Below are 55,756 nucleotides of genomic sequence, written 5' to 3' on the forward strand. Positions count from 1 at the left end.
CTCCCGGCCGTCGTCCGGTCCCTCGGTCGACTGCTCCACCGCCATGAACGCGGCCACGTCGGCGAGCTCCTCGGCCGACACCGCGTGCGGCAGTCCCGCGTAGGACCGGTCGGTCACGTCCGTGTGCGCGGCGGCCCAGGCCTGCGTGCGGGCGGTGGCCTCGGGCGGGATCACCGGGTCGAGGTCGCCGTGCCCGAGGAACACCCGCGGGCGGACGGCGGCGACGGCCTCGTCGCGCGCGTCGGTCACGCCCGGCACGACGAACCCCGACAGGGACACCGCGAACGCGAAGTCCTGCGGCCGGGCGCGGAGGAGCTGCAGCGCCATCGACCCGCCCTGCGAGAACCCGAGCAGCCCCACCCGGGTGTGCTCCGCGGCGACGGCGTCGATCCAGTCGAGGACCCCGTCGACCGCGGTGTCGACCGGTCCGAGCGCCGGCGACCCGGGTGTCCCGAGCGGGTACCAGGAGTACCCCGGCCCCCACGGCATCGGTGCGCGGAGCGAGGCGACCGTCCACGCGGGCGGCAGCGCCGGGGCCAGTCCGAGCAGGTCCCGCTCGTTCGACCCCACCCCGTGCAGGGCGACGAGCAGCGGTGTGCCGGCCCGCTCGTCGGCCGATCGGGTCCACTGCACGACGTCCGCATCGATCATGTGGACGACGCTAGCCGTCCACAGTGGCCGCGCCGTGCGTCGAACTCGCCGCGGTGCCTGGTAGACACGGGGCATGGCCTCGCTGCGCACCCCCGACCCCGACTCCGGCTGGCTGTCCGACGAGGAACTGGCGAACATCCGCCGTCGGCTGCCCATCTGCTACGTCGAGGCACTCCCCGTCCGCACCGACGGCCTCGGTGTCGTGACCGAGGTCGGCGTGCTGCTCCGGGTGTCCCCGAGCGGTTCGATCGCCCGGACGCTCGTCTCCGGGCGGGTGATGTTCGGCGAGTCGATCCGGACGGCGCTCTTCCGGCACCTCGAGAAGGACCTCGGCCCGATGGCCTTCCCGCAGCTCCCCTCGAGCCCGACCCCGTTCACGGTGGCGGAGTACTTCCCGCTGCCCGGCGCCTCGGTCTACACCGACGAGCGGCAGCACGCGATCTCGCTGGCGTACGTCGTCCCGGTCACCGGGACGTGCGAGCCGCGGCAGGACGCCCTCGAGCTCACGTGGATGAGCCCGATGGAGGCGGCTTCCGACGCCGTCGCCGAGGAGATGGAGGGCGGCCGCGGCACCCTGCTCCGCGCCGGCCTCGCCTCGGTCGGCGCCCTGCACTAGCCGACACCGCACGCACGACGAAGCCCCCGGATCCGATCGGATCCGGGGGCTTCGCAGCGCGGTCGTGGACCGGCTTCAGTGCTTCTCGTCGCGGAGGCTGTCGGCGACGCCGTGCGCCGCGTCCTTCACGTCGTCGACGCCCTGCTTGGCAGACGCCTTGGCCTGGTCGGTCTGACCCTCGGCCTTCAGCTTGTCGTTGCCGGTCAGGTTGCCGATGCCTTCCTTGAGCTTCCCGCCGAGCTTCTCGCCGGTGTGGTTCTCTTCGCTGCCACTCATACGGTCTCCTTCCAACGACGGACGATTCCCCGTCGGCCACTCGCGCGGCCTTCGGTGAACCAGAACGTACGCGTCCGGAGTCGCGCTGCGCGCAGCGACCGTCCAGGTTCGGATCCCGGCGTGGAGCGCGACCTCAGTGGCGGTCGGCCGCCCCCGCCGGACGGGAGGCGCGACGCGAGCCGCCGCGACGACCGCCACCGGACTCGGAGCCGGCACCACGACCCGCCGCGTAGCCGCCCTCGGACGACCACACCGGAGCGGACCCACCGCGCACGACGTCGCTCGACGCCCGACGGCTGCCGCCCGAACGGCGCTGACCGCCGGCAGCGGCACCGCCCGCCGACGCACCACGGGCCGAACCGCCGCGGGAACCGGCAGCGCCGGCGCCCTCGGTGACCGGACGACCACCGCGACCGCCGCCGTTCCGACCCGAGCCGCGACCGGCCGAGGCGGTCTCGGGGGCCTGTGCGGCGCCTCCCGACCGTCCGCCGCGACCACGGCGACGACCGCTGCCCGCGGTCTCGGAGCGGGACGACTCGGCCGCACGCGGCTGGCGCTGGCGCTGCTGCTGGACCGGGGCCTCCTCGACGTGCCGGATCGGGGCGACCTCCCCGACCAGCGTCGTGACGGCGGGCGAGGTCGCGGTGACCTGCTGCGGCGTGACCTTGATCGCGGCCGCACGCATCATCTGCGCGACGTCGCGGCGCTCGGCCGGCATCGTGACGGTGACGACGTCACCCGAGGAGCCTGCGCGGGCCGTGCGACCCGAGCGGTGCAGGTACGCCTTGTGCTCGGTCGGCGGGTCGACGTGCACGACGAGCTCGACGTGGTCGACGTGCACGCCACGGGCGGCGACGTCGGTCGCGACGAGCACGAGGGCCTCGCCGGAGGAGAACTTCGCCAGGTTCCGCTCACGGGCGCCCTGCGACAGGTTGCCCTGCAGGTCGACCGCGGGGATGCCCTGCGAGCTGAGCTGCTTTGCCAGGCGCTTCGCGTGGTGCTTCGTGCGCATGAACATGATGCGACGACCGGTGCCCGAGGCGAGCACGCGGACGAGGTCCTTCTTCGCGTCGGCGTCGGCGACCTCGAACAGGTGGTGGGTCATCGCCTCGACGGGGCTGGTCTCGTCGTCGACGGAGTGCATCACCGGGCTGTGCAGGAACTTCTTGACGAGTTTGTCCACGCCGTTGTCGAGCGTGGCGGAGAAGAGCAGACGCTGCCCCTGCTCCGGCGTCGCCTGCATGATCTTCGTCACGCCGGGCAGGAACCCCATGTCGGCCATGTGGTCGGCCTCGTCGAGGACGGTGACCTCGATGTCGCCGAGGTGCACGTGGCCCTGCTGCATGAGGTCGGCGAGGCGACCCGGGCAGGCGACGACCACGTCGACGCCGGCGCGCAGGGCGTCGACCTGACGGCCCTGGCCGACACCACCGAAGATCGTGGTGGTGTTCAGGCCCATCGACTTCGCGAGCGGCGCGAGGGTCGCGTCGATCTGCGTCGCGAGCTCACGCGTCGGGGCGAGCACGAGCGCGCGGGGGCGGCCGGCACGACGGGGGCGGCGGCTCGCGGCGAGGCGGGCGGCCAGCGGGATCGCGAACGCGATCGTCTTGCCGGAGCCGGTGCGGCCGCGACCGAGCACGTCCTTGCCCTGCAGGGAGTCGGGGAGCGTGTCGGCCTGGATCGGGAAGGCGGTCTCCTTGCCCTGCTGGGCGAGGACCTGGGCCATCGGCGCGGGGACGCCGAGATCGGTGAAGCGGATGTCCTGGTTGGTCATGGTGACCTTTCGAGCCGGCTCGTGCCGGCCGTGGGCGCGCTGGCATGTGGCGCGCGGGCGGGAACCCCGCGTCAGCAGAGGCTGACGCGGTCGCCGCAGCAGAGAGCCTGGCACCGGGATGTCGGTGCGCGATCATCGACCGGATGAGGGTCGGGAGTCGGGGGCGTCCGTACGACGCACGAGGCGATCGGCGCCTCGAGTACTCCTAGCATAGCGTGCGGGTGCCGGATCCGGGCCGGACCGTTCGCCGAGCGCGTGCGATGATCCCGTGGTGCACACCCGATCCGTCCTGCTGACCGCCGCGGTCGCCCTGGTCGCCGTGCTCGGCAGCACGGGCTGCGCGGCCGGTGCCGCCCCCGCCACCGCGCCCACCGAACAGGCGGCGTCGTACGCGAACCTGCCGACGTCGGGCCGTCCGGACTACCAGCTCGGCGGCGGGTACACCCCGGCTCGGGGCGTCACGATCGTCGAGCGCGACAGCACCGACCGGCCGGCCCCTGGGACGTACGGCATCTGCTACGTCAACGGCTTCCAGACGCAGCCGGGCACGCTGGCCGACTGGCAGCGCGCAGCACCGTCGGCGCTCCTCCGCGACGCGGCGGGGAAGACCGTGTCGGACCCGGGCTGGCCGGACGAGGTGCTCCTCGACACCCGGACGGCGGCGAAGCGGACGGCGATCACGAAGGTCCTGACCAGGTCGGTCGCCCGGTGTGCCGACCGGGGGTTCGACGCGGTCGAGTTCGACAACCTCGACTCGTGGACGCGCTCCGGGAAGCGGCTGACCCGGTCCGGGAACCTCGCGCTCGCCGCGTCGCTCGTTCGGGTCGGGCACGCGCACGGGCTCGCCGTCGGGCAGAAGAACACGCCGCAGCTCGGGACGGCCGGGCGGCAGACGACGGGCTTCGACTTCGTCGTCGCCGAGGAGTGCGTGCAGTACCAGGAGTGCTCGGCCTACACGGAGGTCTACGGGAAGCGCGTGATCGACATCGAGTACGCGGACACCCTCGACCGCCCGTGGTCGTCGGTGTGCGCGCTGCGGGACCGTCCGGCGATGACGATCCTGCGGGATCGCGACCTGGTCACCCCGTCGGACGACGCGTACGTCTCGGAACACTGCTGAGCGCTCTCCGCGGTGGTGTCGTGACGGCGGTCGGCCGGGAGGCCCGGCTCGTCTCCGCCACCCGCATCGCGTGACGGGGCGGTCACCTCGAACCGGGTGGTCGCCTCAGGCGGGCCAGGCCTCGCGCAGGGCTGCCGCGGCCTGGTCGGCGGAGAGCCCCGCCTCCTTCGCCGCGGCCACCAGGGCGCGTGCGGCGTCGGCGACGGCGTCCGGCACCGCGGCGGGCCGGATGACCCGGGTCCCGGCGCCGCGTGCGGTGTGCACGAGTCCGGTCTCCTCGAGCAGCTGGTAGGCCTTGGCGACCGTCCCGGCGGCCAGGCCGAGCTCCTCGGCGAGGGCCCGCACGCTCGGCAGGCGCTCCCCGTCCACCAGGTACCCGGCCGCGATCTGCGCGGCGATCTGCGAGCGGACCTGCTCGAAGGGCGGCACGCGACCGCCCACGTCGAGGGCCACGAGTCCCGTCATGCGCTCCACCGTTGCGTCCTGTCCGTTGGGTGTCTGCTGGTCGGTGTCAGAAGTCGTACTGCTCGCCGACCGGGATCGGCACGGCGACGGTGTTGCCCGGGGGTGCGAGGGGGCACGCCCACGCCGGGTCGTACGCGCACGACGGGTTGTACGCGAAGTTGAAGTCGAGGACGAGCTCGTCGTCGTCGCCGCCGAGGTCCGCACCCTTGATCGTGTCGAGCAGGTAGCGCCCGCCGCCGTACGTGCCACGAGCCCTGCCGGCGCTGGCGTCCTTCACCGGCACGAAGATCCCGCCCGCGTACCCGCCGTGCGACCAGACGTCGAGCATGCCGATGCCCGGCAGCCGGACGACGCCGAGCCGGTCGAAGTGCACGATCCCGTCGGTGCCGGTCTCGACGTCCATCGCCTGCGGTTCCGCGTCCTCGATCCGGGCGCGGAAGCGCCACTCCGGGTCGTAGTCGGGCACGGGCAGCGCCTCGAAGTCGCGCGCGTCCTCGTCGAGCAGCGGACTGGCCGGGTGCTCGCCGAACATCGCGTCGCGGGTCTCGCGCCACATCGCGTGGGCGGTCTCGGGGTCCGACGTGGCGCGCACGCGGCGGTACAGGTCGAACGTCATCCGCCGCCAGTCCACGGTGGCGAGCGTGCTGTGCACGCGCTCCCGGGTCCTCGGCTCCTGCGTCTGGCTCACACGGCGAGCGTACGCCCGGCTCCTCCGGACCCGCCAGCGACCGGCCGCGGTCCGTGGACGGAGCCGGCCGTGTCAGTCGCGGCCGAGGACCCTGCCGAGCAGCCGTCCCACCGCGCTCCGTCGCTTCGTCCAACCGGCGCGGGCGAGGACGTCGTCGACCGGCCCGGTCACGTCGCTCGACCGGAACGAGAAGGCGGTGTTCTCCCCGTCCCAGTTCTTCTGCACCACACTCGTCGTGTACTCCCCGCTGTCGTCGAGGAGCGTGACGCGGTAGCGCCACTCGGCCTTGCCCCAGGCGAGCTGGGCGCCCTGGAGCCGGTGGCGCCAGACCGCGACGATCCGGTCGTCGTCCTTCCGGACCTCGAAGGGGTGGGACCCGTCGTTCAGGGCGAGGAGCGCCTGCTCGACCTCGGGGGCGGGGCGGTGCGGGGGAACGGTCGTCACGGGTGCAGCCTAGGGACGGGGTGCCCGTTCGTGCCCCTCACCCGCGGAGGGCCTGACCGCCGGACGTCCTCGGGTGACCCGGCGCTGCAGGAGCGGGAGCGCCAGGACGCCCGCGACGACGAGGACGGCGACGACGACCGCGGGCCGGTCGACCTCGGGAGTCGAGTAGTTCGACCACGGGACGCCCAGCGCGGCCTGCACGACCGGTCCCGTCACGGCCGTGACCCCTCCGGGCAGCAGGGTCGCGAGCGACGCCCGCCGGCTGAGCGCGTGTCCCGGTCGGGAGGCCCGCACGACGACGGCCCCGACGGTCGCCGCGACCGCGAGGCCGCCCCAGAGCCAGGAAGCTCCCGACATCCGCCACCCGTCGTGCGCCGCCCACTCCTGCACGAGCAACACTGTGCGGTCCCACGCGTCCGACGGTCTGCCGTACCGCGACACCACGGGTAGCGGCCACCCGATCACCGCGAGGACGCCCGTGAGCGTCGCGACGGCGCCGAGGCCCCACGCGACCGGACGCCGGAGGTCGGCGGGCTCGACGTCGTACGACCCGATGCTCGGCACGCGCGGCAAGGACTAGCGCCAGGACGGGGCGAGTCGGCGCATCCGCAGGGCACGCCACTGCCAGATGACCCACATGCCGGGCCAGAGCGCGGCGCCGAGCGCAGCGGGACGCATCCGGTAGGACAGTCGGTCGAGCAGCAGGGTCCTGCCGTCGCCGAGGTCCACGGTGGCCATCCGGTGCCGCATCGTCATGCGACCGAACAGGCCGGAGACACCGCCGCCGTTGTCGCGCTGCACCGGGACCCCCTCCACCTCGTACAGGTCGAGGTCGACGTGCGTGTCACCGCTCGGCACGATGCCGAAGGCGTCCGCCGTGATCGGGTGCGGGACGCCCGGCGTCCACCGATCGGGCAGGCCCTCGGGGGAGCGTGACCGGTAGACGAGGAACGGCTTCGTGACGGCGACCATCACCGACGGCGAGAGCAGGGCGTCGCGGACGGCGTCGACGGGGGCGTCGAGGACGATGCGGAGACCGACGTGCATGTCCCGGACGGTACCCCGGGGCACCCGGGTGCCGCTGCCCGTGCGGGGGACGGGGCGGTGCAGCCGAGCCGGGCGGTTCAGGCGTGCCGGGCTGCGCGACGTCGGGACCCCTCGGCCTGGTCGCGCGTGCGCAGCCGCTCGGTCAGTGCCAGCCGCACGGTGGGCCACTCGGCGGCGGTGATCGAGAAGACGACCGTGTCGCGGAGGGTGCCGTCGCGACCGATCGAGTGGCTGCGGAGGACACCGTCCTGCTTCGCGCCGAGGGACGCGATGGCCGCGCGCGACTGGTGGTTGTGCCAGTGCGTGCGGAACTCGACCGCGATGCACTGCCACGTGTCGAAGGCGTGCGAGAGCATGAGCAGCTTCGCCTCGGTGTTGATGCCGGTCCGCTGGGCTGCTCGGGCGAGGAACGTGTGCCCGATCTCGACGCGGCGGTTCGTGGTGTCGACGTTCATGAAGGTCGTCGACCCGACCACGCGACCCGTCGGACGGTCACGGACGGCGAAGGGCAGCATCCGACCGGCGGCGTGCTCGCCGAGCCGGCGCTCGATCTCGTCGTCGACCGCGTCGGGCGCGGGCACCGAGGTGTACCAGGTGCGCCAGAGGTCGCCGTCCGTCACCGCCGCGCGCAGGTCGTCCGCGTGCTCGGCGGCCAGGGGCTCGAGCGTGACACGGTCGCCGGTCAGGGTGGGGACGGTGGCGATCTCCATGGTCCTCGATCCTACGGTCGCGGCACCGGCCGGACCGCCCGTCGACGCCCACCTGTGAGGACGGACAGGGCACGTGCCCGGTTATCGTGGTCGGGTGGCAGCAGGCACCCAGGGGAAGTACCAGGTCCGGTTCGCGTGGGGCGTCGGCGGCGCCGGGCGGATCGCCCGCGACGCCCACCTCGTCGTCTGGGTCGACGTGCTCCCGGAGCCGGGCCGTGCCGCCTCCCGCGGGACCGACGGCACCGCGCTGGCACGGGCCGCGGCAGCGCTGCTGCCGGACGGTCCGGAGGTCGTGCTCGGCCACCTCGGCAACGCGACGGCGGTGGCGGAACGGGTGACGCGCCTCCAGGCCGAGCGGGGCGACCGGTGCGTCGTCGCGGTCGTGGCCGCGGGGCGCTCGACGGGTGGCGGAGCCGACGTGGCGGACGACGCCGGCGAGCCGACGGACACCGCCGAGGTGCCGGAGAGCACGGTGGAGGACCTGCTCGCGGCCGGCGCGGTCGTCGACGCCCTGGTCGCCACCGGCATCGACCACACCTCGCCCGAGGCAGCGGTGGCCTGCGCGGCGTACACGGGCCTGCGCCGCGCGGTGCGGCACCTGGTCAGCGCGGCGGAGGGGGCGTCGGACCTCGACCCCGAGACGGTGCGCGGGGCGCTCGCCGCGGGACCGGACCTGGTCGTCCTGCGGGAATCGAGCGCTGCGGCGTAGCGTTCCGGATCGCAGGCGTCGCCTGGACGCCGTGGATCGCAAGGAGCACGTCATGAAGGCAGTCGTCGGTGACACCGTGATCGCGGAGGCCCCGCAGGAGGACCTCATCCAGATCGAGGGCAACTGGTACTTCCCGCCGTCGAGCGTGAAGCCGGAGTTCTTCTCGGAGAGCGACACCCAGTACCACTGCCCGTGGAAGGGCGACACGCAGTACTACACCGTCACGGTCGACGGCCAGCCGCTGCCGGACCGCGCGTGGTCGTACCCGACCCCGATCCCGTCGTCCTTCGACCGCGTGGGCAAGGACTACTCGGGCTACTACGCCTTCTGGAAGGACGTCCGGGTCGTCGACTGACACCCGGCACGCCGACCCGGCCGGCGGGCGGCGGCACCCGGACGGGCGCCGTCAGCCGGCCAGGGTCAGCACCACGAGGGCCACGTTGAGCGCGACGATCACCGATGCGATGACCCCCGCGACGACGCGGGTGGGCACGGCGTTGACGTCCGTGCCCATGATGCTGCGACGGGACGTGTAGACCACCAGCGGCACGATCGCGAAGGCGATCCCGAAGCTCAGCACGACCTGGCTCAGCACGAGGAGCATCGTCGGGTCGACCCCGAGGGCGAGCAGGGCCACCGCGGGCAGGAGCGTCACGACCCGCCGCGCGACGACCGGGACGCGCACGTGCAGCAGGCCGTGCATGATCTCCGCGCCCGCCATGCAGCCGACCGAGGTCGAGGCGAGTCCGGACGCGAGCAGGCCGACCGCGAAGAGGACGCCGACGACCGGGCCGACGTTCGCCTCGATCGCCCGCTGTGCGCCGGGGATGGTGTCCGTCCCCGCGACCCCGGGCAGCGTCGCCGCGGCGAGCACGAGCATGCACACGTTCACCCCGCCGGCGACGACGAGCGCGAGTCCGACGTCCCACCGCGTCGCGACGAGGACCCGTCGGCGCTCCGGACCCGCGGGCACGTCGCCGTGCCGGTCGCGCGCGAGCGCCGAGTGCAGGTAGACCGCGTGCGGCATGACCGTCGCGCCGAGCATCGACGCGGCGAGCAGGACCGACTGCGAGCCCTCGAAGCGGGGGACGAGGCCGCTGACGAGCTCGCCGGGGGACACCTGTGCGAAGAGGAGCCCGGCGCAGAACCCGACGGTCAGGATGGCGAGCATCGTCGTGACGACGGCCTCGAACGTGCGGGTGCCGCGTCGGCTGTGCAGCAGCAGGATCGCCATCGACACCACGCCGGTCAGGACGCCGCCGGCGACGAGCGGCAGTCCGAACAGCAGGTGCAGCGCGAGTGCGCCGCCGATCACCTCGGCGACGTCGGTGGCCGCGGCGACCACCTCGGCCTGCGCCCAGAAGAGCAGCCGGGGCGTGCGCCGCATGCGGAGCCCGAGGTGCTCCGGCAGTGACCGGCCGGTGACGACGCCGAGCTTGGCCGAGAGGTACTGCACCACGACCGCGCTCGCGTTCGCCGCGACGAGCACCCAGAGCAGCAGGTAGCCGTACTGCGCACCGGCGGTCAGGTTCGCGGCGACGTTACCGGGGTCGACGTAGGCGATCGCGGCGACGAACGCGGGACCGAGCAGGGTGAGGCCGGCCGCTCGGCGCCGGGGACCGCCGGGCCCACGGTCCGGCGCCGTGTGCGGGCGACCGGAGCGGGGTCGGCGGCTGGCTGCGGTGTCGGTCACCCGCCCAGCATGCCAGAGGATTCGGCGGGCCGAATCCTCGGTTTCGGAACGTGGGCGCATGCCTCCCCGACAGGTGCCGCCCAGACGGGGGCTACCTGACGCACCCTCGCCTCCAGTTGGATCGGAGGGTCCGCGCGGCCGGTGAACCGCCGCGGGACGACAGCCGGGGGACCGGTACCAGGAAGGTGACCGAGGCATGGATGCATCGCGACGACCGGGGGACGAGCTCGTCCACCCGGAGGCCCAGACCATCGACCCGACACCCATGCCGAGGTTCGGCTGGACCCGGGTCGCGATGGCGCTCCGCCCGCTGTGGGAGACCCACGGCGAGGTGCTGCGCGTCGAGATCGCCGGTCACGGGCCGCTCGTGATCGACGTCGCCTCGGACTCCTACTGGTGGTCCACCCCGCTCGGCGACCTGCCGATCGACCCCGAGGACGTGCGCGTCGGCCGTGAGGACCGTGACGTCGAGGCCGCCGTCGACCTCGGACCGGGCAACGAGCTGCACGGCCTGCTCTGGCACATCGGGCTGCACTCCTTCCCGGGCGAGCTGGCCTGGTGGCTGCAGCGCGACGACCGCTACCGCCTGCAGCGGTGGCCGAACTTCACCACGCTGGCGCACACCCCCGACCACGTGCGGATGACCTCGCTCCTCGGGTACGCCGCCCTGACGGTCGACGAGCTCGCCGAGCAGGCGAACGTCGCGCCCGCCGAGGCCCGCCGCCTCATCAACGCCTTCAGCCTCATGCGCATCCTCCGTTCGCAGACGCCCGACATCACCCTCGCGCGCCCGGCCTTCGACCGGCCGGTGCCGACCGCGGCGCCCGTGCAGCAGCGGAGCGGCCTCTTCCGTCGCCTGCTCGACCGGCTGGCCCGCTGATGGCCGAGCACGTCATCCTGTTCGCCGGCCCGATGGGTGCCGGCAAGACGACCGCGATCGAGGCGCTCAGCGAGGTTCCCGTCGTCCGGACCGAGGCGGCGAACACCGACCGCGAGACCGCAGACAAGGCGACGACCACGGTCGCGCTCGACTACGGCGAGATCACCGTCGGCGACTCCGACAAGGTGCGGCTGTACGGCATCCCGGGGCAGCGACGCTTCGACTTCATGTGGCAGATCCTCAAGGAGCGCGCCCGCGGACTCGTCGTGCTCGTCAACGCCGACGCCGCCGACCCGGTCGCCAGCATGCTGGAGTACCTCGACGAGTTCAGCGACCTGCACGACCGCGGTGGCGTGGTCGTCGGGGTGACCCGCTCGGACGTCGTCGACGGCCCCGGCCCCGGGGTGTTCTCCGACGCCCTGCAGGCCGCGCACCCCGAGATGCTCGTCCCCGTGTTCACGGTCGACCCGCGCCAGACGGACCAGATGACGACGGTCCTGCTGACCCTCGTCGCCAACATCGAGATGCGTGCGGCGATGATCGCCGCCCAGGAAGTGCACTGATGACCCTCGCCCCGCACCTGGACCCCGTCGTCGTCGGACTCGGCAGCGCCGAACTCGCGGCGCTCCGGTCCTCGTCGAGCTCGATGCTGACCGCGTCGCTCCTGACCGACGACGGCTTCGAGGTCGTCCGCGTCGCCGAGGGTGCCGCCGGTACCACCGACGGCGCGCGGTTCGCCAGCATGGCGAGCTCGATCCAGGCGCTGAGCGAGGCCGTCGCCCGCGAGCTGCCGATGGGCACGGGCGAGTACGTCATCATCGCGGCCGACCGCGGGCACCTGGTGCAGATGCGCATCCCCGGCTCGACCATCGTGCTCGCCGCGCTCTTCGACACGGACGAGATGCTCGGCAAGGCCCTCACCGTGTCCCGGCGCTCCGCAGCCCGCCTCGGCGAGCAGCTGGCCGCGCACGCCGCAGCCGGTGCCCGCGCGGCTGCCGTCGCCGGCCTGGTCTGACCCGCACCGCAGCCGCACCACACCCGGACCACGGCAGACCGCACCCGGGTCTCCCGTCCCGCCGGGGCTCAGCCCCGGCGACCCCTGCCCGTACACCCGACACACCGGACAACCCGAGAAGGAACCCCAGATGGCAACCCTGCACGACTCCCTCAACGACCTGCTGACCGTCGACGGCGCGATGGCCGCCGCCGTCGTCGACAGCGGCTCCGGCATGCTGCTCGGCGGCGCCGGCAGCGGCATCGACCTGGAGCTCGCGGCCGCGGGCAACACCGAGGTCGTCCGCGCGAAGCTGAAGACCGCCCGGTCCCTCGGCCTCGCCGACTCGATCGACGACATCCTCATCACGCTGTCGTCGCAGTTCCACATCATCCGCCCGCTGGCCTCGCACCCCGAGGTCTTCATCTACTACGTGCTGGACCGCGCGAAGGCGAACCTCGCCCTGGCCCGCATGAAGGCGAAGTCGGTCGAGTCCGACCTGGCCTTCTGACCCGCAGCCGGTCGTCAGCGCGACCGGACACACGAGGGGCTCCGCGACCGCGGGGCCCCTCGTCGCGTCCGGCGGGCTCCAGCGTCCGGGCAGTCGTGGCCGTCGTGGGCGCGCGAGCGGTCCCCGCGGCTCCGCTCAGGCCGCAGCGCGACGGGCACGGTGCGCGCGGACCTTCGCCCGGTTGCCGCACCGCTGCATGGAGCACCACCGACGGGTCCCGCCGCGCGACGAGTCGTAGAACACGAGGCCGCAGTCGTCGGCCGAGCAGCGGCTCAAGCGGGTGGGCTGACCGTCCGCGGCGAGGTCGTCGAACCCCACCTCCGTGAACAACGCCACGGCGTCGCGGGCCACGCTCGACAGCGCCTGCGCCAGCCGGACGCGGTTCGCCCCGGCGCGGCGGCGACCGCCGGGCAGCGCCGGCGGGACGTCCGGCAGCGCGGCGAACAGGTTCACGGTGTCGATGTCGTCCGGTGCCGGACGGGTCCGACCGGTGCCGGCGCGGAGTCCGGCGGCGACCGCGGTGCGCGCGGCCGGGTCCGTCGAGGCCGCGGGTGCCGGCGCCGCCGCCACCGCCAGCCGACCGATCGCGGCGCGGAGCGCCCGGGCGTCCTGCAGCTCACGGGCCGTCGCACCGAGGTCGATGGGCTCGGTGTGGTCGCCGAGCCACTCGTCCAGGTCGGCGGGGGTCACCAGCAGCTCACCGAGGCGGGCCCGCGGGCGGCGTGCGTCGGGGTCGTCCGCGAAGCCGCCGGTGTGGGCGAAGTCGAGCGCGATCCGGCCGGCGTCGAAGAACCACGACGACCCGCTGTCGGTCCGGATGTGCTGCCCCGTGTGCATCCGTCCAGGCTAACGGCTCTCCGGCGCGCCTCCCGGTCGAGCGGCATCCGTGCGGTATCAGCGGCGGCGCCGAGCGGTATCCGTGCGGTGTCGGCAGCCGCACCGTGCGGTTCCCGCCAGCACCACGACGGACGACGGCGGCTCAGGCCGTCGCCGCTCCCCGCCGCTGCCACGTGATGAGGTTGCGCCCGTCGAACCGCCGAGAGCACCGGGCGCACGCCAACGGCCGCGTGGGCGTTCGGTAGCGGACGTGCTCGTGCCCGGCCGGGCAGGTGCCGACCCACGGCGCGAGCTCGGACGCGATGGGGCCGTCGTACAGCCGGGACCCGGTGTACCCGATCGCCGCCGCCGTCCGCCGCCACACCGGTCCGTGCCCGGCGCGGGGTCCGGCCAGGGCGTGGGCGACCTCGTGCAGCAGGACCTGCTCGACGTCGTCCGCCGACACCCGGGCCGCGATGTACCGGCTCACCGTGACGCGCCGGCGGGCGAAGTCGCACTGGCCGGCGCGGGTCTTGGCGTGGTCGAACGCGAAGGTCCAGTCACCCGGTCCGAGGTGCACCGCCAGCAGCTCCTCGGCGCGCTCGCGGACGTGCTCGAGTGCGGTGGCCGCCGTGGGACGGGCGGTCACCGACCGTCGGCGTCCGGGTCGTCGCGCGGCGCCTGGCCCTTCTGCGCGGCCTTGGCGGCGATGCGCCCCCAGAGCTGGTCGGCCTCGGTGCGTGCCGCGTCCGGTGCGCCGAGCACCCGACGGCGGACCGGCGGGTCCTGCTGCACGGGTTCGGCCGCACGCGCGGACGGTGCGTCGTCCTCGGCCCGGCGCGCGGCGACGTCCCGGGCGCTGCGGGGCCGGTCGTCGGCGGCCTTCGGCTGGGCGACCGAGGCCCGGAGCGCGGCCTCGACCGCGGTGCGGAGCGCCTCGGTGCGCTCCGACGGGGCGCCGGCCTGCCGGAAGGCCTGGTACGCCCGCGAGAGCGCGGAGCGGGCCTCCTCGAAGCGGGAGAGCTCGAACAGCGACCAGCCCTCGAGCTCGGCGGCGGCGCCCTCGAGCTCCGGCCACTCCTCGGTCCGCGCGGTGTCGCGGGCCATCGCGGCCTCGGTGGCGGCGCGCTCGTGGCGGCCGAGGTCGTGCAGCACGTGCGCACGACGGATGCGGGCCGCGACCTTGTCCGAGCGCTCGCCGGTGAACATCGTCAGGCGGAAGACCTCCTCCGCGACCACGAGCGACTCGTCGAGTCGGCCGAGCAGTCGGAGCAGCTCCGCACGTTCGGCCAGGGCGTCCGTGCTCCGGCTCTGGCCGAGGTCACGGAGGCGCTGCTGCACGGCGTCGGCGTCGACCGCCGGCCGCAGGCTGATCGGCGCGAAGGTGCTCCCCGGGCTCACGCCCGCGGTGACGGGCGCCGAGCCGGCCGGAGCGGCGTGACGGGGTTCCCGGGCGCGGTCGGCGCGGTCGGGCTGCTGGCTGTCGTCGGGCGGGAGGGACATCGGTTCGAGGGTAACCGCGTGCTCCCGTGAGCGGGCGGTGCCACGCGCACGGGGGGCACGAGAACGGACCGACGGCCCGCCCCGCTGCTGCGGGACGGGCCGTCGGGGACGCGTGTGCGGACGCTCAGTTCGCGCCGTTCACCGCCGCTGCGGCGGCGACGCCGATGTACGTGCCGAAGGTCGCGATGGTGGCGACCACCGCGAGGACGATCGCGAAGACGCCCCAGCCACGGCCGCGGTTCACCACGGCGGCGATGATGCCCTGCACGAGCGCCCAGAGGCCGAGGATCGCGGCGATGCCGACGACGACGAGGCCGCCGCCGAGCTGGCCCATCACGGCGGGGTCGCTCATCAGCTGCTGCTGGAGCTGCTGCTGCTGCTCCACCGAGCCGTTGCTGCCGTTGCGGGCGATCTCGCCGAGGACGTTGCTGCTGGCGAGGGCGGTGCCCATCAGGTACCCGCCGACGACGCCGAGGACGAGCGAGGCGAGCCCGAGGACGAAGGCCACGACGCCGACGGTCTTCTTCTTGCGCTTCGGTTCCTCGGCCTGGTGCCACGACGGGCCCCCGGCACTGGCCGGGGCGGACGACGCCGCGTACGGCTGGTGCGAGCCCTGGTGCTCACCCCAGGTCGGGGAGTCCGCCCGACGGTCGTCCTGCTGCCCGTACTGCTGCTGCCCGTACTGCTGCTGGTCCTGCTGCCCGTAGCGCGGCGGCTGCTGCTGCTGGTCGCGCTCGCCGTACCGCGGCTGCTGCTGGTCGTACTCGCCGTAGCGCGGCCGGTCCTGGTCCGAGCCGCTCCGGTCGGCGTCCGACCGGTCGTGGTCCTGGGGACGGCCCCAGACCGGCGCGTCGCCGCCGCCCGTCCGGTCGTCGTTGCTCCGGTCGTCGTTCGTCATCAGGGGGCTCCCTTGCTCGGTCGCGCTGCTGCGCGGTCGTCGCCCCATCCTGGCAGCCGACCGCCGGGAACGTTCAGGTGCGGCGGGCGGGTGCGGTGACCGCCGTCGGACGGGAGGCGCGGCGCACGACCGCCCCGTGCCTCCCGTCCGGTGGGCGGTCGCGTCGCGACCGCGCGGTCAGCCGCCGAACACGCTGCGGTTCGGCTCCGGCGACGCGACCGCCGTCTGGTCCGTCACGATCGGCGCCCCGGCCGTGAACGCCCGCAGCTCCTGGCCGTGCACGACCTTGGCGGGCATCGGGTCGGACGAGTACCGCCGGGGCATGTCCGCCAGCGGCAGGTCGGCCTTCGACCCGAGCAGCACGATGTTGCCGAAGCGCCGCCCCTTGAGCATCCCGGTGTCGGCGACGGCGGCGACCGAGGGCAGCACGGCCTGGAGCGTCGCGGCCTGTCCCCGCGCGAAGGCGAGGCCCGCACCGTCGGCGACGTTCACCGCGACGATCCCGGTGGGGGAGAGGAACTCGGCGACGCTCCGGTAGAACTCGACGCTCGTCACGTGTGCGGGGATCTGCGAGCCGCCGAAGACGTCGACGACCGCCAGGTCGACCGTCCCGCGGAGGCCGGCGGGCAGCTTGCCGAGCACCTCGCGGGCGTCGCCGTACCGCACCCGGATCGACGCGCCGCGGGGGAACGGCAGGACCTCGCGGACGTGCTCGACGAGGTCGCGCTCGAGCTCGACGACCTGCTGCCGCGAGCCCGGGCGGGTGACCGCGACGTAGCGGGGCAGCGTCAGGGCACCGGCGCCGAGGTGCAGCGCCGTGACCGGCCCCTCCGGCAGCAGGTCGATCGCGTGCCCGATCCGCCGGATGTACTCGAAGGCCAGGTGCGTGGGGTCCTCGAGGTCGACGTGCGACTGCGGCGTCCCGTCCACGACGAGCGTGAACGAGCCCGGTCGGTGCCGGTCCGGCTCCACCGACGCCCAGCCCGCACCGATCCGGAACCCGTCGAACGCATCAGCCATGCCCCCATGGAACACCACCGTCGATCCCCACCCGGACCACCACCCGTGGGTGGTGTGCCCGTCGCGGTCCGCTCGCGAGGCTGGTTCCACCGGTCGGGGACCCCCGCCGGACCCCGCTCCCGGAAGGCACACCATGACCGCCCAGCTGCTCGCGAACACCGTCGTCGGCATCGTCCTCGTCGGCTTCCTGGCGTACCGTCAGGCCACCTGGCGCTCCCTCGACCCCGCACGGGTCTGGCGGACGCCGATCGTGCTCGGCGTGGTCGGGGTGGTCGTGCTCGCGCAGTCCGTCGCCGTGGTGACCACGCTCGACGTCCTCCTGCTCGGCGTCGAGGCCCTGGTCTCCGCCGCCGCCGGACTGGCGATGGGCGCGATGACCCGCTTCCGCACCGCCCCGACGCCGGACGACCACGGCCGGACGCTGCAGGCGCGCACGGGCTGGGCCGGAGCCGGGCTCTGGGTCCTCGTCGTCGTCGTCCGCATCGGGCTCGACGTCGTCGGCGGGCACCTCGGCGCGCACCTGCTCACGTCGACGGGGGCGGTCCTGCTCGTCCTGGCGCTGAACCGGGCCGCCCGCGCCCTCGTCGTCGACCAGCGGATCCCGCACACCGCGCGCGGCATGATGGTCCGGTGACCACCGGCCCGCACGAGTCCAGCGCCGTGCGCGCCGAGCCCGGGCAGGACCGCCCCGGCTCCGCGCTCGCCCCCGTGCTCAACCTCCTCGGCATCGCCGTCGTGACGTACTGGGTCGTCCGGACCGCGCTCGCCGGGGACGCACCCGCGTGGGTGTGGGTCCTGGAGACCGTGGCGCTCGCCGCGTGGGCGCTGCGGGTCGCCGCCCGCTCCGAGCGCGTGCGGCTCGTCGCGACCTGGGGCATGGTCCTCGCCGGGTCGGCCGTCGTCGTGCCGTCGGGCGCGGTGGTGGTCGCCGTGCCGATCGTGGCCGTCGTGGCCCTCGGTGCGAGTCGGTCCCGCCCGGTGTGGGACGGACCGGTCGCCGCCACCGTGTCGCTCGTGGTGGTCGCGGCCACCGCCGCCGTCACGGACGCACCCGTCGGCACCGTGCTCGGCGCCGGCGCCGGGCTGCTCCTCGCCGCCGTGGTCGGGTTCAGCCGACGGCAGGCCCGGATCGTCGAGGAGCGCACGCGCCGTGCCGAGGTCGAGCGGCAGCGCGCCGAGCTCCTGGCGGACCGGTCGCGCACCGCCCGCGAGGTCCACGACGTTCTCGCCCACTCCCTCGGCGGCCTCGTGCTCCAGCTCGACGCCGTGGAGGCCCTGCTCGAGGCCGGCCGCGTCGACGAGGCCACCCGGCGCGCGGGCGACGCGCGGGCCCTCGCCGCCAGCGGTCTCGCCGAGGCACGGCGGGCCGTGCACGCCCTGCGCGAGGACACCGTCCCCGCGGCACCCGCGCAGTCGACGGACCTCGCCGGCCTGGTCGCCGCCCACCGCTCGTTCGGCGGGACCGTCACGACGTGTGGGGACACGGCGCTCACCGCCGTCGACGCGGCCCACCGGCACGTCGTGGTCGCGGCCGCCCGGGAGGCACTGAGCAACGCCCGCCGGCACGCCCCCGGCCGTCCCGTGGTGCTGTCCGTCGACCGGGACGGTCCCGCCGTGCGGGTGACGGTGTCGAACGCCCTCGACGGCTCCGGCGCGGCTCCCGACGAGACGGACGGTGCCGCCGCCGACGGGCACGGTCTCGCCGGGATGCGGGAACGGTTCGCGGAGCTCGGCGACGGTTCATCGGTCGAGGCCGGGCCGGTCGACGGCTCGTTCGTCGTCGCGATGCGGGTCCCGGCGGTGACCGGGTGACGATCCGCGTGCTCGTGGTGGACGACCAGGCCATCGTCCGGGACGGCCTGGTGACGGTGCTCTCGCTCGTGCCCGACCTCGAGGTCGTCGGCGAGGCGACCGACGGCGCCGAGGCGGTCGCGATGGTCGCGGCCGACCCGCCGGACGTCGTGCTCATGGACCTGCGCATGCCGGGCACGGACGGTCCGACCGCGACGGCGGCGATCACGGCCGCGCACCCCGGGGTCGCGGTGCTCGTGCTCACCACCTACGCCGACGACGAGTCGATCGTCGGGGCGCTCCGGGCGGGCGCCCGCGGGTACCTGACCAAGGACGCCGGCCGGGCCGAGCTCGCCACGGCCGTCCGTGCGGTCGCCACGGGCCAGGCGACCTTCGACGCCGGCGTCGGGGCCCGGCTCGTCGCGCGGCTGGCCGGGGGAGGGCACGCGGCGACACCGTCGGACGAGGGCCGCCGGACCGGACTACGCGACCGGTTCCCCGCGCTCACCCCGCGCGAGGCCGACGTCCTCGAGCGCATCGCCGACGGCCGGACGAACCCGGAGATCGCCGCGGAGCTGTTCCTGACGGTGCCGACCGTGAAGTCGTACGTCAACCAGGTCTTCGCGAAGCTCGGTGTGCGGACCCGTGCCGAGGCCGTGGCCCTCGTCCTCCGCTGACCACCACCCGGTGGCACCACCCGGCGACACCACCCAGCCGGCGTCGAGGATCGTCACGTACCGTTCACCCGGTCGTCACCCGACAGGTGTCGAGTACTCCGCCCGGCAGCGCCGGACGCAGGAGTTCCGCACCCGTCGTCGTGACCACGGCGCGGCCCCGACCGGCCGCCGATCGGCACCCTCCCCACACGGGTGCCGCACGGCACGGTCCCGCCCCGCCGACGGCGCGCGTCCCGGTGCGCCGCCCCGTGCGACGGCGCACCGCCCCCACGCGTGCGCCCGGACCCCACCCTGCGCGGCACGCGGACCGGATCCACCCCTGGAGTCCCCGTGACCGACACCGTCAGCGTGCCCACGCACCCCCTCGTCGACCCGACCCGACCCGACCGGGCGACCCGCGCCTCCCGGCCGCTGCCCGTCGACGCGTCCCGTCCCCGGCATCCCGCGCCGACCAGCGACGGCGAGACGGCGCCCGCGTGGATGCGGCTGCTCGGCGCGACCCTCCTGCTCGCAGGCTTCGTGCTCACGGCGGCCGTCCTCGGCTGGCCGGGGGACGCGCCCGAGGTCGCCCTGCTGGTGCCGGGCGTCGTCGCGCTCGTCGCCGGGGCGCTGCTGCTGCTCGCCCGGTCGCGGATCGCGGTGACCGAGACCGACGTCGTCCTGGGCTTCCGGCCGCTGCCCGCGCGCCGCATCGCCCGCCGTCGCATCGCCGAGGTGACCGTCGTCGAGGCCGACGCGCGGACCTACGGCGGTATCGGGCTCCGGCTGCACCGCGGGGTCCGGGCGCTCATCCTGACGCCCGGTCGCGGCGTGCGCATCACGGACGACCGCGGGCGCGTGACCTTCGTGCGGGCCGAGCACCCGGAGCGGCTGGTGCTCGCCCTGGCCGCCTGAGCATCGGCAACCGCGGCACCCCGTGTCGCCCTCCGCAGGGTGGTCGGTGTGCTTATACACGCCTCTGGCGAATCCGGTCAAGCCAGGACTGGACAGCGCACGCAGGGCGACCTATGCTTGCAGTTCGCGCTCCCTGGCATTCGTGTGTCGTCATATTGCGGTCGAACACGCGCCCTGGTCAGCCGGTCCCGTATATGGCGGCGGGACCCGCTCACTGATCTTCGCACAGCCCACCGGCAGGCACGCCCCCTGGCGTGCAGGTCGCGGGGTACAACGTGCGTCGGTCCCGGGGTCGCGCCGAGCGATCAATCCACTCACCTACGTGCTGCTCGTCAGTACCGGCCCGACGGGGCCTACCGGAGGTCACACCCTTGGCTGCTGCGCCCAACGCATCCACCAACCCCAAGAACGGTCGCAACCACTCGCGACTCTCGTTCGCCAAGATCACGGACACCCTCACGGTTCCTGATCTGCTCGCCCTCCAGACGGAGAGCTTCGACTGGCTCGTCGGCAACGACGTCTGGAAGGCCCGCCTCGCCGAAGGACAGGAGCAGGGTCGCACCGACCTCGCGCTGCACTCCGGCCTCGAGGAGATCTTCGAGGAGATCTCCCCGATCGAGGACCTCGGCGAGACCATGCAGCTCTCGTTCACGTCCCCGGAGCTCGAGGACCCGAAGTACTCCATCGACGAGTGCAAGGAGCGTGGCAAGACCTACGCCGCGCCGCTCTACGTCAACGCCGAGTTCATGAACCACATGACCGGTGAGATCAAGACGCAGACCGTCTTCATGGGTGACTTCCCGCTCATGACCGAGCGCGGCACGTTCATCATCAACGGCACCGAGCGCGTCGTCGTCTCGCAGCTCGTCCGCTCGCCGGGCGTGTACTTCGAGCGCCAGCAGGAGAAGACGTCCGACAAGGACATCTACTCCGCGCGCATCATCCCCTCGCGCGGTGCCTGGCTCGAGTTCGAGATCGACAAGCGCGACCAGGTGGGCGTGCGCATCGACCGCAAGCGCAAGCAGTCCGTGACCGTCTTCCTCAAGGCCCTCGGCCTGACGAGCGAGGAGATCATGGAGGAGTTCCAGGGCTTCGCCTCGATCGAGTCGACGCTCGAGAAGGACGCCGTCCTCACGAAGGAAGAGGCGCTCAAGGACATCTACCGCAAGCTGCGTCCGGGCGAGCAGGTCGCCGCCGAGGCCGCGCGTGCGCTCCTCGACAACTTCTACTTCAACCCGAAGCGCTACGACCTGGCGAAGGTCGGTCGCTACAAGCTCGACCGCAAGCTCGGCATCGACGCGCCGCTGTCGGACTCGGTGCTCTCCGTGCAGGACATCGTCCGCACGATCAAGTACCTCGTCTCGCTGCACGCCGAGAAGACGAACCTCGACGGCGTCCGCGACGGCGAGCCCGTCCAGCTCCGCCTCGACGTGGACGACATCGACCACTTCGGCAACCGTCGCATCCGCGCCGTCGGCGAGCTCATCCAGAACCAGGTCCGCACGGGTCTGTCCCGCATGGAGCGCGTCGTCCGCGAGCGCATGACCACGCAGGACATCGAGGCGATCACGCCGCAGACGCTCATCAACGTGCGTCCGGTCGTCGCCGCGATCAAGGAGTTCTTCGGGACGTCCCAGCTGTCGCAGTTCATGGACCAGAACAACCCGCTCGCGGGTCTGACGCACAAGCGTCGCCTGTCGGCCCTCGGCCCGGGTGGTCTGTCCCGTGAGCGTGCCGGCGTCGAGGTCCGCGACGTCCACCCGTCGCACTACGGCCGCATGTGCCCGATCGAGACCCCGGAAGGCCCGAACATCGGCCTGATCGGCTCGCTCGCGTCGTTCGGTCGGATCAACTCCTTCGGCTTCATCGAGACCCCGTACCGTCGCGTCGTCGACGGCCAGGTCACGACGCAGATCGACTACCTGACCGCGTCGGAGGAGGACGACTTCGTCGTCGCCCAGGCCAACGCGCCGCTCACCGACTCCTTCCACTTCCAGGACGACAAGGTGCTCGTCCGGAAGAAGGGCGGCGAGGTCGAGCTCGTCGGCAAGGACGAGGTCGACTACATGGACGTCTCGCCGCGCCAGATGGTGTCGGTCGCGACCTCGCTCATCCCGTTCCTCGAGCACGACGACGCGAACCGCGCCCTCATGGGTGCGAACATGCAGCGCCAGGCCGTGCCGCTCCTCCGCTCCGAGTCGCCGCTCGTCGGCACCGGCATGGAGGGCTACACCGCCATCGACGCCGGTGACGTCGTCACCGCCGACAAGGCCGGTGTCGTCTCCGAGGTCTCGGCCGACGCCGTGACCCTGCAGCTCGACGAGGGCGGCACGCAGACCTACTACCTGCGCAAGTTCGACCGCTCGAACCAGGGCACGAGCTACAACCACCGCGTCATCGTCTCCGCAGGCGAGCGCGTGGAGCAGGGCGAGGTCATCGCCGACGGTCCCGCGACGGAGAACGGCGAGCTCGCGCTCGGCAAGAACCTCCTCGTCGCGTTCATGCCGTGGGAGGGCTACAACTACGAGGACGCGATGATCCTGTCGCAGAACCTCGTGAAGGACGACACGCTCTCCTCGATCCACATCGAGGAGTACGAGGTCGACGCCCGCGACACGAAGCTCGGCAAGGAGGAGATCACCCGCGACCTCCCGAACGTCAGCCCGGACCTCCTGGCCGACCTCGACGAGCGCGGCATCATCCGCATCGGTGCCGAGGTCCGCCCCGGCGACATCCTGGTCGGCAAGGTCACGCCGAAGGGCGAGACCGAGCTCTCCGCCGAGGAGCGCCTGCTCCGCGCGATCTTCAACGAGAAGTCGCGCGAGGTGCGCGACACCTCGCTGAAGGTGCCCCACGGTGAAGAGGGCACGATCATCGGCGTCAAGGTCTTCGACGCGCAGGACGGCGACGACGAGCTCGGCTCGGGCGTCAACCAGCGCGTGGTCGTCTACATCGCCCAGAAGCGCAAGATCACCGCGGGTGACAAGCTCGCCGGTCGTCACGGCAACAAGGGCGTCATCTCGACGATCCTGCCGGTCGAGGACATGCCGTTCCTCGCGGACGGCACCCCGGTCGACATCGTGCTCAACCCGCTCGGCGTCCCCGGCCGCATGAACTTCGGCCAGGTCCTCGAGATCCACCTCGGGTGGCTCGCGAAGCAGGGCTGGAACGTCGAGGGCATCCAGGAGTGGGCATCGGCCCTGCCGGAAGCGGCGCACAGCGCCGAGCCCGGCACGAAGGTCGCCACCCCGGTGTTCGACGGTGCGTACGAGCGTGAGATCGAGGGCCTCCTCGACAGCACCCTCCCGAACCGCGACGGGGAGCGCCTGATCGGCTCCTCCGGCAAGGCGCAGCTCTTCGACGGCCGCTCCGGCGAGCCGTTCCCGGAGCCCGTCTCGGTCGGCTACATGTACATCCTCAAGCTGCACCACCTGGTCGACGACAAGATCCACGCCCGTTCGACCGGTCCGTACTCGATGATCACGCAGCAGCCGCTGGGTGGTAAGGCGCAGTTCGGTGGCCAGCGATTCGGTGAGATGGAGGTGTGGGCGCTCGAGGCGTACGGCGCCGCCTACGCCCTCCAGGAGCTCCTGACGATCAAGTCCGACGACATCCTCGGCCGCGTGAAGGTCTACGAGGCGATCGTCAAGGGCGAGAACATCCAGGAACCCGGCATCCCCGAGTCGTTCAAGGTCCTCATGAAGGAGATGCAGTCGCTCTGCCTGAACGTCGAGGTCCTCTCGGCGGACGGCCAGGCGGTCAGCCTCCGCGACACGGACGACGAGGTCTTCCGTGCCGCTGAAGAGCTCGGCATCAACATCTCCTCGCGGTTCGAGTCGTCGTCCGTCGACGACATCTGAGCCGGCCCGTACCGAACACGTTTCGAACTCAGCAAGAGAGAAGAACATTGCTCGAAGCAACGTCATTTGACGCCATCCGGATCGGCCTCGCGACCGCCGAGGACATCCGTCAGTGGTCGTACGGCGAGGTCAAGAAGCCGGAGACCATCAACTACCGCACCCTGAAGCCCGAGAAGGACGGTCTGTTCGGTGAGCAGATCTTCGGTCCGTCCCGCGACTGGGAGTGCGCCTGCGGCAAGTACAAGCGGGTCCGCTTCAAGGGCATCGTCTGCGAGCGCTGCGGCGTCGAGGTCACCAAGTCCTCGGTCCGCCGTGAGCGCATGGGCCACATCGAGCTCGCCGCGCCCGTCACGCACATCTGGTACTTCAAGGGCGTCCCGTCGCGCCTCGGCTACCTCCTCGACATGGCGCCGAAGGACCTCGAGAAGGTCATCTACTTCGCGGCGTACATGATCATCGACATCGATGAAGAGGGCCGTCACGCCGACATGCCCGGTCTCGAGAACGAGATGCGCCTCGAGATCAAGAACCTCGAGGGTCAGCGCGACTCGATCATCGCCGACCGCCTCAAGAAGCTCGAGGACGACCTCGCAGCGCTCGAGGAGGAGGGCGCCAAGGCCGACGTGAAGCGCCGGACCAAGGACACCGCCGAGAAGGAGATGTCCCAGGTCCGCAAGTCCTTCGACGAGGACATCACCCGCCTCGAGCGCGTGTGGGAGGACTTCCGCAACCTCAAGGTCGGCGACCTCAAGCCCGAGGACGCCGTGTTCCACGAGCTCCAGGACCGCTTCGGGATCTACTTCGACGCCTACATGGGCGCCGAGGCGATCAAGCTGCGGCTCGAAGCCTTCGACCTGGCCGCCGAGGCCGAGGCGCTGCGTCTGCAGATCGCCGAGGGCAAGGGCCAGAAGAAGATCCGCGCGATCAAGCGCCTGCGCGTCGTCAGCTCCTTCCTCGCCACCGGCAACTCGCCGGCCGCGATGGTGCTCGACGTCGTGCCGGTCATCCCGCCGGAGCTCCGCCCGATGGTGCAGCTCGACGGTGGCCGCTTCGCCACGTCGGACCTCAACGACCTCTACCGTCGTGTGATCAACCGCAACAACCGTCTCCGCCGCCTGCTCGACCTCGGTGCCCCCGAGATCATCGTGAACAACGAGAAGCGCATGCTGCAGGAAGCGGTCGACGCGCTGTTCGACAACGGTCGTCGTGGTCGTCCGGTCACGGGTACCGGCAACCGCGCCCTGAAGTCCCTGAGCGACATGCTCAAGGGCAAGCAGGGTCGTTTCCGCCAGAACCTGCTCGGCAAGCGCGTCGACTACTCGGGCCGTTCGGTCATCATCGTCGGCCCGCAGCTCAAGCTCCACCAGTGCGGTCTGCCGAAGCAGATGGCGCTCGAGCTGTTCAAGCCGTTCGTCATCAAGCGCCTCATCGACCTGTCGCACGCGCAGAACATCAAGTCGGCCAAGCGCATGGTCGAGCGTTCGCGTCCGCAGGTGTGGGACGTGCTCGAGGAGATCATCCGCGAGCGCCCCGTGCTGCTGAACCGTGCGCCGACGCTGCACCGTCTGGGCATCCAGGCGTTCGAGCCGCAGCTCGTCGAGGGCAAGGCCATCCAGCTCCACCCGCTCGTGTGTGCTGCGTTCAACGCGGACTTCGACGGTGACCAGATGGCCGTGCACCTGCCGCTGTCGGTCGAGGCCCAGGCCGAGGCCCGCATCCTGATGCTCGCCTCGAACAACATCCTCAAGCCGTCCGACGGCCGTCCGGTGACCCTGCCCGCGCAGGACATGATCATCGGTCTGCACCACCTCACGACGGTGCGCGAGGGTGCGACGGGCGAGGGCCGTGCGTTCTCCTCCGTCGCCGAGGCGATCCTCGCGAAGGACCAGAACACGCTGCACCTCAACGCGATGGTGAAGATCCGCATGTCGGGTGTCCACTTCGCCGAGGGCGAGGCACCGGAGGGCTACGAGGTCGGTCAGCCGATCCTCCTCGAGACCACCCTGGGCCGCGCGCTCTTCAACGAGACGCTGCCGGCGGACTACCCGTTCGTCCAGCGCGTCACCGACAAGGGCACCCTCTCCGCGATCGTCAACGACCTCGCCGAGCGCTACTCCAAGACCGAGACGGCCGCCGCGCTGGACCGGATCAAGGACGCGGGCTTCTACTGGGGCACGCGCTCCGGTGTGACCGTGGCGCTCTCGGACGTCGTGACGCCTCCTCGCAAGAAGGAGATCATCGCGGGCTACGAGGTCCAGGCCGCCAAGGTCCAGGGCGAGTTCGACAAGGGTCTCATCACCGACGCGGAGCGCCGCGCCGACCTGATCAAGATCTGGACCGAGGCCACGAACGAGATCGCGCAGGAGATGCGCGACAACTTCCCCGTCGACAACACCATCAACCGCATGGTGTCGTCGGGTGCTCGTGGTAACTGGCTGCAGGTGCGCAACATCGCCGGTATGCGTGGTCTGGTGAACAACCCGAAGGGCGAGATCATCGCCCGCCCGATCATCAACTCGTACCGCGAGGGCCTGACCGTGGCGGAGTACTTCATCGCCACGCACGGTGCCCGCAAGGGTCTGGCCGACACGGCTCTCCGTACGGCCGACTCGGGTTACCTGACGCGTCGTCTCGTCGACGTCTCGCAGGACGTCATCATCCGTGAGGACGACTGCGGCACGACCCGTGGCCTCGAGCTGCCGATCGCGACCGTGGGTGCCGACGGCGCCCTCGTCCGCGACCCGCGCGTCGAGAACACCGTGTACTCGCGCACCCTGGCCACCCCGGCGTCCGACGCCTCGGGCACCCAGGTCGCCGAGGCCGGCGAGGACGTCGGTGACGTCCTGCTGGACACGCTGCTCGCCGCCGGTGTCGAGAGCATCAAGGTGCGCTCGGTCCTGACCTGCGAGTCGGCCGTCGGTGTCTGCGCGAAGTGCTACGGCCGTTCGCTCGCCACGGGCAACCTCGTCGACATCGGCGAGGCGGTCGGCATCATCGCCGCCCAGTCCATCGGTGAGCCCGGTACCCAGCTGACGATGCGCACCTTCCACACGGGTGGTTCGGCCTCGGCCGACGACATCACGCAGGGTCTGCCCCGCGTGACGGAGCTCTTCGAGGCCCGCACCCCGAAGGGCGCGTCCCCGATCGCCGAGGCCCCCGGCCGCGTCACGATCGAGGACACGGACAAGGGTCGTCGGATCATCCTCACGCCGGACAACGGCGACGAGCCGTTCATCTACCCGGTGCTCAAGCGTGCGACCCTCCTCATCGAGGACGGCCAGCACGTCGAGCTCGGCGAGCAGTTCATCGCCGGCACGGTGGACCCGAAGGAGGTCCTCCGGGTCAAGGGTGTGCGTGAGGTCCAGAAGCACCTCGTCAACGGTGTGCAGGACGTGTACGGCTCGCAGGGCGTGCCGATCCACGACAAGCACATCGAGGTCATCGTCCGCCAGATGCTCCGCAAGGTCACCGTCGTCGACCACGGCGACACCGACCTGCTGCCGGGTGAGCTCGTCGACCGGTCGCGCTACAACGCGCTGAACCGTGCGGCGCTGCAGGAGGGTCGCAAGACCGCCTCGGCTCGCCAGGAGGTCATGGGCATCACGAAGGCGTCCCTCGCGACCGAGTCGTGGCTGTCCGCCGCGTCCTTCCAGGAGACCACCCGCGTCCTCACGCAGGCGGCCATGGAGGGCAAGCAGGACCACCTCGTCGGCCTCAAGGAGAACGTCATCATCGGTAAGCTCATCCCCGCCGGGACGGGCCTCAGCCGGTACCGTGACGTGGACGTCGCCGCGACCGAGGAAGCCAAGGCGGAGCGGTACCCCAACCGCATCTTCGCCGACGACTCCTCGTTCTCGGACGCCGACCTGAGCTTCGTCGACTTCGACAGCTTCTCGTCGGACGACTTCACGCCCGGGACCTACAACTGAGTGTGAGTTGAACCCAGAAGGCCCCCGCATCCTCGGATGCGGGGGCCTTCCTCGTTGCCGGACGGTACCGGTGGCGGCCGGGAGGCGCGGTGCGGGCCCGCCCCGTGCCTCCCGGCCGTCAGGTGGTCCCGCCGTCAGGCGGTGCGGCCCTTCTCGTCGACCAGCGAGTACAGGCTGAGCACGTTGCCGTCGGGGTCGCGGACGTCGAACCAGTCGACCGCGCCGTCGACGCACTCCACCGGGCCGACGTCGATGCCGAGCGAACCGATGCGGGCGTGCTGCGCGCGGACGTCGTCGACGCCGAAGCGGACGGTCGCGGGACGCTGCTCGGCGTCCGTCGCCCGGAACAGCTGCAGCCAGATGCCGCCGATCTCGTACTCGACGACGCCGTCCTCCGGCTCGAGGTCCGGGTCGGAGCGCTGGAACACGGCGCCGTACCAGAGGCAGGACGCCTCGATGTCGGAGACGGGCAACCCCACGGTCACGCTCGTGATGTCCATGCCCCATCATGTCCCGCCGGTGGCCCGCGCGTCGAGGGTCTTCCTGCACAGGATCGCCCTCCGGACCCGCCTCCACAGGACCGTCCCCGGGCCGCTCGTCGGGGCGTGCAGAGCGCGATGATCCCGACATGACGACCACCTCCGTGCAGCCCGATACCCACCGGTACCCCCGCACTGGGGCCACCCCTCGCGGCCCCGCCCCCTCGTTGTGGGACTGCATTCGACGACTGTCGCGCAAGTACCGTGATCGGGCGTCGCGTCCCTGGCGGCGCACTACCCGAAGACCCTCGCACCAGCGAGTCCAAGGAGGTGCGGGGCACATGGCCACGCTGTCCGAGATCCTCATCCTCAACGGCGCGCTCCCGATCGAGCACCTCGACGCCATGACCGGGGACGAGGAGATCGACGAGCGCGCGATCCGCACCCTCGTCGACCAAGGGGTCGTGAGCGAGGCGCAGTTCGTCACCGCCCGCGCCGCGTCGCACAACTCCCGGACCGTCCCGCTGACCGACTACCCGGTCGACGGCACCGCGGTGTCGATGCTGCCCGCGGCACTGTGCCGTCGGCACGGGGTGCTCGGCATCGGGTTCGAGGGCGAGACGCTCGTCCTGGCCATGGTGAACCCCACCAACGTCCTCGCCATCGACGACGCCCGCGCCGCCTCCGGCCGGACCGTCAAGCCGCTGCAGGTCGAGGAGCGTGACCTGCAGGCCGCGCTCGACCGCTACCTGCGCGCCGACGACGAGCTCAGCGACCTGACCTCGTCGATGGGTGAGGAAGCGGGCGCGCAGGCACAGCAGCAGGCCGACCTGACCGACGGCTCGCTCGACGACGTCCCGATCGTCCGGTTCGTGAACCTGCTCGTCTCGCAGGCGATCCAGGACCACGCGTCCGACATCCACATCGAGCCCGGCGAGCACGAGGTGCGCGTCCGCTACCGCATCGACGGCGTGCTGCACGAGATGGCCCCGGCACCGAAGAACATCCAGAACGGCGTCATCAGCCGCCTGAAGATCATGAGCGACATCGACATCGCCGAGCGACGCAAGCCGCAGGACGGCCGCATGTCGGTGCGGCACGGCGGCCGGCAGATCGACCTCCGCGTGGCGACTCTGCCGACCGTGTGGGGCGAGAAGGTCGTCATGCGGATCCTCGACAACACGAACACCTCGCTGACGCTCAAGGACCTCAACCTGCTCGAGCAGAACGCCGAGGCCTACCGACGTTCGTACTCCAAGCCGTACGGCATGATCCTCGTGACCGGCCCCACCGGTTCGGGCAAGTCGACGACCCTGTACACGACGCTGAACGCCGTCGCGAAGCCCGAGATCAACGTCATCACCGTCGAGGACCCGGTCGAGTACCGGATGGGCGGCATCAACCAGGTGCAGGTCAACCCGAAGGCGGGCCTGACGTTCGCGTCCGCGCTGCGCTCGATCCTGCGCTCCGACCCGGACGTCGTGCTCCTCGGTGAGATCCGTGACCACGAGACCGCGCAGATCGCGATCGAGGCCTCGCTGACCGGCCACCTCGTGCTCTCGACCCTGCACACGAACGACGCCCCCTCGGCCGTGACACGACTGACCGAGATGGACATCGAGCCGTTCCTCGTCGGGTCCGCGCTCGACTCGGTGGTCGCGCAGCGTCTCGCACGCCGCCTCTGCGACCGCTGCAAGGCGCCCTCGGTGTACAGCGCCGAGCAGCTCGTCGCGATGGGCTTCATCGCGCCGGGCGACCAGGCGCCGGCGCTCTTCGGGCCGGTCGGTTGCGCCGTCTGCTCGAACACCGGGTACCGCGGCCGCATCGCCCTGCACGAGGTGATGACCGTGACCGAGGAGATCGAGCGGCTCGCGGTGGCGCGGGCGTCCAGCGCCGAGATCAGCCGGGTGGCGCAGGAGCAGGGCATGCTCACGCTCCGGCAGGACGGTTTCGAGAAGGCGAAGCTCGCGATGACGAGCATCGACGAGATCCTGCGCGTGGTCGCGTAGGCGTGGGAGTGGGACGATGACCGATTCTGTCTACGACATCTCCGTGCCCGAGGGCGAGCCCGTCGCGGGTTGGCACCCCGCGCAGCCCGCCGGCGAGATCGGCGGCCGCCGTGCCGCCCGGCTCGCCGCCGGCTCGGCTCCGGTGGCACCCGCCGCGCACGGCAACCAGGCCGCCCCGGCCGCGGCCGGCCCGGTCTACGACCTGCAGAGCGACGCCGCCTCCTGGCCGGCTCCGACCGGCCAGGCCGTCGCCGTGCCCGTCGCGCAGCCGCACTCCGTCCCCGCGACGCCCCCCGCCGCCGTCCCGCCGTCCACGGCCTCGTACGGCTACGCGCAGGCGGAGACCGAGGCACTCGGTGCTCCGGTCGCGAGCACTGCCACGCTGCGCGGCCGTGCCCCCGAGGGGCAGGCCGAGATCGCCTTCACCCGGCACGCACGCGAGGTCGCGGACGCCGACCTGGTCACCGCGCTCGCCCAGGTGGTCTACCAGGGTGCGTCCGACCTCCACGTCACCGCCGACGCCGCGCCCACCGTGCGCGTCGACGGCTCGCTCCGACCGGCCGTGCCGGGAGGCCCGTGGGCGCGGAACAAGGTCGTCGCGGCACTCAAGACGCTGCTGAGCGCCGAGCAGGCCGGCCAGTTCGACCACGAGCAGGAGCTCGACTTCGCGTACTCGCTGTCGCCCGAGTACCGCTTCCGCGTGAACTACTACCAGCAGCGCGGGAACTGGGGTGCCGCCTTCCGCATCATCCCGACGAAGATCAAGACGCTGAAGCAGCTCGGCATCCCCGAGCAGGTCGGCGACTTCGCGAAGCTGCCCCGTGGTCTCGTGCTCGTGACCGGTCCGACCGGTTCCGGCAAGTCGACCACGCTGGCGGCGCTCATCGACCTCGTCAACGAGACCCGTGCCGACCACATCGTGACGGTCGAGGACCCGATCGAGTTCATGCACGAGCACAAGAAGGCGATCATCAACCAGCGCGAGGTCGGTGCGGACACGCACTCGTTCGCGCGGGCGCTCAAGCACGTCCTCCGCCAGGACCCCGACGTCATCCTCATCGGCGAGCTCCGCGACCTCGAGACCATCTCCGTCGCGCTCACCGCCGCCGAGACCGGCCACCTCGTCTTCGCGACCCTGCACACGCAGAGCGCGCCCGGCACGATCGACCGCGTGATCGACGTGTTCCCGCCGCACCAGCAGGGGCAGATCCGCACGCAGCTCGCCGCGACGCTCGAGGGCGTCGTGTGCCAGACGCTCGTGCCGAAGGCGACCGGGGTCGGCCGCGTCGTCTCGACCGAGATCATGAAGACCACGCCGGCGATCGGTAACCTCATCCGCGAGGGCAAGACGTACCAGATCACCTCGGCCATGCAGGCCGGGCGCGACACGGGCATGCACACGATGGACCAGGACCTCGCCGAACTGGTCAACGTCGGCACGATCACCCGCAAGGCCGCGCTCGAGAAGGTGCACGACGAGGAGGGCTTCGACCGGCTGGTCCAGCGTGTCGAGTCGCCGTCCGAGGAGTCCGCGTCCGCCATCGCCGCGAGCGGCATCGACTTCGGCGACAAGTTCTCAGGGGGCTACTGATGTCACTGGCATTCGACTACCGCGGTCGTGACGGCGGCGGCAAGCTCGTCAAGGGCAAGCTCGACGCAGCGAGCGAGGGAGCCGCGGTCGCGCGCCTCCGCCTCATGGGCATCTCGCCGATCTCGCTCGCCGAGGTCAAGGCCGGCACCGGTCTGCAGACCGAGATCAAGATCCCCGGGTTCGAGAAGCACGCCGGGCTCAAGGACCTGTCGATCATGGCTCGGCAGGCCTCGACGATGCTCTCGTCGGGACTCTCCCTGCTGCGGGCCCTGACGATCCTGGCGGACCAGACCGAGAACAAGAAGCTCAAGGGCATCCTGGGCAAGGTCCGCGACGAGGTCGAGCAGGGTGTCGCGTTCTCGGACGCCGTCGCCAAGTACCCCGTCGACTTCCCCCCGATCATGATCAACATGATCCGCGCCGGCGAGACGGGTGGCTTCCTCGACAAGGCGATGGACTCGATCGCGACGAACTTCGAGAAGGAGCACAAGCTCCGCTCGACCATCAAGTCGGCGATGACCTACCCGACCGTCGTCCTGATCATGTCGCTGCTGAGCGTCGTCATCATGCTCATATTCATCGTCCCGATCTTCCAGGACATGTTCTCCTCGCTGGGCGGCAAGCTCCCGCTCCCGACGATGATGCTCGTCTACGCGTCACACGCGATGGTGTGGGTCGGCCCGATCCTCGCCGTGGCGATCGCCGTCACCTGGATCTGGTACCGGGCGAACAAGAACACCGACCGGGTCCGCGGGTTCCTCGACCCGATCCGGCTCAAGCTCCCGGTCTTCGGTCCGCTCAGCAAGAAGATCGTCATCGCTCGGTTCGCCCGGAACTTCTCGAACATGATCGGCGCCGGTGTGCCCATCCTGCAGGCGCTCAAGATCGTCGGCGAGGTGTCCAACAACTTCGTGGTCGAGCGGGCGCTCGGGCGGGTGGCGGAATCCGTTCGCAAGGGCGAATCGATCTCGGAGCCGCTCGGCAAGGAACCGGTCTTCCCGCAGATGGTCTCGCAGATGATCGCCGTCGGCGAAGACGCCGGTTCGATGGAGATCATGCTCGAGAAGATTGCAATGTTCTACGACGCCGAAGTGGAATCGACGACAGAAGCGCTGACGTCATTGATCGAACCACTCCTCATCGCATTCCTGGGTGTGGTCATCGGTGGAATGATCGTCGCCCTCTACCTGCCGATCTTCCAGATCACCTCGCTCATCCACTGACGCCCGGTTCACCTCGGATTCCCCGACCGTCGGGGGCGTTCGTCGTGTGCGCGCACACGCTCGTCCGGTGCCGACGACCCTCTATCGGGGTGCATTCATCGACACCGGACCCCCGGTACTGGGGGCATTTTCCTGCCGTTTGGCCCCCGTTCTCGGGATTATGTGGAAAATCTCCCCTGAATACGCTCGACGGTGGCGGCAGAGCACAGCCCCGATCCCATTCCGCACCCAACTCCCGAAAGAGTGGAAGACAATGTACGCAGCACTCATGGGCAAGCTCGATGCTCGCCGCAAGGGCCTCCTCGAAGAGAACGACAAGGGCTTCACCCTGATCGAGCTCCTCGTCGTCGTCATCATCATCGGCATCCTCGCCGCCATCGCCATCCCGGTGTACCTGGGTGTGCAGAAGAACGCGCAGGACTCGGCGACGCAGACCGACGTGACGAACGCGAAGATCGCGGTCGTGTCGGTGCAGACCAACCTCGGTGCGATGCCGACGGCGGGCAAGCTCGTCACGGCGGCCGGCACCGTCTCGACCGCATCGCCGGGCACGGGCAGCACGCAGACCTGGTCTGACGCGGGCGTCACCGCTTCGAGCAACACCAAGCTGGTGACCCTCTACACGGGCACGGGCACGTACTGCGTGATCGGGCAGAGCACGAACGACACCTACTTCTACGCGACGGACAAGCTCGGCACCACGAAGGTGGCCGTCGGCGACATCCCTGCCGGCTGCAAGGCCTGATCACCCTGATGCCAGCCGAGGCCGCGACATCGCATGGTGTCGCGGCTTCGGCTGCACGCCGTCGAGAACCAGGAACGGAGTAGTCATGCGCAGCATTCTTCTCGCGCTGCAACGGCGTCTCCATGCTGACGGCGGCTTCTCGATCACCGAGGTCCTGGTGGCCATGATGGTCTTCGCCCTCATGTCGATCGGCCTCGCCTACGGCATCACGAACGCCCTCGTGCTGACACAGGAGAGTCGCGCGCGTCAGACCGCGCTGAACCTGGCGTCCGAGGACCTCGACCAGTTGCGGTCCTACGCGAACCCGTTCGAGATCCGCTCCACAGCCACGGACGAGCGGTTGGAGTCGACCGTGGGCGGCCAGAAGTACGTGCTGACCCGCACCACCCAGTGGGTCGACAGCGCGGGCAACTCCAGCTCGTGCGGGACCGACGGCACGACCCTCGCGTACAAGAGCATCACCAGCACGGTGTCCTGGCAGAACGGCAAGGGCAAGCCCCTCTCCGTGGCTCTCGACACCCTCGTCGCCCCGAACTCGCGAATCAACGCCGACGGGACCGGAGCGATCCTCGTCACCATCCGCAACGCCGCGGGGACCGGGGCCGCGGGCATCCCCGTCACCATCGCGGCGAACCCCGGCGGCGGGGGCGCGACGGTCAAGCAGCCCGCACCGACCGACGGCTCGGGCTGCACCTACGCCCTGCAGGTCCAGCCGGGGAGCTACACGGTGTCGGCATCGACGCCGGGCGGGATCGACACCACGCAGCAGGACGTCGCGACGAACAAGACGGTGACGGTGGCCGCCGGTACCGACGCCGCCGTGACGTTCACCTACGACCAGGCGCACACGTTCCAGGTCGACTACGCCACGAGCTACCCGGGCGGGACGGCGAAGCTGCCGACCAACCTCAGCACCACGCTCTACAACGGCGTCGGCGGCAGTTCCGTGTTCCCGGGCACCCCGAGGACGATCAAGGCCTTCCCCTACCAGGACGGCTACCAGTTCATGGCGGGCGCGTACGTCAGTGCCGACGGTGGCGGGAGCGCGACGTGCCTCAGCCCGAACCCCGGCAAGTGGACGACCGCGACGAACGGGGCGATCGGGAAGGCACCGGAGGCGATGGACGCCACGGCGGGCGTGGTCGATCCCATCGCGAAGAAGGTCACCGTGCCGATGGGCATCGTGGTCGTCCCGGTCGACAAGGACTACCCGTACATCACCGCGGTGAGCGACAGTGCGGCGCCGGACTTCGACCCCGGGTGCAACGCCCCGGATCCCAAGACGCTCACGTTCTCCGGCATCACCGCGGGCAACGTCGGGATCGCCCTGCCCTACGGCACGTGGTCGATCTACCAGTCGAAGAGCCCGGGTTCGACGGCGTCGTCGAACAGCAAGAACATCGTGCAGACCGCGTCGAACAAGATCAGCTACCCGAACGGCGGCGGCCAGACGAACAACGCCGGCTTCCTCGTCTTCAAGTGGGGCGACACCGTCACGCTCGACCCGCGGAAGGCGCCGTGATGGTGGCGCGGGCGCTCCGTCGTGCGCACCGCGACGACCGCGGGGTCAGCATGGCCGAGCTGCTCGTCGCGGCGTCGGTCACCGTCATCATCCTCGCGACGCTCGCCGGGTTCTTCGTGGCGGCGATCAAGGGAAGCGCGTCGAACGCCAGCGCGGACACGAACATCCGGCAGGCCACGAACGCGATCAACGCGATGTCCCGCTACCTCCGCGCGGCCACGACCCGCGACGTGCCCTCGAGCCTCGTGCCGGACAGCGCGATCGTCAAGGCCACCCCGACCGACCTGACGTTCTACGCGTACATCAACCTGATCGAGGATCCGGACATCGCCAAGCGCACCGCCGAACGACCGGTGCTCGCCCGGTACTTCGTCGACCCGACGTCGCGGCAGCTCGTCCAGCAGCTCTCGGCGTGCGGCGCGGACGCCAACGGCTACTACTCGTGCCCCTCCGTCACCAGTACGACCCGCCTGGGCGGACCGATCGCGTCGCCGACCTCCGACAAGGTCCCCCTGTTCACCTACCAGGGCGCCGGCGGAGAGAAGGACCAGCTCGCGGTCGCGGACGACGGTCAACTCAGCGCGACCCAGCGGACGGCCGTGCGCTTCGTCACCGTGAACCTCGAACTCGGATCCGCGACGGCCGGTGCGGGGAGCAACGCGCACCTGCAGAACATGGTCGGACTCCTCAACCTCGGACGTGCAGGAGCAACACCGTGATGCGTCGGATCGCCGCCTTCTTCAGCCGCGCCCGAGACGGCCGCGTTCGTGGGGACGAGGGCATGGCCCTCGCATCCGTCGTCGGTCTCGGCGCGGTGCTCATGATCCTCGTCGCCACGATGGCGTCGGTCTCGGTGAGCGGGTCGGTCAAGACCGCGGCGGACCGCAGCTGGAACCTCGCAATCCAGGCCGCGTACGCCGGGCTCGCCGACTACCAGAGCCGGCTGACGGCCGACAACAGCTACGAGCTCGTCGGCAACTCGGGCGCCTCCTTCAGCAGCAGCAGTGCCTTCTCGAAGGACTGGTCGTCGAACCCTGCTTTCGCCACGTCGGGATCCCGCTGGGCGGAGGTCGCCAACGGCGGCGGACGTGCGCAGTACCGGTACGAGGTGGACAACACCGACTACACGGCCGAGGGCGTCGTGCGCGTCCGGGTCACGGGCAAGGCCGGTGGCGTGACACGGTCCATCGTCGCCGACCTCAAGGGCGACGGCTTCGTCGACTACCTGTACTTCACCGACTTCGAGTCGAGCGACCCGACGATCACCGGTGAGACGCAGACCGCGGACGGCTCGAAGCTCTGCATCCCGCAGCACTACAGCACCCTCTCCGGGCAGTACGACTCGAGCAGGGCGTGCGCGCCCGTCCGGTTCACCGAGCGGGACACCCTGACGGGTCCGGTCCGGACGAACGACACCTTCATGCTGTGCGGGACGACCTTCACCTCGACCGTGCAGTCGACCGCGGCGGACGGTGTCTACCGCACGCCGTACTCCAACGGGTCGACCGACGACCGGCGGTGCCGGTCCACCGCGACCTTCACGGGCGGTCAGCCCAAGAACGTGCAGTCGATCGACCCGCCGTCGACGATCGCGAACATGGCGCAGGAGGCGCGCACGAACGACCGGGTCAACGTCCCGCGTCCCGGGTGCCTGTACACGGGCCCCACCTCGTTCGTGTTCTCCGGGAACAAGGTCACGATCAAGTCCCCGCTGACGAAGGCGACGCAGTACCGACTCGACGCCGGTCGCCCGCAGCCGGACGGCTCCGGCGACGTGCTCTGCGGATCCCCGTCCGCGCTGAAGAGCTCCTCCGGTGCGACCATCCCCGTCCTCGACGACAACCTGGCGTACGTGCAGGGCGTGCCCACCGACACCGGGGACCCCAACTACACGAAGCCGGGAGACGAGCGGTCGGCCAGCGGAGCGATGTGCCAGGTCGGTCAGTCCTACAACAACGGCCTCGGCTACCCCCGCGCCAACGAGTACGTGGGCAACGCCGGCGCGGACGGGCTCTACAACTGCCGGGCCGGTGATGCGTTCGTGTCCGGGGTCGTCAACGGCAAGATGACGGTCGGCGCGGCCAACTTCCTCTACGTGACGTCGAACATCACCTACGCGCCGGGCACACAGAGCGTGCTCGGGCTCGTCGGCCAGCGGGCCGTGACCGTCTCCAACCCGATCTCCTGCAACAAGTACCAGACCACCCGGAGCGGCGGCCAGACCGTCACGCTCAAGACCTGCGACACCGCGGTGTCGTCGACCTCGCAGCTCCAGTACGGAGCCGGGAGCAAGGTCACGATCAACGCGGCCATCGCGAGCAACACCGGTACGTTCCAGGTGCAGAACTACGGGTACGGACCGCAGATGGGTGACCTCACGGTGCTCGGCTCGATCGCGCAGAAGTACCGCGGTGCGGTCGGCGTCACCTACTCCACGACGAACGGCTGGGGTCAGACCGTCGTCGACCACCAGACCGGCTTCACGAAGGCGTACGGGTACGACAACCGGTTCCAGAGCATCGCGCCGCCGAAGTTCCTGCAGCCGGTGAGCACGAGCTACGGCATCACCACCCAGGTCGAGGTCAACGCCGCCTTCAACGCGGACGGCTCGTGCTCGAGGACGAGCTCGGGGACGTGCCAGTGATCGCCGTCATCACCGGGGCGACGGCGCTGATGGGCCTGCTCGTCGGGTCCTTCCTCAACGTCGTCGTGCACCGTGTCCCCGCGGGGATCTCCGTGGTCCGCCCGCCGAGCGCCTGCCCGGGCTGCGGCCACGAGATCCGCGGGTTCGACAACGTGCCGGTGCTCTCGTGGCTGGCGCTCCGCGGGCGCTGCCGCGACTGCCGAGCGCCGATCTCGGCCCGGTACCCGGCCGTGGAGCTGGCGACGGCGGTGCTCTTCGCCGTCGTGGCGGTGGTGTTCGTGCCGACGATCACCGACGGCGGGTCCGACGTCGGCGGTGCCGGGCTGTTGCTCGCATTGCTCTACCTCATGGCGATCAGCGTGGCGCTCGCGCTCATCGACATCGACACCCACCGTCTCCCGAACGTGATCGTGCTGCCGGCCTACGTGGTCGTCGTGGTGCTGCTCGGGGGAACCTCGGCGATGACCGGGGACTGGGGCGCCTTCGTGCGCGCCGGGGTCGGGCTCGTCGGGCTCGGCGCCGTTTACCTCGTGCTCGCGCTCGCGGTGCCCGGCGGGATGGGCATGGGCGACGTGAAGCTCGCCGGTGTGCTCGGGTTCGTACTCGCGTACCTCGGATGGGGACCCCTCGCAGTGGGAGCTTTCGCCGCCTTCCTGCTCGGCGGTACCTTCTCGCTCGTGCTCATGTCGACCGGCCGGGCCGGTCGACGGAGCGGAATCCCCTTCGGCCCCTGGATGCTCGCCGGCGCGTGGCTCGGCATCTTCCTCGGCCCCGTGATCTGGGCTGCCTACCTCGGCGCCCTCGGACTCGGCTGACGCCGACCACCTGCCAACCAGAAGGACGCCAAGCATGGGCAAGAGCATCGTCGGGCTGGACCTCACCGCGGACACCATCCGCGCCGTCGAGGTCGCCGACGCCGACAAGGCACGCCCGACCGTCGTCCGGTTCGCCGAGGTGCCGACGCCTCCGGAAGCCATCCGCAAGGGCGAGGTGATCGAGCCGAACACCGTCGCGGGAGCGCTCAAGCAGCTCTGGCAGCTCGGTCGGTTCCGCACGAAGGACGTCGTCCTCGGCGTCGGGAACCAGCGCGTCCTCTCCCGTGACCTGACGATCCCGAAGAGTTCCCGCGAGCAGATCCGTGAGTCGCTCCCGTTCCAGGTGCAGGACATGCTGCCGGTGCCGGTCGGTGACGCGATCCTCGACTTCTACCCCGTCGCCGAGGCGGAGAGCGAGAACGGACCGGTCCTCCACGGGTTGCTCGTCGCCGCCATCAAGGACGCGGTCCTGGCGAACGTCCGCGCGGTCCAGCTCGCCGGCCTCAACCCGGCAGCGGTCGACCTCATCCCGTTCGCGCTGAGCCGGGTCGCCGTCACGCGACAGCGGGTCCCCGGTACCGTCGCGATGGTCGAGCTGGGTGCGGAGACGACGAGCGTCGTGATCCTGACGGACGGCGTCCCCCAGTTCGTCCGGATCATCCCGACCGGCGGCAACGACATGACGAAGGTGCTCGCCGGCCGGTTCGACATCGACTGGGAGCAGGCTGAGGCCGTGAAGCGGCACTTCGGGCTCGGCGGCGGCGCCCGGACGACGGACGACGCGCGCGCCGTCGCGGTGATCACGGAGTCGTGCAGCGAACTGTTCGCCAGCCTCCGCAACACAATCAACTACTTCGTCAACACCCGGCCCGGCCAGGAGGTCCGCAGCGTCATGCTCGCGGGCGGCGGCGCGAAGATGCCGGGGTTCGCGCAGGCGCTCAGCGACCACACACGCATCCCCGTCCACATGACGGACCCCTTCGCCGGGGTCGCACGTGGACGGTCCATCACGCCGGACGCGCTCGCCGAGCGCGGCAACGCCGTGGCCGTCGCGTTCGGCCTGGCAGTCGGGAGCAGAGCAGCATGACCGAGACCGTGCAGTCCGTCGCGGCACCAGCGCGTGCCGGTGTCTTCGGGATCGGGCGCCGGCCGGCGACCGGGGCAGCCGAGGATCGAGCGCCGCAGCGCGGTGCCCGCCGCGGCAGGAACGTGCCCGGGGTGACCCCGGGCCAGGAGCCACGGGTCGACCTGCTCCCGGTGGAGGTCCACCAGGACCGCCGTGGCCGCGCGATCGCCCGTCGGACGTGGTTCGGTGCGGGCATAGTCGCCGCTTTGGTGGTCATCGCGACCGCGGCCGCGACCGTGCAGAGCATGGGTGCTCGCTCGGACCTGGCTGCGGCGCAGGCCGAGACCACCTCCATCCAGCAGCAGCAGCAGCAGTACGGCGAGGTCCGTCGGGTCGAGCAGGACACGGCGCTCGCAGCTGCCGCGCAAGAGGTCGGCGGGTCGACGGAGATCGACTGGAAGAGCTACCTCGGCCAGGTGCAGCAGCTCCTGCCGGAGGGGGTCGCCATCACGGCGCTCAACATCGACTCGTCGAGCCCGATGCAGAGCTTCGACCAGTCGACCGCTCCGCTCCAGGGCATGCGTGTCGCCACGCTGAACGTGACCGTCAGCAGCCCCTCCATCCCGTCGGTCCCCGACTGGAACGAGCGGCTCACGAAGCTGCCCGGGTACGTGGACTCGAACATCGACTCGATCAGCCGCGGATCGGTCGTCGGCGACACGGCGGGCACCTCCTCGTCGACGTACCAGGCCTCGATCTCGCTGCACGTCAACGACGGCGCCTACGACGGCAAGTACGCAGAGAAGAGCAAGTGACGTGAACAAGAACCGGCTCTCCCTCATCCTGGCCGCGCTCACCGCCGTGGCGATCGCCGTCGGTGGGTTCTTCCTGGGCGTGCAGCCACAGCTCGCCTCCGCGTCGGCCGACGAGGCGCAGCAGGCGCAGACGGACCAGACGAACGCGACCAGCCGGGCGGAGCTCGACCGGCTCCGTGAGCGCTTCACCACGCTCGACGCGATGCAGGCGTCGCTCGACGGGCTGCGTGACTCGGTGCCGGCGACGGCCGACACCGACGCGTTCATCCGTTCCCTCGACACCGTTGCGGGATCGTCCGGCGCCACCGTGTCGTCCGTGTCGGTCGGGGAGGCCCAGGCGTACTCCGCCCCGGCGTCCGGCACCGCCCCGGCGACCGCCGAGGCCGCGCCGGGCGCTGCGGCCTCGCCGTCGGCCACCGCCACGGCCGAGCCGTCGGCCGAGGCGAGTCCCACGGCGCCGGCAGCGCCCAGCGTCACGACGAACCCGCTGGTCACGCCGGCGAACTTCTCCGTCATCCCGGTCTCGATCAGCATCGAGGGGTCCTACGACCAGGCGCTCGCCTTCACCGGCGGCGTCCAGGACGGCAAGCGGCTCTTCCTCATCACGACGCTGACGTCGTCGTCCTCGACCTCGGCGGAGGACGGTGCACCGGACGGGGCCGGGCGCCAGACCTGGACGCTCGGCGGGTTCCTCTACGTCCTCTCGGCGCCGGCCGCCGCGACCGCTTCCGCCACCGCCACGGCCACCCCCACCGCGGGCTGACACCGCCCCGGACACCACCCCGCGAAGTGGGTGCGCCGCGCCACGCCGCACCCACTTCCGCGACACCCGTCGGTGTGCCTACGATGCTGCCGACGCCGCACTCGCGGCTGCTCACCCCCCTCTCGGACGGTCGCCTCAGGACGGCCGTTCCTCGTCGTGCCCGGAGTCGCGCGTGTTGGTCGGAATCGTGGAGTTCCTCGGCTGGTTCGGTGCCGTAACCGTTCTCGCAGGTTACCTGCTCTTCTCGCTGGGCAAGATCCCGAACGGGCCGCTGTACCAGGTGCTCAACCTCGTGGGCGGACTCTCCGTCGCGATCAACGTCGCGGCGCACCACGCGATCCCGTCGACGATCGTCAACGGGGTGTGGGCCGTGATCGCGGTCGTCGTTCTGGTAAAGATGGCGCGAGCCCGTCGCATGACCAGGGAGGGTGCGACGCAGGTGCCCGCGGCTGCCGAGCACGTCGTCCTGCACACCGAGCCGCCGGCGACGACCGCGGTCCTGCCGGTGGTGGGCCCTGCGCTCCGCGACCACGAGGCGGAGGCGACCGACGCCGCCGGGCCCGCGCCGCGCCTCCAGGCCGACACCGACACCGACGCCGCCCCGGCCGCACCGATGACCGAGTCCGTCCCCGTCATCACGGCGACGATCGCGCTCGCGCTCGTGGCCGCCGCGCAGCAGCACGCGGAGCACGGGATGCAGGAGCACCCGGAACCGACACCCGAGCGCGAGGACGCCGCGCAGCGCTGACCAGCAAGCCAGCAAGCCAGCAAGCCAGCGCGCTGGCGGGCCAGCAGCGCCAGCGACCGGGCGACCGACCGCGGCGTCCGGCCCGCACGCCCCTGTCGGCAGTACGCTCGTGCCATGTCCCGATGGCTGGTGGCGACGATGACGTCCGTGCTCTTCATCGCGCTCGTCATCGCCGTGACGGGTTTCGAGGCCCTGCTCGCCGACGTCGAGGCCATCCCTCAGCCCGACGCGAGCCCCTACCTCGGCCCCGCGATGGTGGTCGGCGCCGGGCTGGTCGTCTTCCTGGCCACGGCGGCCGGCATCCGCGAGGGAAACCCCGGCGTGACGGGTCTCGTCGCCGCCGCCGGCACGTACCTCGTCATGCTCGGCGTCGGGTCCGTCGGGTACGCGATCGTCCGGGGCGACGGCACGGAGCTGCTCGTCTTCCCCGCGGGCTCCGCCCTCAGCCCGTTCGTGGTCGGCTCCGTGGTGGTCGCGCTCCTGTGCGTCGTCGGCGGGATCGCGGCCGCGCGGCACCAGGCCCGGGACACGTCGACCGCCAGCACGGCTCCGGACCACGACCGCGCCTGACCGGCGAACTCCGCGCCAGACCGGCGACGCCGTGCCGCGCCAGACCGGCGACGCCGTGCCGCGCCCGACCGGCGATCCGGCGCCGACCGGCGACCCCTCGCCACCGGACCGGCGCCCCCGCCGGCGGTAGGATCCCGGAGCAGGCACGCAGCACGACGGGGGACCCATGACCGACCAGCATCCGGACGGGTGGGCCGCCGTCCCGCACGTCGACGGCATCCGCGGCACCCGCGAGCCCGCGGCCCCCGTCCCGACCCCCGCGGCGACCGGTCGGCCCCGCCGGCGACTGCGTCGGCGCACGCTCGTCGGCATCGTCGCGGGTGGCGCGGTCGTGCTCCTGCTCGCCGTGACCGGTGTCGTCGGGTGGACCGTGCAGTCGTCGTCGCACGCCGCGGACCGGCCGGTCCGGGCCTTCCTCGACGACCTGACGGCGGGTCGGGTGACCGACGCCCTCGACGCGGCGGGGATCGACCACGACGACCAGGACGTCCTGCTCACCGACGCGGCGTACGCGAAGGCCTCGGACCACGTGACCGGGTACCGCATCGCGGGAACGCGGACGGACGGCGACACCGCGACGGTCCAGGCGGTGCTGCGGCAGGACGGGCGTGACGTGCCGACGACCTTCACGCTCGACCGGACGGACACCGACTGGGGCGTCTTCCCGGTGTGGCAGCTCGAGGCGCCGGAGCTCGGTCGGGTCGAGGTGTCGGTCGAGGGGCCGGCGAGCACCGCGGTCGAGGTCGCGGGGGAGCGCGTGGAGACCTCCCGCGACGGAACCGCCCGGCTCGCGGCACTGCCCGGGACCTACCCGGTCACGGTCGACGGCGGGAAGTGGTTCACGACCGAGGACGGCTCGGCGCGGGTGGCCGGCTTCGGTGCGGCGGGGTCCGCGCCGGTGGCGATGACCACGTCGCTCACCGACGCGGGGCAGCAGGCCGCGCAGCAGGCCGTCGATCGCTGGGTGGACGGGTGCGTCGCGTCGACGGATGCGGCGCCCGCGGGGTGCAGCTTCTACGCCTACGGCGAGGACCCCGCGTACACCTACTCGAACCAGAAGTGGTCCCTCGAGCAGCGACCGGAGGTGACGGTCGGCGGCTGGCTGGCACGTGGCTGGGCGGTCTCGACCACGAAGGCGGGCCGGGCGACCTACACCGCGGACATCTCGGGACCGGGTGGCGTGGGCACCGCCTCGGCCGGACCGATGAACGTCAACGCCAGCGGGTACATCTCGGGCTTCTCCGACTCCGGCGCCACGTTCCAGTCGGCGATCGGCAACGGCGCGTCCGACTCGGGGTCCTGAGCCGGTCGGTGGTCGCCGCACGTCGCTCACCGGTCGGGGGTCGCCGGTCGCCCGTCGGGGGTCGGCCCGCCCGCACCGGGTGGGTGTCCGCCCGTGGCGTCACCACGGGCCTCCACGGGCGACGCGCCCGGATTGATTTCGCCCTGTGACGCGGGTAGTCTCTACCGGGTGTGCGCCCTCGGGCGCGCCCGGAATCCCGGCCCACGCTCGTCGACCTCGACGAGACCGTACCGGGGTCCATCCATCCCACCGTCTCTCCTCCGCCGTCAGGCGGTGATCAGCGTGGGATGAGGAAGCCGACGGACCGCGTCGGCCAGAGCACGAGCGAAGAACCAGGAGAACAGTTGCCTACCATCCAGCAGCTCGTTCGCAAGGGTCGCACGCCCAAGGTCGTCAAGACCAAGGCGCCGGCACTGAAGGCGAACCCCCAGCAGCGTGGTGTCTGCACCCGCGTCTACACCACCACCCCCAAGAAGCCGAACTCGGCCCTGCGCAAGGTCGCTCGTGTCAAGCTCTCGAACGGCACCGAGGTCACGGCCTACATCCCCGGTGAGGGCCACAACCTGCAGGAGCACTCGATGGTGCTCGTCCGCGGCGGTCGTGTGAAGGACCTCCCCGGTGTGCGTTACAAGATCATCCGTGGTGCCCTGGACACCCAGGCCGTCAAGAACCGTAAGCAGGCTCGCAGCCGCTACGGCGCGAAGAAGGGTTGAGGTAGATGCCTCGTAAGGGTCCCGCCCCGAAGCGTCCCGTCGTCGCCGACCCGGTGTACGGCGCGCCGATCGTCTCGCAGCTCGTCAACAAGATCCTCCTGGACGGCAAGAAGGGCCTCGCCGAGCGCATCGTCTACGATGCACTCGAGGGTGTCACCGCCAAGAACCAGCAGGACGCCGTCGCGACGCTGAAGAAGGCGCTCGACAACGTCCGTCCGACCCTCGAGGTCCGCAGCCGCCGCGTCGGTGGCTCGACCTACCAGGTCCCGGTCGAGGTCAAGCCGCACCGCGCGAACACCCTCGCGCTCCGCTGGCTGACCTCCTACGCCAAGGCCCGTCGCGAGAAGACGATGACCGAGCGTCTCATGAACGAGATCCTCGACGCGTCGAACGGTCTCGGTGCCGCGGTCAAGCGCCGCGAGGACACGCACAAGATGGCCGAGTCGAACAAGGCCTTCGCGCACTACCGCTGGTAAGTCCGGCGCTGGTCGTCCCGGCACCGGTCGGGCGTCGGCGGTCATGAACCGTCGGCGCCCGCCCGGCCGCCAACCTCTCCTACAACTCTTCCGGAGGAACCTGTGGCACAGGACGTGCTCACCGACCTGAACAAGGTCCGCAACATCGGCATCATGGCGCACATCGATGCCGGCAAGACCACGACCACCGAGCGCATCCTGTTCTACACGGGCATCACGCACAAGATCGGTGAGGTGCACGACGGCGCCGCGACGATGGACTGGATGGCGCAGGAGCAGGAGCGCGGCATCACGATCACGTCGGCCGCGACGACCTGCTTCTGGGACAACAACCAGATCAACATCATCGACACCCCCGGTCACGTGGACTTCACGGTCGAGGTGGAGCGCTCGCTCCGCGTCCTCGACGGTGCGGTCGCCGTGTTCGACGGCAAGGAGGGCGTCGAGCCCCAGTCCGAGACCGTGTGGCGTCAGGCGGACAAGTACGACGTCCCGCGCATCTGCTTCGTCAACAAGATGGACAAGCTCGGTGCCGACTTCTACTTCACCGTCGACACGATCGTGAACCGCCTGGGTGCGGAGCCGCTCGTGCTCCAGCTCCCGATCGGTGCCGAGAACGACTTCGTCGGGATCGTCGACCTCATCGAGATGCACGCCAAGGTCTGGCCGGGCGATGCCAAGGGTGACGTCACCATGGGCGCCCAGTACGAGGTCCAGGAGATCCCCGCGGACCTCAAGGACCGCGCCGAGGAGTACCGCGCGAAGCTGATCGAGCGCGTCGCCGAGACCGACGACGCCCTGCTCGAGAAGTTCTTCGGTGGCGAGGAGCTCTCGAAGGACGAGATCAAGGGCGCGATCCGCAAGCTCACGATCGCCTCCGAGGTCTACCCCGTCCTCTGTGGGTCGGCCTTCAAGAACCGCGGCGTCCAGCCGATGCTCGACGCGGTCATCGACTACCTCCCGTCCCCGCTCGACGTGCCGCCGATGATCGGCCACGACGTCAAGGACGAGGAGAAGGAGATCATCCGCAAGCCCGACGCCACCGAGCCGTTCTCGGCCCTGGCGTTCAAGGTCGCGGTGCACCCCTTCTTCGGTCGTCTGACCTACGTCCGCGTGTACTCCGGCTCGATCGAGTCCGGTGCCCAGGTCATCAACTCGACCAAGGGCAAGAAGGAGCGCATCGGCAAGATCTTCCAGATGCACTCCAACAAGGAGAACCCGGTCGACAACGTGACCGCCGGCCACATCTACGCGGTCATCGGTCTCAAGGACACCACCACCGGTGACACCCTGTGCGACCCGTCGGACCAGGTCGTCCTCGAGTCGATGACGTTCCCGGAGCCGGTCATCGAGGTCGCCATCGAGCCGAACACGAAGGCCGACCAGGAGAAGCTCTCCACGGCCATCCAGAAGCTCGCCGAAGAGGACCCGACGTTCCGCGTCGAGCTCAACGCCGAGACCGGTCAGACGACGATCAAGGGCATGGGCGAGCTCCACCTCGACATCCTCGTCGACCGCATGAAGCGCGAGTTCAAGGTCGAGGCCAGCGTCGGCAAGCCGCAGGTGGCCTACCGCGAGACGCTGACCAAGGTCGTCGAGCGCTACGACTACACGCACAAGAAGCAGACCGGTGGTTCCGGCCAGTTCGCGAAGGTGCAGATCGCCCTCGAGCCGATGGAAGTCACGGCCGAGAAGGTCTACGAGTTCGAGAACGCCGTCACCGGTGGTCGCGTCCCGCGTGAGTACATCCCGTCGGTCGACGCCGGTATCCAGGACGCCATGCAGGTCGGCATCCTCGCGGGCTACCCGACCGTCGGCGTGAAGGCCATCCTCAAGGACGGCGCGGCGCACGACGTCGACTCGTCCGAGATGGCGTTCAAGATCGCCGGTTCGATCGCCTACAAGGAGGCCGCCCGCAAGGCCGGTCCCGCCATCCTCGAGCCGATCATGGCCGTCGAGGTGCGTACTCCCGAGGAGTACATGGGCGACGTCATCGGTGACCTCAACTCCCGTCGTGGCCAGATCGCCTCGATGGAGGACGCCTCGGGCGTCAAGGTGGTCCGCGCGAGCGTTCCGCTGTCCGAGATGTTCGGCTACGTCGGGGACCTCCGGTCCAAGACCTCTGGTCGTGCGGTCTACTCGATGACCTTCGAGACCTACAGCCAGGTCCCGGCCAAGGTCGCCGAGGAGATCATCGCGAAGAACAGCGGAGAGTAACGCTCCGGCGTTCTCTCCACAGGCGAGGGTGCCCGGCGACGGGCCCCTCGCCACCAAGTACAGTTAGACACACACCCTGCACGCCAACGGTCGAGTACCGGGGGCATGCTCTCCGAGTCCTGAGGAGGACCCACAGTGGCCAAGGCCAAGTTCGAGCGGACCAAGCCGCACGTCAACATCGGAACCATCGGTCACGTCGACCACGGCAAGACCACGCTCACGGCGGCGATCACCAAGGTTCTGCACGACCAGTACCCGGACCTCAACGAGGCCCGTGACTTCGCTCAGATCGACAGCGCTCCCGAGGAGCGCGACCGCGGCATCACGATCAACATCTCGCACGTCGAGTACCAGACGGAGAAGCGCCACTACGCGCACGTCGACGCTCCTGGTCACGCCGACTACGTGAAGAACATGATCACCGGTGCGGCCCAGATGGACGGCGCGATCCTCGTGGTCGCCGCCACCGACGGCCCGATGCCCCAGACGCGTGAGCACGTCCTGCTCGCCCGCCAGGTCGGTGTCCCCTACATCGTCGTCGCGCTGAACAAGTCCGACATGGTGGACGACGAGGAGATCCTGGAGCTCGTCGAGCTCGAGGTCCGTGAGCTCCTCGGCTCGCAGGAGTTCGACGAGGACGCCCCCGTCGTGCAGGTCTCGGCGCTCAAGGCGCTCGAGGGCGACGACAAGTGGGTCAAGTCCGTCCAGGACCTGATGTCCGCCGTCGACGAGAACGTGCCGGACCCGGTGCGCGCCACCGACCAGCCCTTCCTCATGCCGATCGAGGACGTCTTCACGATCACCGGTCGTGGCACGGTCGTCACCGGTCGTGTCGAGCGTGGCACGCTCGACCTGAACTCCGAGGTCGAGATCGTCGGCATCCGCCCGACGCAGAAGACCACGGTCACGGGCATCGAGATGTTCCGCAAGCTGCTCGACAAGGCCGAGGCCGGCGACAACACCGGTCTGCTCATCCGTGGCCTCAAGCGCGAGGACGTGGAGCGCGGCCAGGTCGTCGTCAAGCCCGGTTCGGTCACGCCGCACACCGAGTTCAAGGCGAACGCGTACATCCTGACCAAGGAAGAGGGCGGTCGTCACAACCCGTTCTACGCGAACTACCGTCCGCAGTTCTACTTCCGCACCACGGACGTCACCGGCGTCATCACGCTGCCCGAGGGCACCGAGATGGTCATGCCCGGCGACACCGTCGCCATGTCGGTCGAGCTGATCCAGCCGATCGCCATGGAGGCCGGCCTCCGCTTCGCCATCCGTGAGGGTGGTCGTACGGTCGGCGCCGGTACGGTCGAGGAGATCGTCAAGTAACTCCCGGTTCTCCGGAAGACACTGCGTCAGCGGGGTCGGGCCTTCGGGCTCGGCCCCGCTTCGTCGTTCCCGGGGGTCGGTCACAGGTGCGACCGGGCACCATCGTCATGGTGACTCGTCTCCGCCGCTCCGCGACCAACGGCCGTGGGTACCACCGTGTCCGCAGCGGCAAGGGGTTCTCGTACCGCGACCCGGACGGCGCCACCGTCGCCGACAAGGAGGTCCGGCACAAACTCGACGAGCTGGTCATCCCTCCCGCGTGGGACGACGTGTGGATCTCGCCGTACGACAACGGGCACATCCTGGCGACGGGCATCGACGGTGCCGGTCGGCGGCAGTACATGTACCACCCGGGCTGGCGCGAGCGCATGGACCGGATCAAGTACGACCGAGCGCTCGCCCTCGCGGAGTCGCTGCCGTCGGCGCGCCGCATGGTGACGCAGGACCTCCGCCGGCCGGAGCCCGACCGCCGCCGTGCACTCGCGGCCGCCTTCCGCATGCTCGACCAGGGGTCGCTGCGGGTCGGCTCGGAGCGGTACGCCACCGAGCACGGCAGCCGCGGACTCTCCACGCTGCTCTGTGCGCACGCGCACGTGTCCGGCGACGACATCGAGCTCGACTTCCCCGGCAAGAGCGGGCAGGAGTGGTCCTCGACGATCCACGACCACGACCTGGCCCGCGTGATCGCCGGCATGAAGCGGCGCGGGCCCAACGCCCGGCTGCTGTCGTTCCGGGCCGAGCGTGGCGCGGAGTGGGAGCCGCTGGCGGCCGAGGACATCAACGAGTACGTGAAGGAGCGCGCCGGTGACGAGTTCACCGCGAAGGACTTCCGGACGCTGCACGGGACCGTCTCCGCGGCGGTCGACCTGGCGAAGACCGGGCCGCAGCCGACCCAGGCCAAGCGCAAGAAGGCGGTGTCCCACGCCGTCAAGGCCGCGAGCGAGGAGCTCGGGAACACGCCGACGGTGTGCCGCCAGAGCTACATCGACCCGCGCCTGCTCGATGCCTACGAGCACGGCGAGACCATCGACCCGGAGCGGCTGCACGCGGCCGAGTCCGAGGTCCGTGCCCTGCTCTACCGACAGTGACCGCGGGGAGGCGGGAGATGACGTACGGTTGGTCACCGTGCCCGACCACCCCCACACGGGCACGGAAGGACCCCTCCCAGTCGTGACCGACGAGTGCATCCACGGTTTCCCCACCGAGCTCTGCGACATCTGTTCCCCCCGTCAGGCCGAGGTGCCTGCGACCTCCACCCCGGCTCCGCGCCGGACCCGGATCACCACCGACCTGCGCTCGACCCCCGCGCCGCCCCGGGGCTCCTCGTCCCTGCGGTCACCGGCCGCGCCCGAGCTGCCCGAGCCCCGCGTGTGGGCGTCGCTCCGCGCGCACCACGCCACGCACGTCGACAACCTGGCGTCCATCGTCACCGACGGCGTGATCCTGGCGGCCGACACGGCCACCCCGGTCGTCGACGTCAGCTCCACCGCCACGCGGACCGCCCGTGCCGAGGCGTCCGCTCCCGACGGTGGCCCCGTCTCCGGGCACGTCCCGTTCACCCTGTCGCCCGACGCGACCCGGTGGGACGAGCTCCGCCACGGTGCGGAGGGGGAGCGGTGGTCGGACGCCGCCCGCCGCACCCGCGCGACCGAGTACGTCGTGCTCGTCGTGCCGGTGACGGCGTTCGGGGCGTCCGTCATCGTCGCCGACCAGGACGCCGAGGCCGAGGACGTGCGCTTCGCCGTCGGCCCGGATGCGGCGACGAACCTGATCCGCCGGACCGACTTCACCGACCCGGAGATGCACGACCTCGAGCTCCTCGCGGGCCCGAGCGTGCCGTTCTCCTCGGTCGCCGTGGTCGGTGTGCCGAACGACCGCGTCCGGCAGCAGGTCAAGGCACTCCTGGCCGAGCACCGTGGGCACGCGCCGCGCGTCGCCGTGTTCCCGCCGTGGTTCGTGCCGCCGCTCTCCGAGGAGTTCTGACCCCGGACCGTTCCGGAACCGACACCGTGCCCGCCCGGCCTCGCCGAGCGGGCACGTTCCGTCCCACGGTGCTCCGCCGAGCGGGCTGGATCCGCCCCAGGCGACCGCAGCCGACGCGCCCGGGGTGGCCCGGGCCTCCAGGCCGGCGGAACCGCGTGGTTCCGGGGAAGCGGGGCGGTCCGGGGTCCCACCGGACCGCGACACGCCCGGGTTGCACGGATGGCCGTGCCTGTGCGAGACTTGTCCGGTTCCGAATTCCGCGGGCGTTCGCGCGCGCAGGATCACTGCTCTGGCAGTGCACAACCCCTCCGTCCAGCGGAGCTGGGTTGGGCCGCAGGCAGCAGAACACGATCGAGTCCCTCGTGAGCGCCTGGCCACTGCTGTGTCCGGGTGCGGGGGAAGCGACATGCCCACGCTGGACGGCCACGGTCGCCCTGCGCGGTTGACAGGAGAACAGCGGTCATCCCCCGAGGATGCGGCCGGTTGGTTCAGGAAAACAGCCAAGCCCTGCAGGAATGCACGGTGACGGCGGCGTCAGGCGGCCCGAGGGTGCGCGGCGCAGAGAGGACAGAGAGACACATGGCGGGACAGAAGATCCGCATCCGGCTCAAGTCGTACGACCACGAGGTCATCGACACGTCGGCCCGGAAGATCGTCGACACGGTGACCCGTGCCGGTGCGACCGTGGTCGGCCCGGTGCCGCTCCCCACCGAGAAGAACGTGGTCACCGTGATCCGTTCCCCTCACAAGTACAAGGACTCGCGCGAGCACTTCGAGAAGCGCACGCACAAGCGGGTCATCGACATCGTCGACCCGACGCCGAAGGCCGTCGACTCGCTCATGCGACTCGACCTCCCGGCCGACGTCAACATCGAGATCAAGCTGTAAGGGGGACCGACCAATGGCGAACTCAACCAAGACCGTCAAGGGCCTCCTCGGCAAGAAGCTCGGGATGACCCAGGTGTGGGACGAGAACAACAAGTTTATCCCCGTCACCGTGATCGAGGTCGGCCCGAACGTGGTCACCCAGATCCGCAACGTCGAGCGCGACGGCTACGAGGCGATCCAGATCGCCGCCGGCGCCATCGACCCGCGCAAGGTGAACAAGCCGGCCGCCGGCCACTTCGAGGCTGCCGGTGTGACCCCGCGTCGCACCCTCACCGAGATCCGCACCAACGACTCCGCCGAGTACAGCCTCGGCCAGGAGCTCACCGTCGACACCTTCGAGGCCGGCCAGAAGGTCGACGTCGTCGGGACGTCGAAGGGCAAGGGCTTCGCCGGTGTCATGAAGCGCCACGGCTTCGCCGGTGTGTCCGCTTCGCACGGTGCCCACCGCAACCACCGCAAGCCCGGTTCGATCGGTGCTTCGTCGACCCCGTCGCGTGTCTTCAAGGGCATGCGCATGGCCGGTCGCATGGGTGGCGAGCGTGTGACCGTCCTCAACCTCACGGTGCACGCCGTCGACGCCGAGAAGGGTCTGCTGCTCGTCAAGGGCGCCGTCCCCGGTGCTCGTGGCCGCTCCGTCTTCGTCCGCACCGCCGTGAAGGGTAAGTGATCATGGCCACCGAGACCGCAACCACGATCGACGTCCTCGACGCGACCGGAGCCGTCGCCGGCAGCATCGAGCTGCCCGCCGAGCTCTTCGACGTCGAGACGAACGTCCCGCTGATCCACCAGGTCGTCACCGCGCAGCTCGCCGCCGCGCGTCAGGGCACGCACAAGACCAAGAACCGCGGCGAGGTCCGCGGTGCCGGTCGCAAGCCGTTCAAGCAGAAGGGCACCGGCCGCTCCCGTCAGGGTTCGGTCCGCGCTCCGGAGCACACCGGCGGTGGCGTCGTCCACGGACCGACCCCGCGCGACTACTCGCAGCGCACCCCGAAGAAGATGATCGCCGCAGCCCTGCTCGGCTCGCTCTCGGACCGCGCCCGCGGTGGCCGCATCTCCGCGGTGGAGTCCTTCGTCGCGGCCGAGGTGCCGTCGACCAAGACCGCCCGGACGCTCATCGAGAAGGTCGCGCCCGTCAAGCACGTGCTCGTCGTGCTCGAGTCGGACGACGAGCTGACGCTCAAGTCGGTCCGCAACCTGGCGAACGTCCACGCGCTGTCGTACGGCCAGCTCAACGCCTACGACGTGCTCAAGGCCGACGCCCTCGTCTTCAGCAAGAGCGCACTCGACGCCTTCATCGCGTCGAAGACCGCGAAGGAGATCTCCGCATGAGCGGCTTCAACAAGGACCCGCGCGACATCATCATCTCGCCGGTCGTCTCGGAGAAGAGCTACGGCCTGATCGACCAGGGCAAGTACACGTTCATCGTGGACCCCCGCTCGAACAAGACCGAGATCAAGCTCGCCATCGAGAAGATCTTCGACGTCAAGGTCGCCAGCATCAACACGCTGAACCGCCCGGGCAAGACCCGCCGCACCAAGTTCGGCATGGGCAAGCGCAAGGACACCAAGCGTGCCATCGTGACGCTCAAGTCCGGTTCGATCGACATCTTCACGGCTGTCGGCTGAGGACCTTAAGGGATAAATCATGGCTATTCGTAACTACAAGCCGACGACCCCTGGTCGTCGCGGCTCGTCGGTCGCCGACTTCGCTGAGATCACCCGTTCGACGCCGGAGAAGTCGCTGCTTCGTCCGCTGCCGAAGACCGGTGGCCGCAACAGCTCGGGCCGCATCACCACGCGTCACATCGGTGGTGGCCACAAGCGCCAGTACCGCGTGATCGACTTCCGTCGTCACGACAAGGACGGCGTGGACGCCAAGGTCGCACACATCGAGTACGACCCGAACCGCACCGCGCGCATCGCGCTCCTGCACTACGTGGACGGCACGAAGCGTTACATCATCGCGCCGAACAAGCTCAAGCAGGGCGACGTCATCGAGCAGGGCCCCGGCGCCGACATCAAGCCCGGCAACAACCTGCCGCTGCGCAACATCCCCGTGGGTACGGTCATCCACGCCATCGAGCTCCGCCCCGGTGGCGGCGCGAAGATGGCGCGTTCGGCCGGCGCCTCGGTGCGTCTCGTCGCGAAGGACGGCCCCTACGCGCAGCTCCGCCTGCCGTCGGGCGAGGTCCGCAACGTCGACGCCCGCTGCCGCGCCACCATCGGCGAGGTCGGCAACGCCGAGCAGTCCAACATCAACTGGGGCAAGGCCGGCCGCATGCGCTGGAAGGGCGTCCGCCCGACCGTGCGTGGTGTCGCGATGAACCCGGTCGACCACCCGCACGGTGGTGGTGAGGGCAAGACGTCCGGTGGTCGTCACCCGGTCAGCCCCTGGGGCCAGGCCGAGGGTCGCACGCGCAAGTCGAACAAGCCGAGCGACAAGCTCATCGTCCGTCGCCGTAACGCCGGCAAGAAGCGCAAGTAGGAGTTCAGAAGATGCCACGCAGTCTGAAGAAGGGCCCCTTCGTCGACGAGCACCTGCTCCGCAAGGTCGTCACGCAGAACGAGGCCAACACCAAGAACGTGATCCGCACCTGGTCGCGTCGCTCGATGATCGTCCCGAACATGCTCGGACACACGATCGCCGTGCACGACGGCCGCAAGCACATCCCGGTGTTCGTCACCGAGTCGATGGTCGGTCACAAGCTCGGCGAGTTCGCGCCGACCCGCACCTTCCGTGGTCACGTGAAGGACGACAAGAAGGGCCGTCGCCGCTAACGCGGGGACGAAGAGGAGGAACGAAATGGTGGAGTCGATCGCACGCGTGCGACACATCCGCGTCACGCCTCAGAAGGCCCGTCGCGTCATCGAGCTGATCCGCGGCAAGCAGGCCCACGAGGCCCTCGCCATCCTGAAGTTCGCCCCCCAGGCCGCTTCGGAGCCCGTGTACAAGCTGGTCGCCTCGGCGATCGCGAACGCACGCGTCAAGGCGGACGGCACGAACAGCTTCCTCGACGAGCGCGACCTCTACGTGAGCCGCGTCTTCGTCGACGAGGGCACGACCCTGAAGCGGTTCCAGCCGCGTGCACAGGGCCGCGCCTTCCGCATCAACAAGCGCACCAGCCACATCACGGTCGTCCTCGCGACGCCGGAAGAGGCCGAGGTCGCCGCGACGAGCAAGAAGGCGAGCAAGTAATGGGCCAGAAGGTCAACCCGTACGGCTTCCGTCTCGGGATCACGACGGACCACGTCTCGCACTGGTTCACCGACAGCACGAAGGCCGGTCAGCGCTACGCCGACTACGTGGCCGAGGACATCAAGGTGCGCGAGTACCTGAAGAAGACCCTCGACCGCGCCGGTGTCGCCCGCATCGAGCTCGAGCGCACCCGCGACCGCGTCCGCGTGGACATCCACACGGCGCGTCCGGGCATCGTCATCGGTCGCCGCGGCGCCGAGGCGGAGCGCGTCCGCAGCGAGCTGGAGAAGCTCACCAAGAAGCAGATCCAGCTCAACATCCTCGAGGTCAAGAACCCCGAGACCGAGGCCCAGCTCGTCGCGCAGGGCATCGCCGAGCAGCTCTCCGCTCGTGTCGCGTTCCGTCGCGCCATGCGCAAGGGCCTGCAGGGTGCACAGCGCGCCGGCGCCAAGGGTGTCCGCATCCAGGTGTCGGGTCGTCTCGGCGGCGCCGAGATGTCGCGCTCGGAGTTCTACCGCGAGGGCCGCGTGCCCCTGCACACGCTCCGCGCGAACATCGACTACGGCTTCTACGAGGCTCGGACCACCTTCGGCCGCATCGGCGTGAAGGTCTGGATCTACAAGGGCGACATCACGAACAAGGAGCTCGCTCGCGAGCAGGCGAACCAGCGTTCGTCGCGCCCCGAGCGTCGTGGCGGCCCGC

The 55,756-nt window shown here is 70.8% G+C and carries 58 protein-coding genes (1 of these 58 cut by a window edge); 42 read left to right on the top strand and 16 right to left on the bottom strand.

The annotated features are described in order from the left end of the window. A partial coding sequence (locus H7A69_RS00875) for an alpha/beta hydrolase (RefSeq protein ID WP_182045353.1) occupies positions 1–651 on the bottom strand: 651 nt, incomplete at its 3' end. 73 nt (positions 652–724) lie between these two features. Here H7A69_RS00875 and H7A69_RS00880 point away from each other — a divergent pair. Beyond that, the gene (locus H7A69_RS00880; protein WP_182045354.1) at positions 725–1,267 is read left to right on the top strand and encodes an NUDIX hydrolase family protein; all 543 of its coding nucleotides are present in this window, start codon (positions 725–727) and stop codon (positions 1,265–1,267) included. A 75-nt stretch (positions 1,268–1,342) separates the two neighbouring features. Here H7A69_RS00880 and H7A69_RS00885 read toward each other — a convergent pair whose 3' ends face one another. Both H7A69_RS00885 and H7A69_RS00890 read right to left on the bottom strand, forming a co-directional pair. Then, complete coding sequence (locus H7A69_RS00885; protein ID WP_182045355.1) at positions 1,343–1,543, bottom strand: CsbD family protein; 201 nt, start codon at positions 1,541–1,543, stop codon at positions 1,343–1,345. A 133-nt stretch (positions 1,544–1,676) separates the two neighbouring features. Continuing rightward, a complete protein-coding gene (locus H7A69_RS00890) occupies positions 1,677–3,317 on the bottom strand; it encodes a DEAD/DEAH box helicase (protein ID WP_069712768.1) in 1,641 nt (546 codons plus the stop codon). 271 nt (positions 3,318–3,588) lie between these two features. Here H7A69_RS00890 and H7A69_RS00895 point away from each other — a divergent pair, with 271 nt between their 5' ends. Then, positions 3,589–4,437 (top strand): endo alpha-1,4 polygalactosaminidase, encoded by an 849-nt coding sequence (locus tag H7A69_RS00895; protein WP_182045356.1) that lies wholly within the window; start codon positions 3,589–3,591, stop codon positions 4,435–4,437. Between the two features lie 105 nt (positions 4,438–4,542). Here the strand turns inward: H7A69_RS00895 and H7A69_RS00900 are convergent, their stop codons facing one another. The 6 genes from H7A69_RS00900 to H7A69_RS00925 form a co-directional block, all read right to left on the bottom strand. Next, entirely contained in the window at positions 4,543–4,902 is a 360-nt protein-coding gene (locus H7A69_RS00900; RefSeq protein WP_259346014.1) for a GntR family transcriptional regulator, read from the bottom strand. 46 nt (positions 4,903–4,948) lie between these two features. After that, on the bottom strand, positions 4,949–5,518 hold the full coding sequence (locus H7A69_RS00905) for a DUF1684 domain-containing protein (protein ID WP_182045443.1): 570 nt from the start codon (positions 5,516–5,518) through the stop codon (positions 4,949–4,951). A 144-nt stretch (positions 5,519–5,662) separates the two neighbouring features. After that, on the bottom strand, positions 5,663–6,034 hold the full coding sequence (locus H7A69_RS00910; protein ID WP_182045358.1) for a hypothetical protein: 372 nt from the start codon (positions 6,032–6,034) through the stop codon (positions 5,663–5,665). A gap of 9 nt (positions 6,035–6,043) precedes the next feature. After that, positions 6,044–6,598: a hypothetical protein gene (locus H7A69_RS00915; RefSeq protein ID WP_182045359.1), complete on the bottom strand. Its 555-nt coding sequence runs from the start codon at positions 6,596–6,598 to the stop codon at positions 6,044–6,046. Positions 6,599–6,610: 12 nt separating this feature from the next. Then, positions 6,611–7,081, bottom strand: a complete 471-nt coding sequence (locus H7A69_RS00920) for a hypothetical protein (protein WP_182045360.1) — start codon at positions 7,079–7,081, stop codon at positions 6,611–6,613. A 77-nt stretch (positions 7,082–7,158) separates the two neighbouring features. Beyond that, complete coding sequence (locus H7A69_RS00925) at positions 7,159–7,791, bottom strand: GNAT family N-acetyltransferase (RefSeq protein WP_182045361.1); 633 nt, start codon at positions 7,789–7,791, stop codon at positions 7,159–7,161. Between the two features lie 94 nt (positions 7,792–7,885). Between H7A69_RS00925 and H7A69_RS00930 the strand changes: the two genes are divergently transcribed. After that, positions 7,886–8,500 carry a 2-phosphosulfolactate phosphatase gene (locus tag H7A69_RS00930; RefSeq protein WP_182045362.1) on the top strand — a complete coding sequence of 205 codons (615 nt, stop codon included), beginning with the start codon at positions 7,886–7,888 and terminating at the stop codon, positions 8,498–8,500. Between the two features lie 52 nt (positions 8,501–8,552). Beyond that, the gene (locus H7A69_RS00935; RefSeq protein WP_058742825.1) at positions 8,553–8,855 is read left to right on the top strand and encodes a DUF427 domain-containing protein; all 303 of its coding nucleotides are present in this window, start codon (positions 8,553–8,555) and stop codon (positions 8,853–8,855) included. A 51-nt stretch (positions 8,856–8,906) separates the two neighbouring features. Here the strand turns inward: H7A69_RS00935 and H7A69_RS00940 are convergent, their stop codons facing one another. Then, positions 8,907–10,193, bottom strand: a complete 1,287-nt coding sequence (locus tag H7A69_RS00940; RefSeq protein ID WP_259346015.1) for an Nramp family divalent metal transporter — start codon at positions 10,191–10,193, stop codon at positions 8,907–8,909. A 196-nt stretch (positions 10,194–10,389) separates the two neighbouring features. Here H7A69_RS00940 and H7A69_RS00945 point away from each other — a divergent pair, with 196 nt between their 5' ends. From H7A69_RS00945 to H7A69_RS00960, 4 genes are all read left to right on the top strand, one after another. After that, complete coding sequence (locus H7A69_RS00945) at positions 10,390–11,073, top strand: hypothetical protein (protein WP_182045364.1); 684 nt, start codon at positions 10,390–10,392, stop codon at positions 11,071–11,073. Beyond that, the gene (locus tag H7A69_RS00950; RefSeq protein ID WP_182045365.1) at positions 11,073–11,636 is read left to right on the top strand and encodes a GTP-binding protein; all 564 of its coding nucleotides are present in this window, start codon (positions 11,073–11,075) and stop codon (positions 11,634–11,636) included. The genes H7A69_RS00945 and H7A69_RS00950 overlap by 1 nt, the downstream gene beginning before the upstream one ends. Further along, entirely contained in the window at positions 11,636–12,088 is a 453-nt protein-coding gene (locus H7A69_RS00955) for a roadblock/LC7 domain-containing protein (RefSeq protein WP_069712779.1), read from the top strand. The genes H7A69_RS00950 and H7A69_RS00955 overlap by 1 nt, the downstream gene beginning before the upstream one ends. A gap of 130 nt (positions 12,089–12,218) precedes the next feature. Further along, complete coding sequence (locus H7A69_RS00960) at positions 12,219–12,578, top strand: hypothetical protein (protein ID WP_069712780.1); 360 nt, start codon at positions 12,219–12,221, stop codon at positions 12,576–12,578. A gap of 135 nt (positions 12,579–12,713) precedes the next feature. On the opposite strand, the gene H7A69_RS00965 is transcribed toward H7A69_RS00960, so the two are convergent. From H7A69_RS00965 to H7A69_RS00985, 5 genes are all read right to left on the bottom strand, one after another. Further along, on the bottom strand, positions 12,714–13,415 hold the full coding sequence (locus tag H7A69_RS00965) for a CGNR zinc finger domain-containing protein (protein ID WP_182045366.1): 702 nt from the start codon (positions 13,413–13,415) through the stop codon (positions 12,714–12,716). 142 nt (positions 13,416–13,557) lie between these two features. Then, the gene (locus H7A69_RS00970; RefSeq protein ID WP_182045367.1) at positions 13,558–14,043 is read right to left on the bottom strand and encodes a SprT-like domain-containing protein; all 486 of its coding nucleotides are present in this window, start codon (positions 14,041–14,043) and stop codon (positions 13,558–13,560) included. Beyond that, positions 14,040–14,897, bottom strand: coding sequence for a hypothetical protein (locus tag H7A69_RS00975; RefSeq protein ID WP_182045368.1), 858 nt, complete (start codon positions 14,895–14,897; stop codon positions 14,040–14,042). The genes H7A69_RS00970 and H7A69_RS00975 overlap by 4 nt, the downstream gene beginning before the upstream one ends. Before the next feature lie 124 nt (positions 14,898–15,021). Beyond that, positions 15,022–15,795, bottom strand: coding sequence for a DUF4064 domain-containing protein (locus H7A69_RS00980; RefSeq protein ID WP_182045369.1), 774 nt, complete (start codon positions 15,793–15,795; stop codon positions 15,022–15,024). Positions 15,796–15,972: 177 nt separating this feature from the next. Next, on the bottom strand, positions 15,973–16,815 hold the full coding sequence (locus tag H7A69_RS00985) for a spermidine synthase (protein WP_182045370.1): 843 nt from the start codon (positions 16,813–16,815) through the stop codon (positions 15,973–15,975). 133 nt (positions 16,816–16,948) lie between these two features. Between H7A69_RS00985 and H7A69_RS00990 the strand changes: the two genes are divergently transcribed. The 6 genes from H7A69_RS00990 to H7A69_RS01015 all read left to right on the top strand — a co-directional run bounded on the left by H7A69_RS00990 (position 16,949) and on the right by H7A69_RS01015 (position 27,966). Next, entirely contained in the window at positions 16,949–17,449 is a 501-nt protein-coding gene (locus H7A69_RS00990) for a hypothetical protein (RefSeq protein WP_182045371.1), read from the top strand. Next, complete coding sequence (locus tag H7A69_RS00995; protein ID WP_182045372.1) at positions 17,446–18,627, top strand: sensor histidine kinase; 1,182 nt, start codon at positions 17,446–17,448, stop codon at positions 18,625–18,627. Before H7A69_RS00990 ends, H7A69_RS00995 begins: the two co-directional genes overlap by 4 nt. Continuing rightward, entirely contained in the window at positions 18,624–19,283 is a 660-nt protein-coding gene (locus tag H7A69_RS01000) for a response regulator transcription factor (protein ID WP_182045373.1), read from the top strand. The genes H7A69_RS00995 and H7A69_RS01000 overlap by 4 nt, the downstream gene beginning before the upstream one ends. A 330-nt stretch (positions 19,284–19,613) precedes the next feature. Continuing rightward, positions 19,614–20,177 (top strand): hypothetical protein, encoded by a 564-nt coding sequence (locus tag H7A69_RS01005; RefSeq protein WP_182045374.1) that lies wholly within the window; start codon positions 19,614–19,616, stop codon positions 20,175–20,177. A 371-nt stretch (positions 20,178–20,548) separates the two neighbouring features. Then, a complete protein-coding gene (gene rpoB, locus H7A69_RS01010) occupies positions 20,549–24,037 on the top strand; it encodes a DNA-directed RNA polymerase subunit beta (protein WP_069712788.1) in 3,489 nt (1,162 codons plus the stop codon). A 47-nt stretch (positions 24,038–24,084) separates the two neighbouring features. Next, positions 24,085–27,966 (top strand): DNA-directed RNA polymerase subunit beta', encoded by a 3,882-nt coding sequence (locus H7A69_RS01015; RefSeq protein ID WP_069712789.1) that lies wholly within the window; start codon positions 24,085–24,087, stop codon positions 27,964–27,966. A gap of 134 nt (positions 27,967–28,100) precedes the next feature. Here H7A69_RS01015 and H7A69_RS01020 read toward each other — a convergent pair whose 3' ends face one another. Further along, on the bottom strand, positions 28,101–28,466 hold the full coding sequence (locus tag H7A69_RS01020; protein WP_182045375.1) for a VOC family protein: 366 nt from the start codon (positions 28,464–28,466) through the stop codon (positions 28,101–28,103). Between the two features lie 320 nt (positions 28,467–28,786). Here H7A69_RS01020 and H7A69_RS01025 point away from each other — a divergent pair, with 320 nt between their 5' ends. The 28 genes from H7A69_RS01025 to rpsC form a co-directional block, all read left to right on the top strand. Then, the gene (locus tag H7A69_RS01025; protein WP_069712791.1) at positions 28,787–30,454 is read left to right on the top strand and encodes a GspE/PulE family protein; all 1,668 of its coding nucleotides are present in this window, start codon (positions 28,787–28,789) and stop codon (positions 30,452–30,454) included. A gap of 16 nt (positions 30,455–30,470) precedes the next feature. Then, entirely contained in the window at positions 30,471–32,045 is a 1,575-nt protein-coding gene (locus H7A69_RS01030; RefSeq protein ID WP_182045376.1) for a type IV pilus twitching motility protein PilT, read from the top strand. Next, complete coding sequence (locus H7A69_RS01035; protein ID WP_182045377.1) at positions 32,045–33,268, top strand: type II secretion system F family protein; 1,224 nt, start codon at positions 32,045–32,047, stop codon at positions 33,266–33,268. The genes H7A69_RS01030 and H7A69_RS01035 overlap by 1 nt, the downstream gene beginning before the upstream one ends. A 268-nt stretch (positions 33,269–33,536) precedes the next feature. Beyond that, complete coding sequence (locus tag H7A69_RS17595; RefSeq protein ID WP_411469342.1) at positions 33,537–34,013, top strand: type II secretion system protein; 477 nt, start codon at positions 33,537–33,539, stop codon at positions 34,011–34,013. 85 nt (positions 34,014–34,098) lie between these two features. After that, a complete protein-coding gene (locus H7A69_RS01045) occupies positions 34,099–35,535 on the top strand; it encodes a hypothetical protein (protein ID WP_182045379.1) in 1,437 nt (478 codons plus the stop codon). After that, on the top strand, positions 35,532–36,254 hold the full coding sequence (locus H7A69_RS01050; protein WP_182045380.1) for a hypothetical protein: 723 nt from the start codon (positions 35,532–35,534) through the stop codon (positions 36,252–36,254). Before H7A69_RS01045 ends, H7A69_RS01050 begins: the two co-directional genes overlap by 4 nt. Positions 36,255–36,316: 62 nt before the next feature. Next, positions 36,317–38,179, top strand: coding sequence for a hypothetical protein (locus H7A69_RS01055; RefSeq protein ID WP_182045381.1), 1,863 nt, complete (start codon positions 36,317–36,319; stop codon positions 38,177–38,179). A gap of 29 nt (positions 38,180–38,208) precedes the next feature. After that, positions 38,209–38,994, top strand: a complete 786-nt coding sequence (locus tag H7A69_RS01060) for a prepilin peptidase (protein ID WP_182045444.1) — start codon at positions 38,209–38,211, stop codon at positions 38,992–38,994. Positions 38,995–39,028: 34 nt separating this feature from the next. After that, complete coding sequence (gene pilM / locus H7A69_RS01065) at positions 39,029–40,081, top strand: type IV pilus assembly protein PilM (protein ID WP_182045382.1); 1,053 nt, start codon at positions 39,029–39,031, stop codon at positions 40,079–40,081. After that, the gene (locus H7A69_RS01070; protein WP_182045383.1) at positions 40,078–40,875 is read left to right on the top strand and encodes a hypothetical protein; all 798 of its coding nucleotides are present in this window, start codon (positions 40,078–40,080) and stop codon (positions 40,873–40,875) included. The genes pilM and H7A69_RS01070 overlap by 4 nt, the downstream gene beginning before the upstream one ends. 1 nt (position 40,876) lies before the next feature. After that, positions 40,877–41,638, top strand: coding sequence for a hypothetical protein (locus tag H7A69_RS01075; protein WP_182045384.1), 762 nt, complete (start codon positions 40,877–40,879; stop codon positions 41,636–41,638). Positions 41,639–41,810: 172 nt separating this feature from the next. After that, positions 41,811–42,386, top strand: a complete 576-nt coding sequence (locus tag H7A69_RS01080) for a CBU_0592 family membrane protein (RefSeq protein ID WP_182045385.1) — start codon at positions 41,811–41,813, stop codon at positions 42,384–42,386. A gap of 114 nt (positions 42,387–42,500) precedes the next feature. Further along, positions 42,501–42,956 carry a DUF6121 family protein gene (locus H7A69_RS01085; RefSeq protein WP_182045386.1) on the top strand — a complete coding sequence of 152 codons (456 nt, stop codon included), beginning with the start codon at positions 42,501–42,503 and terminating at the stop codon, positions 42,954–42,956. Positions 42,957–43,122: 166 nt separating this feature from the next. Beyond that, positions 43,123–44,259, top strand: coding sequence for a hypothetical protein (locus tag H7A69_RS01090; protein ID WP_182045387.1), 1,137 nt, complete (start codon positions 43,123–43,125; stop codon positions 44,257–44,259). A 344-nt stretch (positions 44,260–44,603) separates the two neighbouring features. Then, positions 44,604–44,972 (top strand): 30S ribosomal protein S12, encoded by a 369-nt coding sequence (gene rpsL / locus H7A69_RS01095; RefSeq protein ID WP_058728453.1) that lies wholly within the window; start codon positions 44,604–44,606, stop codon positions 44,970–44,972. A 5-nt stretch (positions 44,973–44,977) separates the two neighbouring features. Next, a complete protein-coding gene (gene rpsG, locus H7A69_RS01100) occupies positions 44,978–45,448 on the top strand; it encodes a 30S ribosomal protein S7 (RefSeq protein WP_058742332.1) in 471 nt (156 codons plus the stop codon). A gap of 102 nt (positions 45,449–45,550) precedes the next feature. Beyond that, on the top strand, positions 45,551–47,665 hold the full coding sequence (fusA, locus tag H7A69_RS01105; RefSeq protein WP_069712801.1) for an elongation factor G: 2,115 nt from the start codon (positions 45,551–45,553) through the stop codon (positions 47,663–47,665). 135 nt (positions 47,666–47,800) lie between these two features. Beyond that, on the top strand, positions 47,801–48,988 hold the full coding sequence (tuf, locus tag H7A69_RS01110) for an elongation factor Tu (protein WP_069712802.1): 1,188 nt from the start codon (positions 47,801–47,803) through the stop codon (positions 48,986–48,988). 107 nt (positions 48,989–49,095) lie between these two features. Then, positions 49,096–50,076, top strand: coding sequence for a DNA topoisomerase IB (locus H7A69_RS01115; protein WP_220456165.1), 981 nt, complete (start codon positions 49,096–49,098; stop codon positions 50,074–50,076). Between the two features lie 82 nt (positions 50,077–50,158). Further along, complete coding sequence (locus H7A69_RS01120; protein ID WP_182045388.1) at positions 50,159–50,971, top strand: DarT ssDNA thymidine ADP-ribosyltransferase family protein; 813 nt, start codon at positions 50,159–50,161, stop codon at positions 50,969–50,971. 579 nt (positions 50,972–51,550) lie between these two features. Then, positions 51,551–51,859 (top strand): 30S ribosomal protein S10, encoded by a 309-nt coding sequence (gene rpsJ, locus H7A69_RS01125; RefSeq protein ID WP_022903286.1) that lies wholly within the window; start codon positions 51,551–51,553, stop codon positions 51,857–51,859. A gap of 13 nt (positions 51,860–51,872) precedes the next feature. Beyond that, positions 51,873–52,526, top strand: a complete 654-nt coding sequence (gene rplC, locus H7A69_RS01130) for a 50S ribosomal protein L3 (protein ID WP_022906340.1) — start codon at positions 51,873–51,875, stop codon at positions 52,524–52,526. A 2-nt stretch (positions 52,527–52,528) separates the two neighbouring features. Continuing rightward, positions 52,529–53,188, top strand: a complete 660-nt coding sequence (gene rplD, locus H7A69_RS01135) for a 50S ribosomal protein L4 (RefSeq protein ID WP_182045389.1) — start codon at positions 52,529–52,531, stop codon at positions 53,186–53,188. Further along, positions 53,185–53,484, top strand: coding sequence for a 50S ribosomal protein L23 (gene rplW / locus H7A69_RS01140; protein ID WP_065960036.1), 300 nt, complete (start codon positions 53,185–53,187; stop codon positions 53,482–53,484). The genes rplD and rplW overlap by 4 nt, the downstream gene beginning before the upstream one ends. Positions 53,485–53,503: 19 nt before the next feature. After that, entirely contained in the window at positions 53,504–54,343 is an 840-nt protein-coding gene (gene rplB / locus H7A69_RS01145; RefSeq protein ID WP_065960035.1) for a 50S ribosomal protein L2, read from the top strand. A gap of 11 nt (positions 54,344–54,354) precedes the next feature. After that, on the top strand, positions 54,355–54,636 hold the full coding sequence (rpsS, locus tag H7A69_RS01150) for a 30S ribosomal protein S19 (RefSeq protein ID WP_017885529.1): 282 nt from the start codon (positions 54,355–54,357) through the stop codon (positions 54,634–54,636). Positions 54,637–54,661: 25 nt separating this feature from the next. Further along, on the top strand, positions 54,662–55,054 hold the full coding sequence (rplV, locus tag H7A69_RS01155) for a 50S ribosomal protein L22 (protein WP_069712805.1): 393 nt from the start codon (positions 54,662–54,664) through the stop codon (positions 55,052–55,054). Beyond that, positions 55,054–55,756, top strand: partial view of a 30S ribosomal protein S3 gene (rpsC, locus tag H7A69_RS01160; RefSeq protein ID WP_069712806.1) — the 5' portion only. It continues 104 nt past the right edge of the window; only the first 703 of its 807 coding nucleotides appear in the window; it begins with the start codon at positions 55,054–55,056; its stop codon lies off the right edge, out of view. The genes rplV and rpsC overlap by 1 nt, the downstream gene beginning before the upstream one ends.

The sequence above is a fragment of the Curtobacterium sp. ME26 genome (assembly GCF_903970945.1).
GTDB classification, from domain to species: Bacteria; Actinomycetota; Actinomycetes; order Actinomycetales; family Microbacteriaceae; genus Curtobacterium; species Curtobacterium citri.

Bases quoted from the DNA above. Each gene is read 5' to 3' on its own strand.
- H7A69_RS01060 (WP_182045444.1), top strand. From the start codon at position 38,209: ATGGGCCTGCTCGTCGGGTCCTTCCTCAACGTCGTCGTGCACCGTGTC.
- H7A69_RS01055 (WP_182045381.1), top strand. From the start codon at position 36,317: ATGGCCCTCGCATCCGTCGTCGGTCTCGGCGCGGTGCTCATGATCCTC.
- rplW (WP_065960036.1), top strand. From the start codon at position 53,185: ATGAGCGGCTTCAACAAGGACCCGCGCGACATCATCATCTCGCCGGTC.
- H7A69_RS00945 (WP_182045364.1), top strand. From the start codon at position 10,390: ATGGATGCATCGCGACGACCGGGGGACGAGCTCGTCCACCCGGAGGCC.
- H7A69_RS00935 (WP_058742825.1), top strand. From the start codon at position 8,553: ATGAAGGCAGTCGTCGGTGACACCGTGATCGCGGAGGCCCCGCAGGAG.
- H7A69_RS01090 (WP_182045387.1), top strand. From the start codon at position 43,123: ATGACCGACCAGCATCCGGACGGGTGGGCCGCCGTCCCGCACGTCGAC.
- H7A69_RS17595 (WP_411469342.1), top strand. From the start codon at position 33,537: ATGGGCAAGCTCGATGCTCGCCGCAAGGGCCTCCTCGAAGAGAACGAC.
- H7A69_RS00885 (WP_182045355.1), bottom strand. From the start codon at position 1,543: ATGAGTGGCAGCGAAGAGAACCACACCGGCGAGAAGCTCGGCGGGAAG.
- H7A69_RS01030 (WP_182045376.1), top strand. From the start codon at position 30,471: ATGACCGATTCTGTCTACGACATCTCCGTGCCCGAGGGCGAGCCCGTC.
- H7A69_RS00890 (WP_069712768.1), bottom strand. From the start codon at position 3,317: ATGACCAACCAGGACATCCGCTTCACCGATCTCGGCGTCCCCGCGCCG.
- H7A69_RS00925 (WP_182045361.1), bottom strand. From the start codon at position 7,791: ATGGAGATCGCCACCGTCCCCACCCTGACCGGCGACCGTGTCACGCTC.
- pilM (WP_182045382.1), top strand. From the start codon at position 39,029: ATGGGCAAGAGCATCGTCGGGCTGGACCTCACCGCGGACACCATCCGC.
- H7A69_RS00950 (WP_182045365.1), top strand. From the start codon at position 11,073: ATGGCCGAGCACGTCATCCTGTTCGCCGGCCCGATGGGTGCCGGCAAG.
- rplB (WP_065960035.1), top strand. From the start codon at position 53,504: ATGGCTATTCGTAACTACAAGCCGACGACCCCTGGTCGTCGCGGCTCG.
- H7A69_RS00975 (WP_182045368.1), bottom strand. From the start codon at position 14,897: ATGTCCCTCCCGCCCGACGACAGCCAGCAGCCCGACCGCGCCGACCGC.
- rpsJ (WP_022903286.1), top strand. From the start codon at position 51,551: ATGGCGGGACAGAAGATCCGCATCCGGCTCAAGTCGTACGACCACGAG.
- H7A69_RS01115 (WP_220456165.1), top strand. From the start codon at position 49,096: ATGGTGACTCGTCTCCGCCGCTCCGCGACCAACGGCCGTGGGTACCAC.
- H7A69_RS00880 (WP_182045354.1), top strand. From the start codon at position 725: ATGGCCTCGCTGCGCACCCCCGACCCCGACTCCGGCTGGCTGTCCGAC.
- H7A69_RS00990 (WP_182045371.1), top strand. From the start codon at position 16,949: ATGACCGCCCAGCTGCTCGCGAACACCGTCGTCGGCATCGTCCTCGTC.
- H7A69_RS00905 (WP_182045443.1), bottom strand. From the start codon at position 5,518: ATGACGTTCGACCTGTACCGCCGCGTGCGCGCCACGTCGGACCCCGAG.
- H7A69_RS01020 (WP_182045375.1), bottom strand. From the start codon at position 28,466: ATGGACATCACGAGCGTGACCGTGGGGTTGCCCGTCTCCGACATCGAG.
- H7A69_RS00920 (WP_182045360.1), bottom strand. From the start codon at position 7,081: ATGCACGTCGGTCTCCGCATCGTCCTCGACGCCCCCGTCGACGCCGTC.
- H7A69_RS01025 (WP_069712791.1), top strand. From the start codon at position 28,787: ATGGCCACGCTGTCCGAGATCCTCATCCTCAACGGCGCGCTCCCGATC.
- rplC (WP_022906340.1), top strand. From the start codon at position 51,873: ATGGCGAACTCAACCAAGACCGTCAAGGGCCTCCTCGGCAAGAAGCTC.
- H7A69_RS00960 (WP_069712780.1), top strand. From the start codon at position 12,219: ATGGCAACCCTGCACGACTCCCTCAACGACCTGCTGACCGTCGACGGC.
- H7A69_RS00955 (WP_069712779.1), top strand. From the start codon at position 11,636: ATGACCCTCGCCCCGCACCTGGACCCCGTCGTCGTCGGACTCGGCAGC.
- H7A69_RS00980 (WP_182045369.1), bottom strand. From the start codon at position 15,795: ATGACGAACGACGACCGGAGCAACGACGACCGGACGGGCGGCGGCGAC.
- rpsG (WP_058742332.1), top strand. From the start codon at position 44,978: ATGCCTCGTAAGGGTCCCGCCCCGAAGCGTCCCGTCGTCGCCGACCCG.
- H7A69_RS01085 (WP_182045386.1), top strand. From the start codon at position 42,501: ATGTCCCGATGGCTGGTGGCGACGATGACGTCCGTGCTCTTCATCGCG.
- rplV (WP_069712805.1), top strand. From the start codon at position 54,662: ATGGTGGAGTCGATCGCACGCGTGCGACACATCCGCGTCACGCCTCAG.
- H7A69_RS00965 (WP_182045366.1), bottom strand. From the start codon at position 13,415: ATGCACACGGGGCAGCACATCCGGACCGACAGCGGGTCGTCGTGGTTC.
- H7A69_RS00985 (WP_182045370.1), bottom strand. From the start codon at position 16,815: ATGGCTGATGCGTTCGACGGGTTCCGGATCGGTGCGGGCTGGGCGTCG.
- H7A69_RS01045 (WP_182045379.1), top strand. From the start codon at position 34,099: ATGCGCAGCATTCTTCTCGCGCTGCAACGGCGTCTCCATGCTGACGGC.
- H7A69_RS01070 (WP_182045383.1), top strand. From the start codon at position 40,078: ATGACCGAGACCGTGCAGTCCGTCGCGGCACCAGCGCGTGCCGGTGTC.
- rplD (WP_182045389.1), top strand. From the start codon at position 52,529: ATGGCCACCGAGACCGCAACCACGATCGACGTCCTCGACGCGACCGGA.
- H7A69_RS01035 (WP_182045377.1), top strand. From the start codon at position 32,045: ATGTCACTGGCATTCGACTACCGCGGTCGTGACGGCGGCGGCAAGCTC.
- H7A69_RS00900 (WP_259346014.1), bottom strand. From the start codon at position 4,902: ATGACGGGACTCGTGGCCCTCGACGTGGGCGGTCGCGTGCCGCCCTTC.
- rpsS (WP_017885529.1), top strand. From the start codon at position 54,355: ATGCCACGCAGTCTGAAGAAGGGCCCCTTCGTCGACGAGCACCTGCTC.